The sequence below is a fragment of the Caryophanon latum genome (assembly GCF_001700325.1).
Classification (GTDB): domain Bacteria; phylum Bacillota; class Bacilli; order Bacillales_A; family Planococcaceae; genus Caryophanon; species Caryophanon latum.
This window is the reverse complement of record NZ_MATO01000034.1, coordinates 115,344-173,014: the sequence shown is the minus strand read 5'-3', so window position 1 is coordinate 173,014 and position 57,671 is coordinate 115,344. Positions and strand designations below refer to the sequence as shown.

Sequence of the window (57,671 nt, the reverse complement as noted above, 5' to 3'; positions counted from 1 at the left end):
TAGCCGATTAAATGTGCTGCAATGTCTGCGTACGGATAAACGCGGCTTGCCACGTCTTGGTATACGACACCGTCAATGACAGGCTTGTCGAGTGTAGGCATCGTTTTTAATGGGACGAAGCTTTCATCTGTTACCCAGCTTTGTGCGAGCTGTGACTCAACGAAACTTTTTGTAATGCCAAGCGCGTTTGCGATTAATGCGATTTTCGTCGTGCGTAAAGCGCCAGTACCTAACGTGTTCGGAATGACACCTGCTTGTGGGCGCGTGCCATTTTCCGCAAGTGCGACACCGTTACGGTCAATAATTTCGCCACGCGCTGGTCGTGCAACGGTGTAGCGAATTTTATCCGATGCGTGCATGTTTGGGAAAATGAGCGTTGCGTTCCAATCAATTTTGTACGCATCGCCTTCTTCAACGATTGGTGCTTCATAGGAAAGGTTTTCAATTTTGCCAACTGCTGTATCAAATGAAGCGGTATAGTGTAAAACGGCTTCTTCTGTTTCTTTTAAATCAATTTGTAAATTCGTTAGCTCAATTCCTTCGAAAATATTTGTATATTTTGCGATTAAATCTTCCTCTGTATACTTTGCTTCTTTTAGTGAATCCTCTGAAACGAGCGTAGGTAATTGATCGAACTGTGCCTTTGTCAGCGCCTCAACCCAATCTTTACGTAAATCGTCATAAGCTTGCTGTTTCACATTTTCACTATATGTACGATATCCGAAAAAACTACCAACAATTATAAACAGTATAATCGTGGGCAATAGCCATTTTTTCTTCATAAAAATTGCCTCCCTTTTTTACTGAAAAAAATATATACGTTTATTATTATACCTTGTTTGCATACAATTGTTATCATGAATTTTGAATTAAAGATATTCAGCCCGTCTGCTCGCCACTTTTTGCCCGTGCAAACGGATATGTTTTGACCGTTAAAACGAGCATATGAATAAGATGGAAAGAAAATTTCTGACAATTGCTTGACGGTAAAATGCAATGCGTGATAGTCTAGTAGCACATCAATGATTTAGCATATGAAAGTGAATGTGAGGGAACTAATTATGTCAAAACGAAAATTATCAATGCTAGCGTTACCGTTAGCGTTAACAGCTGTTTTAGCCGCTTGTGGTGAAGAAGAAAGCACAACGAACGACAACGGAGCAACAGAGGAAAAAGAATCATTAGTAATCGGGATTGATGATAAATTTGCGCCAATGGGCTTCCGCGATGAAAACAATGAAATCGTAGGCTTCGACATTGATTATGCGCGCGCAGCAGCAGAGCAAATGGGCGTTGAAATCACATTCCAGCCGATCGATTGGAAAACGAAGGAATCTGAATTAATGTCAGGTCGCATCGATTTAATTTGGAACGGTTACACAATTACAGACGAGCGTAAAGAAAAAGTAGCGTTCACAGAGCCGTATTTAGAAAACGCACAAGTAGTTATGACGCTTGCGGATTCAGAAATTAGTTCAATTGTTGACTTAACGGACAAAAATATCGGCATTCAAGCGTTATCTTCAGCACTTGATGCGTTCAACGCAAACGATATTTCAAAACAAGTGAAAAGCGTAGCGGAGTTTGGCGATAATGTCATGGCGTTAACAGACTTAAAAACGAAGCGCATTGACGCGGTTGTCATCGATGACGTTGTAGCGAACTACTACAACACGCAAGAAAATGGCACGTTCAAAATTTTAGACGAAGCGTTAGCACCAGAATTATACGGTGTTGGTGTGCGTAAAGAAGACGAGAAGCTACTTGCCGATTTACAAGCAGCACTTGACGAGTTAAACGCAAACGGTAAAGCGGAAGAAATTTCGGTTAAATGGTTTGGCGAAAACAAAGTATTAGATTAATATAAAGAACATGCGTTATGTGAAGGAGTTGTCCAGCAAACACGGACAGCTCTTTTTCATGTGAAGCGTTACGGTTGATTTGCGGCGTCGCTTTCGCTAATCAACGTACTATTGAAAGGAGCAACATTATGGAAGACTTTTTATCGATGGTCATGCCGATGCTTGAAGGGGCACAAACGACCATTCTATTATTTTTAATCGCGATTGCACTATCGATTCCACTCGGCTTTTTATTAACGCTCGCTGTACAAAGCACGTTTAAGCCGCTTAGCTGGTTTGCGCACACGTACATTTACGTTATGCGTGGCACACCGCTCTTATTACAATTATTAATTATTTGCTTCGGTTTACCGATGTTACCAGTCGTAGGGGAATATTTAGTGCTCGATCGTTTCGTAGCAGCTTGCTTAGGCTTCACGTTAAACTACGCGGCGTACTTTGCAGAAATTTTCCGCGGCGGTTTACTGGCGATTGATAAAGGGCAATACGAAGCGGCACAAGTGCTCGGCTTAAACAAGTTCCAAACGACGACGCGCATCATTTTACCGCAAATGTTCCGCATTGCGCTGCCGTCGCTCGCAAACGAATCGATTACGCTCGTAAAAGATACGGCGCTGCTATATGCGGTTGCTGTACCAGAGTTGCTGCACTATGCACAAACTGTCGTGAACCGCGACTTTACAATCGTGCCGTTCCTCGTTGCAGCGGTTATGTATTTAATTATTACACTCGTATTAACAATGTTCTTCAAGTGGCTCGAACGCCGCTTCAAGTTTGAATAGAGGTGTCGACATGTCATTAATCAACGTACAAAACTTAAAAAAATCATTCGGCGCGCTTGAAGTGTTAAAAAATATTTCATTCACCGTCGAAAAAAATGATGTTATCGCAGTGATCGGTCCATCAGGTTCAGGGAAAAGTACGATGCTTCGTAGCCTTGTACATTTAGAAACGATTGACGGCGGTACAGTGCAAATTGACGGGGCAGACCTCATTCGTGACGGCGTGTACCCGAAGCCTGCACAAATTAAAGCGATTACCGGCAAAATGGGCATGGTATTTCAGCACTTTAACTTATTCCCACATTTAACGGTGCGCGACAATTTAGAAGTAGCGCCGAAATTGCTCAAGCAAGAGGACGCAAAAGCAATTCGCGCCCGTGCAAACGACCTGCTACAAAAAGTCGGGCTTGCGGATAAAGCGGACGTTTACCCTGCAAATTTATCAGGTGGGCAAAAGCAACGTGTGGCGATTGCACGTGCCTTAATGCTCAACCCACAAATTTTACTGTTTGACGAGCCGACGTCAGCGCTCGACCCAGAGCTAACAGGCGAAGTGTTAAACGTTATGAAAGATTTAGCGGAAGAGCATATGACGATGATCGTCGTAACGCATGAAATGGGCTTTGCGAAGGAAGTTGCGAACAAAGTGATGTTTATGGCAGACGGAGAAGTAGTCGAAGTCGGCGAGCCACAGTCATTTTTCGAAAACCCACAGCACCGACGTACGCAAGATTTTTTACGTAAAAACTTAAAATAAGGAAAAGTCCATTCGATGTTACGGTCGAGTGGACTTTTTTTGTTGCTCATAACGACAGAGGCATACTACGGAACCTTTTTTATTTGTAGAATGGTGCGGCTGATGGATGCGCATGCCGAGCCCAGGAACGCGAGCCAATAGCGCGACTATCAACATGTATTGCTGATTGGTCAACAAAAAAGAACGCCGCAGCAATTGCTACGACGCCCAATGACGAAATGTACTATACTATTTCCTAATACTGTAACTTGTAAACCTGTAAATATCAAAAATGTAACAAGAATATTATTCAGGCAATAAAACAGCCCAGCCGTCGTAAAAGCCATCAAATGGTTTTGCGAGCGCATCAAGCGTTTCTTGAATTTCCTTTAACACGTCGTAATCTAAGTACGTTGATACGTATACGAACACTGTCCACGTATCGACTTCTTCATCAAACGCAACCTCTGCTGAGAAGTCTGCCTCCTCGATTGCCGTTTTAATGCTGTTAGCGGCTTGCTCAGACGGCGCACCGACAAAAAAGTCGACATCGTGCAGCACCGTAAAGTCAATGCCTTCATCTTGTAATTCTTGTAACACTAAACCATCTTCATCTTGTGGAAAAGCCATGTATAAAATCCTCCATTTCGTCGTGCAATATGTGTAATTATAGCGCGAAATACGTCATTCGTCTAACGTCTACAAAAAAAGTTGTTATTTTTTCGTAAACTTAGCAAAAATCAAGTGAAATTTTTCGAAAATATGTGTAAAATGAAGATGTACAGTGTACAAAAAATAACAAATCATATTGGAGGAATGCCGATGTTGACCGGTAACTTAGAGCGAGCGTTTCATTTAGCACAGAAACATAGACTCGACGTAAGCACAATTTTAGAATTAAACAAGATCATTGCACGTGAAGTAGATATGCCAGGGAAGGTGGAAGAAAAAGTATTACTTCAGATGCTTTCTGTTCTTGAAAATAACAAGCACATACTTAAGGAGGCAACTTAATCGTTGGAACAACAAATTGAATTATACGATGACCTAGACACATTTGACTAAAGACGTTACTCAAGCGAAGGAATACCGAGTAACGTCTTTAATCGTTTATGCGACTCTTTTTGAGCATATGTGACAACGTATGTTGAACAAGTGTTGTATGGATGTAGGCTATTTGCTTATAGCGGCTCGCGTTCCTGGGGCTCGGCTCAAGCCTCCGCACCGCTCCTACGTCGCGGCTTACGGGGTCTTGAGGCACGAGCTTTTCCCCAAGGAGTCTCGCCGCTACACTCATAGCCACTTCAACAAAAGCTCTATTCAAATACTGCACTTAGTAAATGAAAGTGAGGACATACAAAGTGAATTACTACGACGTTACCGAAAATCCAACAGGCACTACATATAACGAATTAATACAAGCGCTGTGCGATCATTCCGACAGCTTTTACTTCATTACGCGCGCGGAGTTCCAATACGACGAAGCGGTGCTTGCACAATTTGCCCCGCACGTCCTGCATACATATAAAACACAAAAATGGGAAACGACGACGATTACAGGAAAAGCCGCAACTGCCTACATCATCGAGGCAAACGACGACACATGCGCCTTGCTACAGCACTACGCAAGCAGCTTATACGACTGGGTCGCGCCGAAGCTACCAGAAGACTTGACGTTTACGAAAAACGACTTCCACTGGTTTACGTGCTGCACGCATGAGAAGTTTGCGATGTTTAGCATACGCTCGGCACATTATGAGCAAATTATGCTGAATGTTGACGGATTGAGCGTAGAGAAGCGGGATTAAATAGCAACCTGTTTGCACATGCACTATAATGAACAAAGATGGAAAGCTCACGACGCAACTTGTGAAAGAGCTGAATTTATGTTGAAGGTGGTTTACGATGGCAAACGAGTTAGAGCAAGTGTATTTAAATTTCATGCAGCACATTTTAGACAACGGTGTAAAAAAAGAGGATCGTACAGGCACGGGGACAATTAGCGTATTCGGCTATCAAATGCGCTACGACTTAACGAAAGGCTTTCCGTTATTTACGACGAAGCGTGTGCCGTTTAAGCTAGTCGCAAGCGAACTGCTTTGGTTCATTAAAGGCGACACGAACATTCGTTATTTGCTACAAAATGGAAATCATATATGGGACGAGTGGGCGTTTAAAAAGTGGGTCGAGTCGGACGAATACAGCGGACCTGACATGACAGATTTCGGGCGACGCTGCTTAGTGGACGAGGCGTTTAACGAATTGTATCAAAAAGAGCTAAAACATTTTTGCGACCGCGTGTTAACGGACGATGATTTTGCGCAAGCATACGGCGACTTAGGTAACGTATACGGCAAGCAGTGGCGTCGTTGGACGGACTCAGAAGGAAACGACATCGACCAATTAGCAGACGTCATCGCACAAATTAAAAGCAATCCAGATTCGCGCCGCTTAATCGTCAACGCATGGAACCCAGAGGACGTTGTAAACGCAGGGGCAAAGGGCAGTAAATCGGCATTGCCACCATGTCACGTCATGTTCCAATTTTACGTAACAGAAGGCAAGCTAAGTTGTATGCTGACACAACGCTCGGTCGACACGCTGCTTGGCTGTCCGTTTAACGTGGCATCATACGCATTACTGACGCATTTAATCGCGCATGAATGCGGGCTGCAAGTAGGCGAGTTCGTCCATTCAGTAGGCGACGCGCACATTTATTTAAACCATTTAGAGCAAGTGAAAGAGCAGCTATCACGCGAACCACGCGACTTGCCGACATTGCACATTAATCCAGCGAAGACATCGATTTTCGATATCGAGCTAGAGGATTTAACAATTGAAGGATACGATCCGCACCCAGCGATTAAAGCGCCGATTGCGGTTTAAGTATGGAGAGTGACCAGTATGTGCTGGTTGCTCTTTTTTATTGAGAATAACGAATGCTATAATGAAAATAATCATGAGGGAGGCAGATTTTTTATGCGAATGGAAATTGAGGACTTTAAATCATTGAAGCAAATCTCGATGGATGCGGGGCAGTTTAATGTGATCGTTGGTTCGAATGGTAGTGGGAAATCCGCTTTATTAGAGGCGATAGGTGTGCTAAGTGCAGCTGTATCAGGAGAGGTAAGTGATGCAACATTAATGAGTAGAGGTGTTCGAGTAGGTACACCGGCTTTATATAAATCGTCGTTTAGAAATCAAAAAATAGCGAAAACAATTAAATTTCAAATAGAAAATGATGAGCACATTCGTTATCAAGTACATTTAGCTAACCCTTTAGAAAAGCCGAAGCCAAAATGGACATATTTTTCTGAAAAGCTAGAAGCGGATGGTGAAAAAGTTTTTGGTCGTTCGAATGCAACAAAATACGAAATCCCGTTACTACCGAGTTTTTCTGTAGATGCAGAGCGAGGCTTATTGTCATTTTTACAAGGTGTAAACCAACAAGAAACGACTTTTCAAAAGGCGAATGCATTTTATGATTTTTTAACAGAGTATAAAATTTATACACCATATACAACGTTTTTAAGAGGGCTTGCAGCGGATCCAACACAGGCGGATCCAATCGGTTTGAATGGTGGAAGGTTAGCAGAAGCAGTAGCAGATTTATTAACGGAAGACAGCTTTGGGACATTAGATTTAGATGAACTGTTTGATTTAATTGACTGGGCGATTGATATTAAAGTAGCACCACCAAATAAAAGTATTTTATCTAGCTCTGTTCCGTCACCGCAAAAAACAATTCGTTTTACAGATATCCATATGAGAGAAAATCGAGCGGAGTTAACAGCTTATGATGCAAGCGAAGGGTCGCTTTACATTTTATTTATTTTGACGTTAGCGTTGCATCCAGACGCCCCGCATATTTTTTCAATTGATAACTTTGACCAAGCATTGCATCCACGATTAGCGAGAAAGCTTACAGCGCTATTTTCGAAAATCATATTGGAGCAAAATAAAACATGTTTTTTAACGACACACAATCCGTTAGTATTAGATGGATTAAATTTAAAAGATGACCGTATTCGATTGTTTGCGATTGATCGTGATTCAGAGGGCGTATCTATTTTGCGTCGAATTGAGTTGAATGATGAATTAATAAATGAAGACTTACCACTTTCTCAACTTTGGGTGATGGGTAGGTTAGGCGGTGTGCCGAATTTATGACGTTGAATATTGGATTTGTAACGGAAGGACCTACAGATGTGGTGCTGCTAGAAGCATTGCTTAAGCACATTTTGAAGCAACCATTTGTGACAAGTGTATTGCAGCCAATTGGTTCAGCAGATGTTGGCTATGGTGCAAACGGCGGTGGGTGGAAAGGTGTTCAGCGATGGTGTGAGGAAATAGCAGTTAAAACGGGTTTTCAAAATTTTTTAACCGGTTCGAACGCTTACGACTTACTTATTTTTCAAATCGATCTCGATGTAGCGCGTGAAAAAGAAGTCAACTGCTATGATATTGAAGAAAGCATTACACAAAATGTTACACGCCTTCAACAACAAATCTGTTCGTGGTTACAAATTGATGAAGAAGAGATGAAATGTCCGGTTATTTTGACAATACCAGCTGATAATTTGGAAGCGTGGATGTTAGCATATTTGAATACAGATGAGCAGGAAATTGAAAAGATCCAAAAGCCAGACAAACTATTGGCGCGCAAGCCGTATAAATTGAAAAAATCGCGCATTCATTATATGCGTGTTGTAGCACCGATGTTAGTCGAAAATTGGCAGTTAGTGAAAGATAAATGTTCACAAGCAAAGAAGTTTGAAGATGATGTTTTAAGCTGTGTTCGTCAATAATGTTTTGTTATAGAAGAAGTTACGATCCGCACCGATTGCGGTTGAATACGAAGAGTAACCAGTATGTACTGGTTGCTCTTTTTTCGTTGCCCGACATGGTATAGTAAATAGGATAGATGTGTTGATGTAGCATTGGCGTAGCGTGTGAAGCGACGACTCCGAGGAAAGCGTCCGCGTAACAAAGCGAAGCCTGCCGTATGAACACGTAACGGTACGATATTTCTAAAACAATACTTCGTCGTTCACCACATCACGTTCATTTTAGAAAAGCATCGTCCATAACGAAAGGAGATGCGGAATTTGTTAGCAATCGATGTACAGCATTTACAAAAGCATTACGGTGATGTGAGGGCAGTCGATGATATTTCGTTTTCGGTCGAGCAAGGGGCGTTGTTTGCGTTTTTAGGTACGAACGGCGCGGGGAAATCGACGACGATTGAAATTTTATGCACGCTGCTAGAGAAGACGGGTGGTGACGTGTGCGTAAATGGACATACGCTCGGTACGTTGAAGGAAAATACGGCGATTCGCAAGTCGATTGGCATCGTCTTTCAGCAAAGCTTGCTTGATGCGCAGTTAACGGTGAACGAAAACATCATGCATCGCGGGCGCTTTTATGAGCTGACGAAACAGCAGCTCGCGGAAAATTATGCGTTTGTGAGCGATTATTTGGAGCTAGAGGACATTGCGCATAAAAAGTACGGGCAGCTGTCGGGCGGGCAAAAGCGACGAGCGGGCATTGCACGGGCACTCATTCATCGACCGCACATTTTGTTTTTAGATGAGCCGACGACTGGACTTGATCCGCAATCGCGTCAGCTTGTATGGGCGGCTACGTGCTGAGATGAACATGACCGTCTTTTTGACGACGCATTATATGGAGGAAGCGGCATTTGCGGACAATATTATCGTGTTAAAGCGCGGCAAAATTGTTGCACAAGGCTCGCCGAATGAGCTGAAGGAGCGGTATGCGTCGGATCAGCTTTCAAGATGGGTTTACGCCGGACGCGCTCGGTTATCCGCTTCAGCAACAAGGCGACGTGTATGCGATGAAGCTGTCGTCTACGCTTGAAGCGATTGATATTTTACATACGGTGGCGCCGCACATTACATCATTTGAAGTAATAAAAGGCTCGCTTGACGACGTATTCGTACAAATTGTCGAGGAAGCAGGTGAACGCTCATGAATGCGTTAATTAGTTTAGTGGTGCGTCATAACAAAGTGTTTTTGCGCAACCGCATGCTCGTTTTTTTCTCGATGTTGTCGGTCATCATCGTCATTGCGCTTTATGCCATTTTCCTGCAAAAAACGCAAATTGACGCGATTGAGCAAGTGATGCCCGCGACGAGTGCGATTCACGTCATGGTGATAAAAATGTACACTTCATCATATATTGCCACACGAGCAGTTCTATTTTTTTTATATTCAAAATGATATATGTTATATTTTGTTATTAAAATATGTGAAAAGGATAGTTTTGAATGTGTTTCTTAGGGTATATTTTACCGAATGACTAAATGATTGAAACATAATGGAGGCGAAAGGAATATGTTCTTTAAACGAGACAAAATGGCGATTGCAGATTCGGTATTACAGGCACAGAGCGAGGCGCATAAAATAGCGGCGATGAAACAGCAGTTTTCGTTTCGTTACGAAGTGAAGCAACAAGATGAGCAGCTGAGCAATGTCGTAGCCAATATGAACGATGCATTAGCGACGTATGAGGAGCATGAAGAAACGTTGCAGCATAAGCTAAATATTTTAATGGGTGTGCAGCATTTTGGCTTTTGGGAAGTTCGTTTGGCAAACCATCAATTTCTCGATGCGAACAATGAATTTATTTTGGAGCCGTCGTTAAAGGAAATGCTTGGGTATGCAGAGCATGAGCTAACAAATAGCATCGTGGATTTGCAAAAACTTGTGCCCGATGAACAAGACCCAATGTTGTTACAAGCGATTGAGGAGCATTTTCAAGATCCTACCGGTAGAACACCATTTGACGTGCAGCATTATATGCGTTTTCGTGATGGTATGTATCGCTGGGTACATACATTTGGAGCTGCGATTCGCAATGAAGAAGGCAAGCCTGTTCGTTTAATTGCGACAGTGATAAACATTCATGAGCAAAAAACGAATGAAGAGCAGTTGAACAATGTCGTGGAACGTTACGATTTAATTAACGAGTCACTTGTGGAGTCACCGTGGGATATTACGTTCGTTGATCCCGATCCGTTTCATCCGGAAAATCGCTATTGGTGGAGCGACCAATTTAGACGAGCGCTCGGCTTTAACGATGAGCATGATTTTCCGAATACGTACCACGCGTGGAAAGACCGCCTTCATCCAGACGATGCGGATCGTGTAGCGACGGAGTTAATGGCGCATTTAGAAGATTGGACAGGTCGCACACCGTTTGACGTCGATTATCGTATTTTAACGAAGGCGAATGAATACATTTGGGTGCGCGCAAATGGCAAGACGATTCGTTATCCGAACGGTCAGCCACAACGATTAGCAGGCGTGTTCCGAGACATTTCGATGGAGCGCACGAAATATGCGATGGTGACCGAAACGACGACGCGCATGGAAAATTTATCGGCGTCGATTACCGAGCTTGTGAGCGGCATTAATTCGATTACAGTGCAAGCGCAGGAGCTCGCCTATACGCAAGAAAAGACGACGCTTGCGGCAAACGATGCAAAGACGCTTGCCGATGAAACGCAGCTCATTTCTAATTTCATTCGAGGTCTTGCCGATCAAACGAATTTGCTCGGGTTGAATGCGGCAATTGAAGCGGCGCGTGCAGGAGCTGAAGGGAAAGGGTTCGGCGTTGTAGCAGATGAGGTGCGAAAGCTAGCTGTCCATTCATCTGACGCGACGAACAATATTGAAGAAAGCTTAACGCAAATGAAGGCGTCGATCGATATGATTTTACGTCACATGTTGCAAATTAATGATTTAGCTCAAACGCAGGCAGCATTAACGCAGCAAATGAACGCTTCTGCGGACGAAATTCATATGATGTCTCAAGATTTAGTGGAGTTTGCGAAAAGTCAATAAATCAAAAAATGGCTGGATGCGCGTTGCAACGTGTCCAGCCATTTTTTGTGCTGGTGAAAGAACCTATTTTCTACAGTGCTCATGCGAAAATAGCGTTTGTTAATACGCCATCTTTATGTTTTTCTACATCATGGCAGAGCGCGTACGGCGAGACACCTTAAGGAAAAGCTCGTGACTCATGAGCAACATCGTGTTCGCCACCGAGCTTGAGGAATTGATCTGCCTCGAGTAACCGCATAGGAAAAGCGAGCCGCCATACGCTTTTGCCAATTAGCTTGTCATTGCATACGAAAATATAGTTTTCGCACTTGTTGTTGGCGTGCATATGGACACATTTTATACTAATAGCCAAAAAGGACGTGACATGAATGAGCTTCATCATTGGCGCTATTGTCGCTTCATTTAGCTATGTAGTCGGTGTGCGTTTACCGCAGCACGAAAACTGGTGGTCGGCACGCTCGCAATGTCCGTGCTGCTGCGCGAATTTAATGTGGTATGAGCTGTTACCAATTATCAGCTTCGTTTGGCAAATGGGGCGCTGTCGGCATTGCCGGTCGCGCATTGCGTGGCGATACGTGTTATTTGAGCTAGCTGGTGGAGTAATGAGCTATGCGTTTTATGCGCTATATGGCTTGTCGCTTCAATGGGGACTTGCACTATTTATTATGCTGTTTTGCTTCATTGTGAGCGTAGCAGATATGACGTATATGATCGTACCAAATCGGGTATTGCTTTATATAGGCGTGCCGCTTCTGTTGCTATATAGCTTGCAGCAATCGATTTATAGTATGATAGCGGGAGCAGTCGTTGCGTTCGGGCTACTGTATACGATTCATTTGTTAACAGATGGCATCGGTGCAGGAGATGTGAAGCTTGTGGCGATTTTAGGGGCGTTCGTGCAAATCGAGCAGCTATTTTTCATGCTGAGCATTGCGTGCATGTTTGGCTTTTGTTTATTTGTCGTGCGGCGCGAACGCATCATTCCGTTTGCCCCAGCGCTTTGTATGGCAACGCTCGTGACGCTGTTTGTAGACGATTTGCAGCTGTTTACATTTTATTAAAGGGAGCGAAATAGATGATTTCATTAATTGTGGCACATGACGAGCAATACGTCATTGGAAAAGATAACGCGATGCCGTGGCATTTGCCAGGGGATTTACAATATTTTAAGGAGCAAACGATCGGCAAGCCGGTCATTATGGGGCGCAAAACGTTTGAATCGATTGGACGACCGCTGCCAGGGCGACGCAACATTATTATTACGCGCAACTGTGACTATGCGGCGGACGGTATTGAAACGGTTGGCTCACTCGAGGAAGCACTTGCGTTAACAGCAGATGCGAACGAGCAAATGATTATCGGTGGCCAGCAAATTTTTACAGAAGCGTTGCCGTTAGCGGATCGCTTATACATTACGCATATCGATACGACGTTTGAAGGCGATACGTTTTTCCCGCACTATCCGCAGTTTACGTTAGTTGCCGAGCAGCCGCCGCTTCAAGCGAACGAAGGCTACACATTCCGCTACTGCATTTACGAAAAGCAAGTATAATTGACACACATGATAAATGTCATCTTTACAGCACGGAAGGCGACTTGTAAAATTAAGAGACTTAACAAGAAGGATGTGCTGACAAGTGGGGCGAATTCACATTGTAACGGATTCAACGTGTGACCTTTCAAGCGAAGAGTTACAACGTTTAAATATTCATTTCGTACCGTTAACAATTCAATTAGGTGGAAATACGTATGTAGACCGCATCGAAATTGGGCCAGAAGAGTTTTTACATAAGATGTCTGAAATTAAAGAGCTACCGAAAAGCTCACAGCCAGCGCCAGGGAAATTTGTCGAAATGTACGAGTCACTTGCGACAGAGCCAGGCGATCAAATTTTATCGATTCATATGACAGGTGGTATGAGTGGTACGGTACAATCGGCGCGTCAAGCTGCGGAAATGGCAAACGCGGACGTAACGGTTGTCGATTCGTATTTCATCGCATGGGCGTTAGCGTTCCAGCTACGTGAAGCGGCACGACTACGTGATGAAGGCGCAACGATCGAGGAAATCGTCGCACGTTTAGACGTCGTACGTGCGAATACACGCTTATTCGTCATTGTCGATACGCTTGAAAATTTAGTAAAAGGCGGACGTGTCGGGCGTGGCATGGGCTTAATTGGCTCGCTACTAAACATTAAGCCAATTGCGACGATGGATGACGGCTCACTTTTACAGCTAGCGAAAGTGCGCAGCCATAAGCAAGTCGTGAAATATTGCTTTGAGCAGTTCCAGCAAGAAACAGCGGGCAAAACGGTAAAAGCAGTTGGCATTTCACACGCGGACGGCATGAGCACAATGGGGCAGCCGTTAAAGGAGCTTGTTGAGCAAACAGGCTTTAAAAACGTCGACATTGCGTTTACATGTCCGACGATTTCAACGCATACAGGGCCAGGTGCAATGGGCTTCATGTATTTTGCGGAATAATAAAAGAGGAAAACGACTATTCGAACGCGTTTCGAATGGTCGTTTTTTTGGAATAGTACAGTATTACAGTCATGAAATAAAAAGCGCATCATACTACATGTTATTGCGCTAAAAACGATGGTATGATGAATGAAAATGAAAGGGGCGATTTGTATGAGGAAGTGGCTTTCTAGCATTATATGTAGCTGTTTCGTTCTTACTGGTTGCTCCGTTACGATCGACCCAGCAGCAGAAGATTTAAACTTAACATACTACCCTGAAACGTTTAATGAATGGCAACAGCTGCAGCAACAACAGGAACGGGAAAAAGCGCAAAAGGAGCAGGAAGCCGAAATGGTGGACGAGCCGAAAGAAGGAGAGGAGCTGCTTTATGTAGCGCTCGGTGATTCGCTCACACGCGGCATTGGTGATAAGGAAAAGCGTTACGGTTGGACGGGGCGCTTAGCAGACGAAATGGAGAAGTGGCCGAGCGTGGCGCATGTTGAACTCGATAACCGTGGCAAAAATGGACGACGTAGCGATCAATTGCTGAAGCTGTTGAAAAAAGGGCATTATGATGAGCAGCTCGTCGAAGCGGATTTACTGTCCATTTCAATCGGTGGCAACGACGTTATGAAAGTCATTAAGAAAGATTTGTTTCAGCTCAGCACGACGACACCGCTAGAGAAAGAGCTAGAGAAGTACCGCGAGCGCTATCGTGACATTGTGGCGTACATTCGCGCACTCAATCCAGACGCACCGCTCATTATTTTAGGCTTTTACAACCCGTTCACGCTCATTACCGATGAGGAAAATGACTTTAACGGCATTATGGATCGCTTCAATGCGGTCATGGAAGCGCAGGCGATTGAGGACGTGAACGCATGCTTCGTGCCAGTCGATGATTTGTTTTTAACGAACGACGATTTAGTGTATCATACCGATTACTTTCACCCGAATGCACAAGGCTATGACAATATGACAAATCGTGCTATCGTATCATTACAGCAGTGCAATATTGAAGCGATGTCGAATGGACAAATTGGCTTTGAAGAGGTGATGCAAAGTGAATAAGTGGAAAGTAGCATTTTTAACGTTGCTGACGCTCGTATTTTTAGTCATCGCGATGCTTGTTGCGCTACTGTTTAGCGGCGAGCGTGTTGACATACCACCAGTGCAGCACCACGCAGGCAACGTCGTCATGGTACAAACGACCGCACCGGAGCTTGAAGCGATTGCGCGTTATTACATGCAAGACGCCATTACGAAGTCACCGATTCCATTTGATTTCTTTATCGATGAAACGGTGAACTTAACGAGTGAGCTGCAGCTGTTTGGCGTCACGATTCCGGTCGCGATGACGTTTGACCCGATCGTGCATGACGATGGCAACATTAGTTTAGAGCAACAAGAAATGAACATCGGCAATTTATCGCTGCCGCCGCAATACGTGCTCAAGCTGATCGGGCAGGCAGTGCAATTCCCAGATTGGATTACGGTGCAATCATCGGACGCGTCGATTTACGTCGATTTATCGCGCTTAAATATCGACAGTGGTACGCGTGTGCGAGCGAAAAAAATTGACTTAGCCGCAAATGAAATTCAACTCGAAATTATTATTCCTACAGTGAAAGAAGGCGAGCAATAATGGAAAAAGCAACATTCGCAGGCGGCTGCTTTTGGTGCATGGTGAAGCCGTTTGACGAGCAGCCAGGCATTGAATCAGTCATTTCAGGCTATACAGGAGGGCACGTGCCAAATCCGACGTACGAGCAAGTGTGCAGCGAGACGACGGGGCATTTAGAGGCAGTGCAAATTACGTTTGACCCGAGCATTTACCCGTATGAGGAGTTAGTCGAGCTATATTGGACGCTCATCGATCCGACCGATGCAGGCGGGCAATTTTACGACCGCGGCGAATCGTATACGACAGCCATTTTCGTGCATGACGAGCAACAGCGCGCCATTGCGGAAGCGTCGAAAAAACGTCTGGACGAATCGGGCAAATTTAACCGTCCAATCGCGGTGAAAATTTTAGATGCGAAGCCGTTTTACGAGGCAGAAGCGTATCATCAGCACTACTATAAAAAAAATCCAGCGCATTACAATCGCTACGCAGTCGGTTCAGGGCGCGAAGCATTTAAACAACAACATTGGGGGAACAAATATGAATAAAGAACAACGCTTACAACAACTAACGGAAATGCAATATTACGTTACGCAACAAAACGGCACAGAGCCACCGTACCGAAACGAATTTGACCAGCATTTTGAAGAAGGCATTTACGTCGACATCGTATCGGGCAAGCCGCTTTTCTCATCGCTCGATAAATACGATGCAGGCTGCGGTTGGCCAGCATTTACAAAGCCAATCGACGCACCAGAAATTGCGGAAATTTTTGATGAAAGCCACGGTATGCGCCGCGTGGAAGTGCGCTCAAAAACGGCCGATTCGCATTTAGGGCACGTATTCCCAGATGGCCCACAAGATCAAGGTGGCATGCGCTATTGCATTAACTCGGCGGCACTGCGCTTCGTTCCAGTAAGTGCGCTAGACGAAGAAGGCTACGGCGAATACAAGTCATTATTTGAATAAACGGCAGGTGTGCAAGCGTACGACACGCGCGCGCACCTTTTTTACTTGACCGACGTCATGGAAATTTGCCATGCTAGGACGAGAATAATTTGTGGAAGGATTGGGTATAGTGAGTAGAAAGACTTTTTACGCATACGTCATGACGTACCGAGGCGGCGATGTGGAGGACGCGGCGACGCATTTTGCGGAGGCGGCGTTTCAAGATGCGCAATTCCCGAAGCAAGCAACGGACTATGACGAAATTTCGAGCTACATCGAAATGCTTTCTGATGAGGCACTCAATGCACAAGCGTTTGACGTACTTTGGAACAGCTATGAGACAAAATATGTATAAAAGTTATCAGAAAAGTACAACTTCGGACGTCTAACAACACTTTCGTTGCAAAACGACACGTCTTTCCGTTATGATGGACAAGATATAATTTACAGAAATGAGGTCATTAAATGAGCGTTCATATTAATGCACAACAAGGCGACATCGCAGAAATCGTATTACTACCAGGAGATCCATTACGCGCAAAATACATCGCGGAAACATTTTTAGAAGATGTTGTACAGTATAATTCTGTACGTAACGCATTCGGCTACACAGGTACATATAAAGGTGTACGTGTATCAGTGCAAGGTACAGGTATGGGTGTACCATCAATTTCAATTTACGCAACAGAGCTTATGCAAGAGTACGGCGTAAAAAAATTAATCCGTGTCGGTACGTGTGGCGCTATTCAAGAGGACGTAAAAGTACGTGACGTTATCATCGCACAAACATCGTCTACAGATTCTTCATTAAACCGCGTTATTTTCGGCGGCAACATCGACTACGCACCAACAGCGGACTTCGATTTATTATTAAAAGCATACAACGCAGCAAAAGAAGCAAACTTAGCTGTACGTGTCGGCAACATTTTCACAGCAGACATGTTCTACTCGGACGAAGCACAAAACGAAAAGCTAGCGAAATACGGTGTGTTAGCAGTAGAGATGGAAACATCAGCACTATACACATTAGCAGCGAAATTCGGTCGCCAAGCATTAACAGTATTAACCGTATCAGACCATATCATTACTGGTGAAGTAACATCAGCAGAAGAACGTCAAACAACGTTCAACGACATGATGGTGATCGCGTTAGAAGCGGCGATTCAAGAGTAAGTAAAAGCATATAAAGAAGCGAGAGACGAAACGAGAGCAATGTGATTTTTCACAAATTCTCGGTTCAGTTTCTCGCTTTTTTTTGTGTATCAAGCGTGTTGAGTAGTCTATTCATTGGCAGTTCGCGTAGTGCGGCTCGCGTTCCTGGGGCTCGGCTCAAGCCTCCGCACCGCTCCTACGTCGCGGCTTACGGGGTCTTGAGGCACGAGCTTTTCCCCAAGGAGTCTCGCCGCACGCTCCCTGCCACTCATATACAGCATTTATTTCAGCGTGGTAACTAAAAATCATGAATTTCACTGTATACAAATGGCGTATTAACAGAACTAGTTAGAGAAATTAAAAAGCGAGAGACGAGCAAACATCAAGTGAGCGATCACAGGAAGTTTGCGTGGGCTCTCGCTTTTTCTTTTGTTGAAAATATGTATAATATATACTTTAAGGTTAAAATTAGGAGGAGATAAATAAAGAGTTTAACAAAATAATAATTGATATTGAAGGAGTGTAGAAATGAACAAGCTTTTGACAAATAAAAAAGAAGAAATCATTGAGTATTTAAATAATAATGACTGGGATTATGAAGCATACGAAGATTTTATTTTAGTGTATGAGTCAGACTTCCCGTATTTGTTAATTGATTTTGATGACAAAATTTATAACGAAGTAGACCATCAATACATAACGGGTACGCATAATGCGTGTGAAAATTCATTTTTTGCAGTCACAGATGGTAAAAAAACACGCGTATCTTACTTCGCTTTTGGTCATGATATTCATTTCAGTGATGTTCATTCGGTAGAAGAATTTTTAAATATTCCAGTAGAAGATCTGGCAGCGTTGAATATATTTTCAAGACTACATCGAAAATTTTTGGCTGATGAAGCCGTAGTAGAACAATTTATCGATTACGGAATTATTAGTGAGCAATCAAAAGTAGAGTGGCAAAAGCGATTTGCGGAATTTGCGAATGCGTTATTTTATGAAAAGTATGAGCCGACGAATCGTGTGTTACCAATTGAAATCGTTGAGGATTTACAACTAGAGTATAGAAGTTCTAAAAATGCTTCAGGAGGCGGTTATGAAGGTTTACATAGAAAATTTTTAGTTAAATTGCCGAATGGAGATGAAACTTCATTTGTCATTTCATTATTTGCCACAGGATCAACAGTTAGTGATACGGTATATGGTACGCGCAAAGGACAAACGCAATTAAACATTGCCATGCTGGATCAACCGAATAACGCATATAATTTGCAAGTGAATTTAGATAAGTTCATTGACCAAATAGGAGATTATTACGAAATTTGGCATAGTGGTATTCGTTCACGTATGAAAAAAGAATACGTACTGAATACAGTTCAAGAAATCGCACCCATTTTATTCGATGGTGACCGTATTAAGCTAGCAAGGTTTCCACTAGAAGGCAAAATTACTCGACGTACGTTTTCGGTATTTATTGAAAATTTAATTACATATTCGTATTGCCGTAAGCAGGCAGATATAAAATATAAAAAATAAGATGTTATTGCTGAAATAACGACATTCATTGCGTTAGAAGCGGCGATTCAGGAGTAAGTAAGAGCATATAAAGAAGCGAGAGACCAGCAAACACCGAGTGAGCGATCACAGGAAGTTTGCGTGGGTTTTCGCTTTTTCTTTTGTTAGAATATGTATAATATATACTTTAAGATTAAAATTAGGGGGAGAGAAATAAGGGGTTTATTTAAAATTGAAATAGAAGAAAAGGATTTGATGTAATTGTCAATCGTCATATTGTTAATAACTTTGATAGTGTATTTATTGTACTATGTTGTTATAGAAAAGAATAATGTATTTTCATTTAGTCCTAATACTAGACACGTAATCTTTCTTGTATGGGTAGCAAGCTTCTTTTTCTTAGCAATTTACATATTTGAAAGTGGACAACTGCCTATTGGAAAATTTATTATATATTTTATATTAATCATTATGATTATGTTTGCAGTAAATATCATAATGGTTGCATTCTTTGTAGACCAAGTTGTTGATATAAATACACCTAGGCAGAGGGCTATTGCTTTATTAATTGATTTAGGAATAATTTTCTTTTTCTTTAGTTTTGTACATTACTTTATATATTGGAATAACAATGACAGTTTTGATATAACAGTTGAAGGGCTGAATTGGTTTGATGTAGCAATAAGTTTTATATATTACTCTTTTTCAACAAGTTTGACGTATAGTGCAAGTGGAATAGAACCAATAAGTTCAACAGCGAAAATTTTATCAATGGTGCAAATTGCATTTTTCTACTTGGTATTAGGGGAATCTTTGTTTAGTGAAATTCAAAAGCGAAATGACAGTTAGAAATTGAAAACGGGGTTGTTCCAAAGTCAAAATCGACTTTGGGGCAGCCCTTTCATCTTGTAAAAATCTTTTTGTGTAGACATATGATACGAAAGCATAAAAGATTATTTTTCAATACAAAGAAAAGCTGTCCGAAAATTACTTATCGAACAGCCTCGTAACAGATTACGATTTAAAAATATTTAGTGGATTGATAAATTGACGTTTGTTGAAATCAGGTGTTTCAAAACTATCCCACCAAAATAGAATTTTTTCATTTTCAGGAAGATTGTTATCAATTGAATATACAAAATCAATTGCATTTTGCAATATCGTTATAGTTTCATCGGTGCTTAGACTTAACAATGGTTGAAGTTGAGCTATCTTATTTGTCTGCTCTACGAAAGCTGAAGTGTGTACAAATCTATCTCGAATTTTAATAGAATAATTAAATTTATTATATTGTAACGATATAGAAGCATTTTCTTTAATTTTAGGGTGTTCTACGAAGAGTAAATCTTCGATAATTTGAGTATCTTGAATATAACCTTTCATCTTATGGAGCTTATTTTGTGGGTACAGTTTTGAAGCTTTGATGTTATAAAAATAATAATATAGGTATGATTCGACGAAGTTCGTAGCTAAGATAACCAATGTTCTTTCGCTGCCTTTGTAAGAATAGTCAAGTCGTCTATATTCGGGATTATCTCGAATAGATAGATTATATTTTTGGAGTTCACAGATTTTATCATATTTTTTAATATAGTCGTTCCAAAGGTTAATTAAATCTTGATAGTTAAAAAATTCAGGGAAAGTACGAATTAGATTGTCATGTAAGGTTATATCTATCCAATGGTGATTTTTAATAGGATGTTGATTTGTATCTCTAAAGTAGTCTTTAATTCGAATAATTTTTTCTAAGTCTGAAACTAAATATAAAGTTTTTTTATTAAATTTTAAATCAGTTAAATAATTTCTGAAAAAGACAATTAATATATCTATTTGGCTATCTTGATGAGGGGTGATGAAATAATTATTTTTTAACGTTTCAATAGCTAATGCTTTGTTTTTTCTATATCCTTCACCATCTTTATTTGGAAGATATTTTGCTGAATGAAACATAAATTTTGCTTGATGATAGAAGAAACTTTCATGAATGTACTTCTTAAAAAGAATATCGTTTAAAATTCCTGCCAGGTAATATTTATATACCTTTTTTGGATGACTTCTGAACTGTCTTATTGTTTCACTACTAGTCATCTTGAGTAGTTCGTCTATAATATCATTCATAATATTTAACTCCTTCCTTTCCCTAATTATATTAATAAATGGAGTAATTAAATAAGTACTTGTAAGTCGGTAGAATAAAAAGAAACACTCATCAAACTATCGAGTAAGTGAGTGTTAGTTAAATCAATTAATTTGTATTTTTGTAGTCTCAAGTTTACTTTCTACACTTTCATATGTAGAATTAAGCGTTCTTGAAAATTCAATATAAGAACCTGCTGGATCAGTAGAAATGTTTACAAAAGTATTGTATTCTTCGAAAAGTTCTAGTAGAGCATTGTAATCATTTTCATATTTAGAAGGAGGATTTTTCAGTTTAGATAGTCTTTCAGATATTTGATTTGAACGATCCAATGCGTTATCAGTAGCGTCTGCTTTTGCAATTCGAATTATTGAAATCATGGTATTAAAAGATCCTTTTTGTATTACTCGACCGAGGTAAGTATTAGAACTATTATCGTAATTTAACAAAGGTTCTATGATAGATTCAGTCACTTCTAAATTTTTAGTGATGGTATCGAGAGAAATTGGTGCATCAATAATATCTCCCCAATATTTTTGATATGTAGCTCCAATAATAGCGGATTCAGCTATTGATAGTTCTATTTCATTTAATAGCATTGTCATTTCTTTTTGATATTCTTGTTCATCCCTTTTTTTGTCCCAAAAATAGTATCCTGTACCACCTACAATGATGGCAATCGTAACTAAGGCAATAAATATTATCTTTTTCATATGCGATATCCTCCCATTTAGAGTTAAGGTAAATTATAACATTTAAAACAATTTATTTCTACTTGTAAATAATTAAGATTTGCGTTTTATACGCTACTTAAGATACATATATATAGGGAGTGAAAGTTATGTGTAAGATGGTAACATTAATTGAATCATGGATGATGGAGAATGGGGTAACAACAATAGAACTTGCAGCGAGAATGGGTGTAAGTGAGACATTAGTACGCGCAATGTTAAGTGGTGAACGTCGCATTCCTGTAAAAAGAATCGAATCGCTTTCAAACATTACGCGTATTCCAGTGAGTACTTTATTGGGCGTACCGGAAAATAATTTTGCTGGCTACACAGTTATGGTACGTGGGGGAATAAAACAATTGAATGCTGAGCAAGAACGCTTAATTATGGACGTCGCTTTACTTGCGAACGAATATGATCGATTACGTGGTGTAAGCTGCAAAATAAAGTATTAAGTGAACTGATAAATGGAGAGTAATAAGAAGTTATTACAAATATCTGCCTTTTTTCTCTTGGGTGATCTATTTTATTAGCAATGGAGAGAGTAACATGACTATATTCGAATTAGTTGGGGTAAATATTTTAAATGAGCAACAAACTGAATTACTTGTAAATGAGCCACAAAAAATATTTACACCTCAGAAATATAAAAGCGGGTTAAATTTAACTCAAATTGAACGTAATGCACATGTTATAGAAATTTATAATAAGTGGTGTAAGAATAAATAAAAATAAGAAGAAGCTACTTGAGAATTATTCATCAGATAGCTTCTTTTTATTATGTTTTTATGCGGTTCGCCAACGTCTAGCACACGCAGTATAGTAATCGCACCACGCTTTATAGATGCCTAGCCATCGTTATATTTAGTATAGCGCAAATCATTTTTGAACGAAACGCCAAACCACGCTATACTATAGCAAACGAAAGAGGTGTTCTCATGGAAGAAAAATTCAAAGCGACGCTGCGTGCGCTCATTACGGGGACGAAAAGCTATAAACTGACGTGGGGTTACTTGTCGGATCGATATTTTGATGAGGTCGAGGCGTATTATGACCGCACGAATGAAACGGAAGCGGGCACGATGTATATGGCGTTTGATTCAGCATTTGAAGCGGTGTACGGGGACTTGCTTATGTTTATCGTATGTGCGGACGTGACCGATGAAGACGACGAAAGTGTTGGCGAATTGTTCGAGCTTCGCATGTACCAAGTTGATGGCGAGCAGGACATTGACTTAGAATCGGCGGTGCTGCTATACGATTCGATTGACGAGCAATACGAGGGCGATTTGAAACATTTATATGCACTTGCAGCAGGTAGTGCGAGCGGCGTCGATCGGCTGATGGATCAATTAATTCGTGAGCTGGGCGAGGCGTAGGAAGGAGCACATCACAAATGCGTGGTGTGCTTTTTCTATGTGTCAATAAGCTAAAAGAATAGCGAAAAAATGAAATACATACCGATTAACGCGCCAAGTGTGACAACTGGTTTAATGAGCCATTGTGGAGCGTTTGTTACTCTAACTAATGCGCCGAATAAAGCCGCAATGATGGCGATTCCTATGATGATGCCAGCGAGTTGTAATGCCATCGTCGTAATGGTGTTGCTATTGTCTACAAGTTGCATTTGTTTTCCTCCTCGAATGTTCTCATCTTAGTGTAACAAAGAGGGAGGAGGGGTTCGATTGTATTTTTCTGACCAACTATGATGATTGGAATGAAGGAGGGAGTTCAACGTGAAAAGCGTTTGGCATAGAAATAAATTTTCATCGCGCAACAGATGAGATTTATCGTGGAAATTTGAAGACGGAGCGCGTGAAGCGGCGACTCCTAGGGGAAAAGAACGTGCCGAGAGACTTGCTTTAGCAAGGCTCGAGTGCGGCGGTTGCGCCACGTCCATGTGGCACCGCCCGCATGACCAACATCGTGTTCGCCGCCGTTCCCCCAAGAAAGCGTCCGCGAAACGAAGCGTAGTCGAAGAACAGAAAAGCGTTGTCGGAAAAATTTATTTTCCAGACAACGCTTTGTCTTGTTTTGAGCTTTTTTCTGTATGCGATGATGTGTCGATTAATTCTCTGCTGTCGGTTTTGATTTCCATTTGATGCCGCTTGATACGCAGCCAAACGTAATGATTAATAAGAAAACAAATAATGTGTTATGTAACCAATAAGGCATACTAACTCTCCCCTTTGCATGAAAATCGTCTTTCCTTCGTCAGTGTATCGTATTTTACGTTTTTCGAATAGTGGGTTAATTTAATTAACTTGAAAAATTTTGGCACATTGTCACAAAATCGCCGAATATATTATTTTTTCTGAAAAGTGGAATAATTTTTCGTTGTAAAACGTTATAGTTAATATAGGAAGGAGTGAGGAGCATGTCTTTACAAAAACGGGTAACAGAGCTAGAAGCTGAAGTGCGTGTGCTGCGTGCGCAAATGGACGCGTTGCAGCGAGATCGATCGCCTGCTGCACGTACTGAGCAACCGCGACCGGAAGTAAAAGAGCAGCGACAAGCGGCACCGATCGTTTCGGAGCCAGTAGTCGAGAAGCCGAAGCGGTCAGCCGAGGAGCTAATGGCGGCATGGTTACCGAAGCTGTTTATGGTCGTGTTAATGCTTGGTGTCGTATGGGGTTTGAAAGTGATGAGCGATTACGGCTTGTTTGGCGATACGATGAAAATTGTTAGTGCGTATGCGTTGTCGTTAGCGATGCTTGCGGTGGCGTATTGGAAGCGTGAGACGTGGACTGAAGCGGCGTTTGATTCGCTGCTTGGCGGTACGTTTATCGTCGGAATGCTTGCGACAGCAGCAGGTGCCATTTTGTACGGTGTATTAAGTGAAAGTATGGCGCTCATTATTGCGCTGCTTTATATCGTGTACGGTGTCGGGGTGTCGTACGTGCGACGCAACGAAGTGCTCACGAGCTTTGTGTTTTTCACATCGCTATTGTTGCCGTATTTACTCGATTATATGGAAGTATCAAAGCCTGTTATTTTTATGTACATTGTCGTGATGTTTAGCGTCATGCAAATTGTGACGGTGAAGTATACGCAGTGGTATGCACAAATGATTGGCTTTAGCGCATCGATTTTTACGCTGACGTTTTTCTTATGGCAAGGCGATGCGAAAGTGAGCTGGGCGTTGCTGATAGTGCTCATTGTTATGGTCGCGTCGTCGATTCAGCTATTGACGGTCATTGTGCCAAAACGTGCGGTGCGCATTTGGTTGCTCAATAGCTACTTGTTTAGCTGCGGTATGTTGATGATGGAGGAGCAACTGTTGCCAGCTGTTGTGAGCGTTGTGCTGTTTGGCGCGGCGACTGCGTACGTGATGAAGCGTTACATGAAGCAGGCGCTCGACATTTTGTACGTGTCGACGGTTGCGAGCATGTTTGCGGTCGTCGTGAATGCGACAAGCAGCGATACGATTCAGCTATTTATTTTACCAGCGCTTGCGATTTGGTCAGCAGCGTATGCGATTTCGCGTCGTTTGAACATGTCGAGCGTTGTGCTCATTGCGGTGTCGCTAGTTGAGTGCTTCCTCGTGTATGTTACGTTGTTTAGTGAGGTTGATGACGTCGCACATCATATGCAATATGTGCTCATTCTCATATATGCGGTCGCGTGCTACGGTGTGCTGCGACGAAAGCCGATGCGCTATGAGCAAACGGGTGTGTCGATTGATGCGAGCGATTGCGTATGGCTTGTCGTGCTCGCGTTATGGGCTGGCTACGGTGCGGCACTCGATGAATTTTTCGAAATCGGACCGTTCGCCTACATTGTGTACTTTATGTCGCTCGGCTTAGTCGTTGTCGTGCTCGCACTACGTAAACGTTTAAACGATTTTGCGCAATATAGCACGATTGCGATGTGGGTGTTGTTTTCATTTAGCTTTTTATCGAGCACGTGGTTAAGTGAGACGGCGACGCTACATGTCGTTGCACAACTAAGCATGCTTGCGGTACTAGCATGGCTGCTCGTACTCGTGTTAAAATTCCAACATTTTGCGACGATTCCGTTTAGCGGCCGCGTCATTGCGTTACTGGCGTACATGTATGTCGTGTACGTTGCGTTCGTCAATCAGCTATTTGCGATGGACGTCGTGTCGTCAAGCGTGCGCCTCATGCTTCATACGATCATGCTGTTTGGTGTAGCGGCGGCGTTTATGGGCATTTACCAGCGCTTTAGCGAACGAATTTTTATGCGCATCGGAATTGGGCTGCTCGTGGTGGCATTTGTGAAGTTGCTGCTCGTCGACTTAGTCGCAATTAACATTTTCGTTCGTGCGATTTTATTTATTATCATCGGTGCGGTTGGCTTTTATTTATCAACGCGTCTTCGCACAAAAGAGTAACCATTTTTCTACGTCTTTTCTTTCCAGTTGGCGTATAAACTGATATTATGGATATAGTGTGGAAAAAACGTAACTGGAAAGAATGAGAGTGGTGACATTATGGACGAGCAAAATCAACAGCCAACACAACCACCGGAAGAACAAAAGGTAGGACGCGTAATACGCATTAAGCCGTTTACGTTTATTATGTTTACGTTCCTAACGATTTTACTAACGGCTGGGTTGACCCTTTTTGCTTTAACGTTTGGGGAAGAGAAAATTGTAGAAGTCAAAGTCCCGGTCGAACGTGAAGAATTTAGCAAGCTATATGATGCATATGACGAGCTAAATGAAAAATATTACAAAGACCTTGATCCAGAAAAAACAGTGCAAGGCGCAATTGACGGTTTATTCACATCGCTAGAAGATCCATATTCAGATTATATGGACGCGACAGAATCAGAGCAGTTCAATGCGGATTTATCATCAAGCTTTGAAGGAATCGGTGCAGAAATTCAAGCGGCAAACGGCTACATTAAAGTCGTATCGCCAATTAAAAACTCACCAGCTGAGCGAGCAGGCATGTTACCGGAAGATTTAATTTTAGAGGTGGACGGTCAAAGCTTACAAGGCTATACAGCTTCAGAGGCAGTGCTGTTAATTCGTGGTGAAAAAGGCACGACAGTTACGCTTAAAGTACAACGAGAAGGTGTGGACGCGCCAATTGACGTAACGATCGAACGCGCAGAAATTCCAGTCGAAACGGTGTACGGCGAGCTGTTAGACGGCGGTGTCGCGCATTTACAAATTACATCATTTAGCGACGAAACGTACAATGAGCTCGTAACGTATTTAGAGCAATACGAAAAAGAAGGCATGACGAGCATCGTGCTAGACGTGCGCCAAAACCCAGGTGGCTACTTACACATCGCATCAAACATTGCGAACTTGTTCGTACCAGCGGGTGAAAACATTTTACAAACAGAGGAAAAAAATAAGCCTGCAGAAGCGTTAAAAGCGACGTCAGGCAAAAAATATGATGTACCCGTTGCAGTATTAATTGATAACGGTAGTGCGTCGGCATCTGAAATTTTAGCAGCCGCATTACTTGAAACGATTAACGCACCAGTCGTTGGGAAAACGTCATTCGGTAAAGGGACGATGCAAGCAGCAGAGTCAATGGACGACGGCTCAACACTGAAGTTCACAACAGGCAAATGGTTAACACCAAAAGGCAATTGGGTGAACGAAACAGGCATTACGCCAACTGTTGAAGTAGACTATCCTGAATACGCATCATTGCCGTACATTAGCCCAGAAATCGAGCTAAAAGAAGGCATGATTTCAGAGGAAGTAAAAACAGTTGAGCAAATGTTACAGGCGCTTGGCTATGAAGTCGGCGAGCTAGACGGCGCATTCGACAACACGTTAGAAGCGGCAGTCAAGGAGTTCCAGCAGCAAGCACAGCTAGAGCCGACTGGTGTATTAACAGGCGATGCGACGACAGCGTTAATGACAGCGTTACGTGACCAATTAGATGAAGACGACCGCCAGTTAAAAGCGGCAATCGACGTCTTAAATGGCACGTACGAAGCGCCACCAGCTGAACAAGCAGAAGCTGAAGCAGCGACAGAAAACGAATAATTACTGTATAGGTCGTCACGTATGATTGCGTCATCGGCGAGCCGAATGAAGCAGGAATGCATGGACATATACGACAACAAATAACACGATGTAGACAAAGTCGCAAATGGAGGCTTTGTCTACATTTGTGTTTAGAAGGAAGGTTTACTGCATGAAAGATGTATATTTATTTAGCGGCTTTTTAGGAAGCGGTAAAACGTCATTATTAACGGACGTCATTCGCCAGTTTAAGGAGCTTGGCATGAAGCCCGCTGTCATTATGAATGAGCTTGGCAAATTGCCGTTTGATTCACAAGCAGTTGACGGCGACGTGCCACTGCGCGAAATGCTTGAAGGGTGCATTTGTTGCTCTGGCGCAGAAAAGACGGAAGCGCAAATTCAAACGCTTTTAATGGAGTCGGAGTTTGATGTGCTGTTAATTGAAACGACTGGCGCAGCTCACCCAGTCGAAGCGCTCGATGCGGTTTATTCGCCGCTTTTTGCCGATCAACTAAACATTAAAGGAATCGTGACGGTGGCGGACAGTCATTTATGGTTAAACCGCCATACGTTAACGCCGCAAGTACGCGTCTTATTTATGGAGCAAATTCGCCATGCGCACTTATTGCTCGCAAACAAAATGGATTTACTCAGTGAAAGCGAGCAGGCGCAAGTTGTGTATGAGCTGCAAGGGTTTAATAACAGTGCGTTCATTTTGCAGACGACAAACGGCAAAGTGCCACTGAAGCTGCTGCAACATATGGAAGCGACAGCACGCATCGCAAAAGAGGATATCGAGGAAGCGCGCATCGGCAAGCAGCTGCAATTAAGCTCGCGCATCGTCACATTCGATGAAGCGGTGACGCAAGAAGCATTTGAAGATTGGGTGCGTGCTTTACCAGACACGGTGTACCGCATGAAAGGGTACGTGCCGGTTGCAGGCGTCAAAAATCCGATGCTATTTCAATACGCATATGGCATGGTGCAATGGATGCCTGAATTTTTAAATATGCCACCGAAGCTCGTATTGATCGGTGAAAACATCGGTGCGATTGACGTGCTCGGTGTGAAGTAAGTTAGGATAAACGTTTGCTCGAAGGAAAATGACGATAAAAGACGCGGACTAAGTTTAGAACAGAAGTGAATTTTAATGACGGAGCGTGTGAAGCGGCGACTCCTAGGGGAAAAGAACGTGCCGAGAGACTTGCTTTAGCAAGGCGAAAGTAGCGGCGGTTGCGCCACGTCCATGTGGCACCGCCCGCATGACCAACATCGTGTTCGCCGCCGTTCCCCCAGGAAAGCGTCCGCGTAACGAAGTGTAGTCGAAAAGCAGAAAAGCGTTGTCGGGAAAGTACTTTCCTGATAGCGCTTTATTTTGTCTGAGCAATTCCGATGAAAAGCCACGCCAAGCTCCATTTTTTTCGTAAGTGAAGCGGTCATAACGAATGCGCATATTTTACGTACGTACAACTTGTGCTACAATAGGAGAGGTCATTTTTGACACTGCTAAACGACAAGACGAATGCGTTGAAGTTAGCAGCATAGACGAACGATTCCACATTCATTTACACGATCAGTTAGGAGACTATTATAGTGAAAAAGAAAACGATTATTTTAACAGGTGGGGGAACGGCTGGGCACGTATCGCTTAACCAGGCGATTATTCCGACGCTTTTGAAGGAAGGGTTTGACGTGCATTACGTCGGCTCAAAAGCAGGTATTGAAAAAGAGCTCATTACGACCGCATTTCCAAACGACGTAACGTATCACGAAATTTCAAGCGGGAAATTGCGTCGCTACTTCTCATGGCAAAACTTTAGCGATCCGTTTCGCGTGCTAGCAGGTGTAACGCAAACGATGAACATTATGCGCAAAGTGAAGCCAGTCATCGTATTCTCAAAAGGTGGCTTCGTGTCAGTACCGGTCGTCATGGCAGCAAAGGCGCTCGGCATTCCAGTCGTGAACCATGAATCAGACGTAACGCCAGGGCTTGCGAATAAAATCGCGCTGCCGTTCGTGTCACACATTTTTACCGTATTCAACGAAACGCTGCAACATTTACCAGCACAAAAGGCGACGTGTACAGGCTCGATCATTCGCTCGGAGCTGTTTACTGGCACGCGTCAAAAAGGGTTGTCTCTTTGTGGATTTGATGGCACGCGTCAAGTCGTGCTCGTCATGGGTGGTTCACAAGGCTCGGCGATTATTAACGATGCGGTACGTCAAAATTTACATACGCTGCTGCCGCAATTTGACGTCATTCATTTATGCGGAAAAGGGCATGCGGATGCGTCATTAGAAGGAAAAGCAGGTTATAAACAATTTGAATACGTAACGGACGAGCTAGCTAATTTATTGTATGCGAGTGATTTCATCATTTCGCGCGCGGGCTCAAACTCGATTTTCGAATTCCTTGCGCTGTACAAGCCGATGATGCTCATTCCGCTATCCGCAGCGAAATCACGCGGCGACCAAATTTTAAATGCGCGCTTATTTAAAAAGCAAGGGTTTGCGGTCGTGTTAGAGGAAGAGCAGCTAACGCCAAATACGTTTGCGGAGACGTTTAACGAGTTGCTTGACCGTAGCAGCGACATATTAAGTGCGATGGAGCAAGCAACACCACCGAAGACGCCAGAAGATATGGTCGCGCTCATTTTACAACATCAAAAACGCGCGTAATATGTAGACGGTAATTGAAATGCGGCATGCGAACGAGGCTCGAAACAAAAGGCGGACTTTAGCAGGAACAGCGAAAATGTTGTTGCGATGAGTAACCGCGGAGGCACCCGAGCCGAACATCGAGGAACAAAGGCTAAGTTTGTCGCGTCCTTGTGACAACGCCTTTGTTCGCCCTCCGCAACGAAAGAACGGTTATTATATGAAAAAGGCATCGGAACGTTTCGATGCCTTTTGTTTGTTATAAACGACGAAAGGGGCTAGTCGACATGAAATCGACTAGCCCCTTTTTATATAACTACATCGCTTGCTCTTCTTCGTCACCTTGCTTGTTCGCTGTAACAAGATAGAACAAATCGCGTGGAATTTTGAATAAGCGATATTGTGCTTCGCCAGCATTGATTTCGTCTAATAATGCTTTATGCGACTCTTCTGCTGATACGACATACGGCAACTTTTGTGCGGCGCGAATCGAGCGACCGTTTGTTACACGAATGCGTAAAAATACCGTATTGAAGTTTAACTCGAAAAACAATTCATTCAAGAAAGCGAGCTTTGCCTGCTCATTGTAGCCTTTACCTTGAAATGGTTTGCCAATCCAAGTACCTAAAAAGCCAGCATTGTCTTGTACGTCATAAATTGAAATAGTACCGATTGCTTGACCCCAATCATCTAAAATTGTGCGGGATACGACTAATCCATTTTTCTCGTCTTCAATCAGCTGTTTCGTCATGAACAAAAATTCCTCAGGGGAAGTTGCTTTTTGACGTACATACGGGAACACAGAAGGATGCGACATTAACTCAAATAATTCATTACACTCGTGCAAGTCTCGATGTTTTAACATGCGAAACGCCTCCTTTACATCTAGGGGTAGAATAAAATTCCAAAAAACTAATGATGCGAAAATGTAAACTGATCTTTCTAATTTCGTTTTCGTCATTCAAACCCACAGAACTAGATATAGCCATAAGCAAAATCGCTACATAGCAATCTCCCTTGTTGCTGATATGAACCTACAGTGACAGAATAGATTAGTTGTACAAATATAATAAACGGTAATAATGTTTTTTTGCAATAAATTTATACAAAATGTACGAAAATCGCTCGTTTTTGTGAACGTAGTCAGAAAAAACAGAAAAGGTAAAAAGTTTGAATTTTCTCTCGTACGTTTTGAGTAGATTTGTTCTCGAATTTCCGCAAATTTTGTTCGCTACATACCGAGTATGATATAATCGATTGAGCGATAAACGTATAAGTTTTCAATGGCAGGGGTGAGTGGACATATGTCTCAAAATATTTTTACAGCAAAGCACTTCGATATGATGTTTGGCAACAGTTTAGATTATGTGTTTCTAATGAAAAAGGTTGGCGATAATTATCAATACGTAGCAATTAACGAAAGCGTACGCCAACTTTTTCAACAAGACGCGACAAATTTATTCATTACCGATTTGTTAAGTGCTGAAACTGTGCATTTTATGCGATCTTACTACGACGATGCGGTTGCAACACAGCAGCAGGTGACATATCAAGATTATACGCATTTTCAAATTGCACAGAAGTTTGAGACGACGCTTTATCCATTTTCACAGCATGAAGAGCAATATGTGCTGGCAATTACAAAAGCGCTCCGCTATAAAAGAGAATTAGCGGACTACTACTTCTTTACCCGTTCTTTATTATTTAACTCCTATTACAGCACAATAATGCTTTCGTTGGATAATGTTATACAAGACTTTAGTTCCAAAGTTTTAGAAGAAACTGGTCTGAAGCGCGAGGAGTTAATTGGACAGTCATTTGTTGAGCTGACGTTATTTGATGAACAGCAGCGACACGAAATCGCACATTATTTGCAGCAAGTATGTGACAATGAGGAGCGTTCGTCGTTGCTCGTGCAAATGACGTTACCAAACAAAAAGCAAAAACATTTTTTATTATCGGCAAACATTGTGCAGGACAATTCATATATGGATGCGATGTTCGTCGTGCTGCAAGATATTACGGCGCATCATAAGCAAACGGAGCAGCTCCGCCTAGCGATACGCGATGTGGAGCGAATGCAAAAAGCGCTCAATTCGACGGTAGAAATTGTCATTACCGATATATACGGCACGATCATAGATGTAAACGAGCCGTATTGCCGCACTGCAAGGTATACGCGAGAGGAGCTCATATGTAAAAACGTGAGCATTTTACAGTCGCGCGTGCAATCGATGCAATATTATGAGCAAGTGTGGCACGATTATTTAATTAAAGGTGAAACGTGGCGCGGTGAAGTGTGCAACATTACGAAGTACGGGCAGCCGTATTGGTTAGATATGACGGTGCTGCCGTTACTAAATGACGCGGGTGAGGTTGAGCAATTTATGTCGATCAACTTGAACGTGACCGAAAAAAAGGCGATTATGACCGAGTTAAATCATATTAGCCGCATGTTCCATATGATTACCGAAAACACGAGCGACTTTATTGCAATCGTCAATGAAGATGGTATATTACAATATGTTTCGCCGTCGTATGCGCGCTTGCTGCAATATACACAGCAGGAGCTACAAGGTGCGTTTTATTCCTCGATTTTAGCTGAAAAAAGTCAAAGCTTATGGCAAAATGAATTGTACGAAACGCTATTAAACGCAGGGCAATATAGCATGGAATTTGAGCTTGTCGGGCGCAATGGGCAAACGTATTTCATTGAAAGCAATATTTCGGTCGTCAATGACGTGCTCCGACCGAACGTACGTCAAATTTTGCTCGTGTCGCGTGAAATTACAGCGCGTAAGCAAAAGGAGACGGAGCTATTATATATGGCGTATCACGATGCACTGACAGGCTTGCCGAATCGTCGCTTTTTAGAGCAGCAATTCGTCGTGGCGAAAAAAGATGCGCTCAAGTACAATGAGTCGATCGGGCTGCTTTATTTAGATGGCGATAACTTTAAAGGCATTAACGACGGCTACGGGCATGACGTCGGCGATCAGTTTTTACGGGAGTTCGGTATTGCATTACGCCAAAGTGTGCGCGTGCATGATATCGTTGTGCGCGTCGGTGGCGATGAATTTATCGTGCTGCTGCCGGGACTGCTTCGCGATAAAGAAATTCGTCGCGAACAAGTCGAAAACGTTATTAAGTCGATTCATGAACGTTTACGTAAAGGATGGTACATACAAGACGCTCATTTCTCACCGACAACTTCGATTGGCATTTCATTTTTTCCAGAGGCGAGCATGGATTTATCGCGGCTTGTCGATGCGGCCGACCATGCGCTATTGTTAGCGAAACAGCGAGGCAAAAATCGCTGGGCGTATTTCCATGAAGTGACAAGCTATGTCGGCTCGAAATAAAAGGCGGACTAAAAAGGCAAAAGCGTGAGCGCAACATTACAAGCTCGTGTGACGTCTTCGGAAAGCCTGATTCGATGTGAAGAGCCGACGAACAAAACGCGAAAATACATTCACCGTCTATATACATTCATTATTTAGGTTCTATTTCAAAATCGGTGTTTGCAACATGTAAATGTATGTTCTCAAATGCAGGCGGCGACTTTTGCGGGAAAAGCGCGCGCCGAAAATACAAGGAACAAAGACTAATTTCGTCGCGTCCATGCGACAACGCTTTCGTAATCGACATCATGTTGACTACCGCGAAAAGCGTCCGCCGTCATGAAAGAACGATCAAGAACATCTTTTAGTTAAGAACGACTATGTATAAATATAAAACGAGGCTGGGCAATGAGTATTCACTTATTTGCGCAGCCCCATTTTGTAGAAAGGAATCATTATATGAAAAAAGTATTAGTAGTAGAAGATGATAAAAGCATCGCGCGCTTTGTCGAACTCGAATTAAAATATGAAGGCTTCGACGTTACGGTAAAGCATGACGGGCGAGACGGCTTACACGAGGCGCAAACAAAGCAGTTTGATATTTTACTGCTCGACGTCATGCTGCCGGGGCTAAACGGCATTGAAATTTGTCGACGTATGCGCGCAACGTCGAACGTGCCCATTTTATTGCTGACGGCGCGTGATGCGGTGATGGATCGTGTGTCGGGGCTTGATGCGGGCGCGGACGATTATTTAGTGAAGCCGTTTGCGATTGAGGAGCTGCTCGCACGCATTCGCAGCATACTTCGCCGCACGACGCGTGACGACGCAGCCGAGACGTTACGGGTGCGCGACGTCGTCATTGATGAGCAGGCGTACGTCGCAACAGCAGCAGGCGACAAGCTCGATTTAACGAAAACGGAATACGATTTACTGAAGTATTTAGTAGAAGAAAAAAATCGCGTCTGCACGCGCGACCAAATTTTACAGCGCGTATGGGGGTTTGATACGGACGTCGAAACGAATGTTGTTGACGTGTACATTCGCCATTTGCGTGCGAAGCTTCCACAAGTGAGCAATCCTTACATCGAGACGGTACGTGGTGTCGGCTATGTCATGAGGGAGGACGTATGAAGCAGCGGTCGTTAAAGGAAAAATGGACTGCGGTGACGTCGCTTGTCATTTTCGTTAGCTACGCGCTCATGTGCACGGTCGTTTACATCGCGCTTCATGCGTGGCTAAGCAATGAGGAGGAACGCGAGGCGAGGCGCACGATGGACGATTTAGTCGCGATGTTTGAAACGCAGCAAGGTCGGCTAACGATTGAAGACTTTCAGCAAAATAACGGCTTAATGAACGCCATCGTCGACCGCAATGAAACGGCGTACATTTTAACGACAAATGGTGAGCCAATCGTACAAATTAATAATGCGGCCCCTGTATATCCGCAAATGAATGTGTCGTTTATTGAAAGGAACAACGCATTCATTTTTAATACGCCTGTGCAAATTGGGCTGTTTCAAGGGGTGCTGCAAGTTATTCACCCACTCAATGCGTTTACCGAGCTTATGCGCTACATTTTGATTGCGATGCTCATTGCGGGCTTTGCGGCGCTGTTATTGTCGGCGCTCATTGGGTATCAGCTTGCGAATTATTTCATGCGTCCGATCGAGGCGCTCAGCCAGGAAATGACGCGCGTGAAGGAGCACGGCTTTACGGAGCGCACGCACGTTGCCTATGCGACGAACGATGAAATTGGCAAGCTGCTGAACGTATATGACGCAATGATGGAGCAGCTCGAGCAATCGTTTGAGCAGCAAAAGCGTTTTGTGTCTGATGCATCACATGAGCTGCGCACGCCGATTCAAGCACTCGAGGGGCATTTGTCGCTCATTCAGCGCTGGGGCAAGCATGACGAGACGGTTTTAGAGGAGTCGATTGAGACGTCACTGATTGAAACGCGGCGCATGAAGCGGATGATTGAGGAATTGCTGCAGCTTGCACGACGCGAACGACTAGACGGCGGGCATGCAAACGTGTATGATGTCGTCGAGGCTGTTGCGCTACAAATGCAATATGTTGCACCGCAGTTGACGCTTCATAATCAGGTAAAGCAAGATGTGCATGTGAACGTGCCAGATAGCGTGCTGCATCACATTATAAAAAATATTGTCGAAAACGCTGTAAAGTATAGCGACGACAAGCCGATTGTATATGTGCGTACAATATTAGATGAGCGCTGTCGCATCGAGATTGAAGATAACGGACAAGGCATTGACGCGCAGCATTTGCCGCATATATTTGACCGCTTTTATCGCATCGACGCAGCACGCACGCGACAGACGGAAGGCACGGGCTTAGGATTAGCCATTGTCAAAGCGCTTGTTGAAAGCTATAATGGCGATGTATTTGTAAAGTCTGTCGTTGGCGTTGGCACCGTTTTCATTGTTGAATTTGACTTATTTCATGTCGAAAAATCATTAAATTAAAACGACTTATGCGCTCTCGTGAAAAAAATTGCTAATTTTAATGAAAAGTGTTGTATTTTTTGTGAAGAGTAGTAAGATTGAAAAGGAAAAAATGTTCTTAGATATTATCAGGTAAACGCTTATAAATACAATGCAAGCGTGGTAATATTGTAAGTGATTCATTGATAATACAAAAATTAATGGACTGCCTACTGATAGGCAAAATTTGGAGGTTATTTTCATGTCGAACAATGTAACGCCTGCAGGAATTTGGTCAGCATTCTCGGGTCCAAACCTTGGATATGTGCTTGAACAGTATGACGTATACGTTCAATCACCAGAAGAAGTATCAGACAAAGAGCTTGTAGCTTTATTTGAACAATTTGGTGCACCAACTGTTGAGGGAGTAGCTGCTGCTGAAGTAACAAGCGCAGGTGCAACAGTTGCACAAGCAGATTTCAAAAAAATCTTAGGTGCTGCACAATTAGCTGAAGCGATTCGTCAACACGGTCACTTAGCAGCGGATCTTTACCCATTAAAAGACCGTCAATTAGATTCTTCTCGCATCGAAGAAAGTGCATACGGCTTATCTGCTGCTGATTTAGCAAGCATGCCTGCATCAATGTTCTTTGAGCAAGTACCAGCTGGCGTAACAAACGGTAAAGAAGCAATCGATTACTTAAAATCAATTTACGTAGGGAAAATTGGTTTTGAATACGGTCACGTTACGAACAAGGAAGAAAAAGCTTGGATCAAAGCACAAGTAGAAGGCGGCGCTGTACAAACAAAGCTTTCTGCTGATGAGAAAAAAGCGGTTCTTGAGCGTTTAACACGCATCGAAGGTTTCGAAAAATTCATCCACAAAACATTCGTAGGTCAAAAGCGCTTCTCTGGTGAAGGTTTAGACACACAAGTTATTTTATTCGATGAAATTTTAAAAGCTGCTGAAACAGCAAAAGTTGAAAATGTACGCATCGGTATGGCGCACCGTGGTCGTTTAAACGTATTAACTCACGTATTAAACAAACCATATGCAATGATGTTTGCAGATTTCGCACACGTAACGAATGATTACTTCTTACCAGAAGACGGTCGTTTATCTATTACAAAAGGCTGGACAGGCGACGTGAAATACCACATGGGTGCATCTTACAACCGTGAATCTGGTATGAACGTATCACTTGCATACAACCCATCTCACTTAGAAGTGGGCGCACCAGTTGTAATGGGGCAAACACGTGCGGCACAAGATAACCGTGCAAAAGCAGGGGCAGTTGACTTTGATGCATTAAAAGCATTAGGTATTATCGTACACGGTGACGCAGCATTCCCAGGTCAAGGGATTGTAACAGAAACATTAAACTTTGCGAAAACAGAAGGCTTCTCTAACGGCGGAACAATTCACATTATCGCAAACAACATGATCGGTTTCACGACAGAGCATTACGATTCACGTTCTTCTAAATATTCTTCTGACGCAGCAAAAGGCTATGAAGTACCAGTTGTACACGTAAACGCTGATTCTCCAGAAGACGTAGTAGCTGTTGGTCGCTTTGCGGTTGCATACCGTCAAACGTTCCAAAAAGACATCGTAATTGACTTAATCGGTTACCGTCGCTACGGTCATAACGAAACGGATGACCCAACAGTAACAAACCCAGATACGTACAAATTAGTAGCGAAGCATGAAACAATCCGTAAATTATACGGTGCAGAGCTTGCAGCAGCTGGAATCGTATCAAACGAAGAAGTAGACAAATTAGACAAAGACATTTATGCAGAGCTTCAAGCTGCTTACGACCACGTAAAAGAGGTTGGTAAAACAGACGAGCACAAACATGTTGAAATGCCTGAAGAGCTAAAAGTAGACTTCCCTGAAATCGACACGACAGTTGATGCAGCGCGTTTAGCGAAAATTAACGATGAATTATTGCAATTCACTGACGGTTTCGAGCCACAAAACAAGCTTGGTAAAATTTTAGCAAAACGTGCAGAAGCATACGAAACAGCGAAAATCGACTGGGGTCATGCAGAAACATTAGCGTTTGCAACAATTATCCAAGACGGTAAAGCGATTCGCTTCACTGGTCAAGATGCACAACGCGGTACGTTCTCACAACGTCACTTAGTGTTACATGACAAAAACAACGGTGCATTATTCACGCCATTACACAACATCGAAGGCGCGAAAGCAACATTTACAGTACACAACTCACCGCTTACTGAGGCTGGTGTTGTTGGTTACGAATACGGTTACTCTTTAGAAACAGAAGATACGTTAAACATTTGGGAAGCACAATTCGGTGACTTCGCGAACATGGCACAAGTAATGTTCGATAACTTCATTTCTGGCGCTCGCTCTAAGTGGGGTCAAAAATCTGGTTTCGTCATTCTTTTACCACACGGTTACGAAGGTCAAGGCCCAGAGCACTCTTCAAGCCGCATCGAGCGTTTCTTACAAATGTCAGCTGAAAATAACTGGTTCGTAGCAAACTGTTCAAATGCAGGTAACTACTACCACTTATTACGTCGTCAAGCGGCTATGCTTGGCACAGAAGGCGTTCGTCCATTAGTAGTAGCTTCTCCAAAATACTTATTACGTCACCCACTTGCAGCAGCATCAGCTGAGCAATTAACGACTGGTAAGTTTGAAGAAGTAATTGAACAACCAGGCTTAGGTCAAAACGCAGCAGCAGTAGAAAAAGTATTACTTGGTACTGGTAAAGTGACAATTGACTTAGCTGACCGCGTGAAAGACGGAGAAGGGTTCGATCACTTACACATCGTACGTGTAGAGCAATTATATCCATTCCCAGCGCAACAAATTTCAGACATTATTGCACGCTACCCGAACGTAAAAGAAATCGCTTGGGTACAAGAAGAGCCGAAAAACCAAGGTCCTTGGAATTACGCGCTTGAGCAATTATTAGACGTAGCAGCAGGTAAGAAATTATCGTACGTTGGTCGTCCAGCAATGTCTTCTACTTCTGAAGGTGACGCAGATGCTCATAAAGAAGCACAAGCGAAACTTATTGCAGAAGCTGTAGCAAAGTAATAAGATAACTATAATGTGAGAGGCACAACAAACCTCTCACATATTTAACAGATAATGGTTTGTTTTATAAACGAGGAGGAAATGATCGTGGCAGAAATTAAAATCCCTGAATTAGCAGAATCTATTACAGAAGGTACAATTGCCCAGTGGGTGAAAAAAGTTGGTGACCGCGTAGAAAAAGGCGAGTTCATCATGGAACTAGAAACAGATAAAGTAAACGCTGAAATCATCTCTGAAGAAGCGGGCGTATTAACGCAAATTTTAGCTGAAGAAGGCGACACTGTAAACGTAGGTCAAGTTGTGGCAATCGTAGAAGCAGGTGAAGGCGCAGCTCCAGCACCAGCTCAAGAAGCACCTAAAGCAGAAGCAGCACCAGCTCAAGAAGCTCCAAAAGCAGCGGCACCAGCTCCTGTAGTAGAAGAATCAGGTGAGCGCGTAATCGCTTCTCCAGCAGCTCGCAAATTAGCTCGCGAAAAAGGCATTAGCTTATCAGCGATTAACCCAGTGGACATCCACGGTCGCGTACGTGTACAAGACGTTGCAGCTCACGGTACAGCTCCAGCAGCGGCACCAGCAGCAGCTCCAGTAGCATTCACAGGTGGTCCAGTAGTATTCGCACCAGCTTCTGAAACAGATCGCGTAACAATCGAAAAAATGTCTCGTCGTCGTCAAACAATTGCAAAACGTTTATTAGAAGTTAAACAATCAACTGCAATGTTAACTACGTTCAACGAAATCGACATGACAAACATTATGGCATTACGTAAACGCAAGCAAGACGGCTTCGTAAAAGAAAACGACATCAAATTAGGTTTCATGTCATTCTTCACAAAAGCAGTAGTTGCAGCGCTTAAAAAATATCCATACGTAAACGCTCAAATCCAAGGTGACGAAATTCACTTAAACAACTTCTACGATATCGGTATTGCCGTATCAACTGAAGAAGGTTTAGTAGTACCAATCGTGCGTGATGCAAACGCTAAAAACTTCGCTGAAATCGAAAAAGATATCGCGGACTTAGCTTCTAAAGCACGCGACAAAAAATTAGGCTTAAACGACATGGCTGGTGGTTCATTCACAATCACTAACGGTGGTGTATTCGGTTCATTAATGTCAACACCAATCATGAACGGTACACAAGCTGGTATTTTAGGTATGCACTCAATCGTTAACCGTCCAGTAGCAGTTAACGGCGAAATCGAAATCCGTCCAATGATGTACGTGGCATTATCTTATGACCACCGTATTATCGATGGTAAAGATTCTGTAGGCTTCTTAAAAACAGTTAAAGAAATGATCGAGAACCCAGAAGATTTATTATTAAACTCTTAATTTCAATAAAAGATGCACGAACGCTCCGATGTGACGTTCGTGCATCTTTTTTTCGTTCGTTTCAAGCAATTTTTATGCGTCAATATGAGCTCACTGCAATAAACCGAAAAATAGGTATTTTTATCATAATATTGACAATTAACAGCGCGTATTATACTCTTTTAATGTTAATGGGAAGGTAGCGTATTGTAATCGCTACTTTTATTTTTCGTTAATATTGTCAAACAGATCTGTTGATTAGCCATTTATATGGTTCATCACCGTAAGCTGGGGTTGACGCATAAAGGTTGCTTGAAACGAGAGGCGGACTCCTGCGGGAAAAGCGCGAGCCTCGAGACCCCGCAGTCGTGAGGCACGAACGACGAGGAGGCTTGAGCCGCGCCCGCGGAAAGCCTGCCTCGACGTGGAAAGCAACCCCAAGTTATGGTGAAGATCCATTTATATACAGTGAAGTCGGCTGTTTTTAGCAACAATTTAGAAATAAATGCTGCATGTTAGTGGCAGTAAGTGTGCGGCGAGCCCCAGGAAAGTGAGCCGCAATACGCTTCTGCCAATTGATTGGCTAATCAACACGCTTAATTGTCAAACTATTCAGTGTATAAAGGAGATTTCAAAATGTGGAAAAGTAGTCGTGTATTAATGCTTATGCTCATAGTAACGGTCGTACTCGTTGCATGTAGCAAAGAAGAGGAGCAAGTAGTTAGTGAAGCAAAAGTGGAACAAAAGGAGCCGTTCAAAGTTGGATTAGAGGCGGACTATCCACCGTTTAACTGGACGCAAGCAACAGAGGCAAATGGTGCGGTGAAGCTTGACGGCTCGTTTGAATATGCAGGAGGCTACGATGTAGAAGTAGCAAAGGAAGTAGTCGAAGCACTCGGAAAAGAATTAGTGCTGGTGAAAACAGAATGGGACGATTTAATTCCAAATCTTGAAGCAGGAAAGATTGATGCGATTATCGCGGGCATGTCGCCAACTGCGGAGCGAAAAGAGCGCATTGATTTTAGTGATACATATTACGCATCTGATTTTGTAATCGTGACAAAAGGAGATAGTCCATATGCAAAGGCTAGAACGTTAGCTGATTTCCAAGGTGCGAAAATTACAGCGCAGCTAAATACGACGCTTTATAACGTCATTGATCAAATGGCTAATGTGCAAAAGCAGGCGGCGATGGAAAGCTTTGCGGTCATGCGTGAAGCAGTAGAGCAAGGGACAATCGACGGCTACGTAGCGGAACGTTCAGAAGCAATTTCAGCGACTGCAGCATACGATACGTTTACATATATAGAGTTTGAGCAAGGCTTTGATGTGGAGCCTGAGGAGCTATCGATTGCAATTGGTGTACGTAAAGGGTATGAACATTTAGACGAAATTAACAGCGCACTTAGCACATTGACAGAAATCGATCAGCAAATGTTTATGGTGCAAGCAATTAGCAATACGCCTGTCACACAATAATGAAAAAAGCGATTCGTACACGTGCTACGGATCGTTTTTTTCATGGCGAAGTTCCGTCTGTTTTTTAGTGTCGTTCGTGCTACACTACAAGTAACGAGGTGAAAACATGAACAAACAAGCAATTTATGACGCAGTGCAGCAATGGCAGCAACGATGTTTAATCGACGACCGCTCGCTATTTACAGACGAAGTGCTTTGGACGAACGAGCATTTACATACGTTACAAACATTGCTAGAGCGAAGTGATGTGCGCACATTTGATGACGCTTGGCGCACGCAGCTACGCGGTGCAGACGACGCGATGTATGCGCTCCTCGTTGAAGTGCTGTACATGTATTATTTGTTTCCACAAAGCAGCTCCGTACGTTACGAAACGAAAAAACGAAAGCTGTTGGACGTTGCACAAGCAGGTGGCATTGCGCGACCGACTGACGAGCAGTTACAGCCGTTACAAGCAGGCTTAGCGGCGACGGGCACGTTTTACAATGCGGCGAAATATGATGAAGTGCGCTACATCGTGCAGTTTGCGCTGTCGTTAAAACAGTTAGCACGAGAGCAGCGTGAAGCACTTCTTGCAAGCCCGTGGGAAGGATTGAAGCGCCTGCTTGTCGACGCGCGCCAAACGATGAAAAAAGATGTGCAAATGGAGCATATACTCGCACACTTGCTCGCCCCGACGTATTACGCATGCATCGCGAGCAGCGCACATAAAACGCGCATTATCGAAGCGTTTAAACATATACTGAAGCATCGCGAGGACGACATCGATCGCCAGCTGTACGATTTGCGTCAGGAGCTATCAAATGAAATGGAGGACGTTGATTTTTACGCATCACCGTTATATGCGATGTGGCAGCCGAAAAAGAGTGAGCCGACGTTATCGCTGCACGGGCTCGTATTTGGCGATGCAAGTGATGTGCTGCGTGCGCAAATTGAAACGGCATTAAAAAGCGGCAAGCACATATTGTTTACAGGCGCACCTGGCACAGGGAAGTCAAAGCTTGCGACGATCGTTTGCGAGCAGCTTGAGCAGCCGTACATGCGTGTCACAGCGAGTGCGAACTGGTCGGCATATGACACGATTGGCGGCTATCGTCCAACGAAAACAGGCGAGCTGCAGTTCCATCCAGGTGTGTTTTTGCAGGCGCTAAAGCCCGATGCGAAATGGCTCATATTAGATGAGATGAACCGTGCGAATATGGACGAAGCGTTCGGTCCGCTTTTTTCGGTGCTTGCCGGTGATGACGTCGTATTACCGTATGAAGCGTCAAACGGTCAGCCAGTCGTGATGACGCGACAGGAGCAACATGGTGAGCACGTATATGTAATGCGTAATGATTGGCGCATCATTGGGACGATGAATACGAGCGATAAGGCGACGTTATTTGACGTTAGCTATGCGCTTATGCGTCGTTTTGCGTTCATTCCGGTGCCGCTGCCAAAAACGATTACGCCCGCACTGATGACGAGTTATTTGCACGCATGGCAGATGACGTATGACGATGTGGAGCAGCTCGCCGCCCTTTGGCAAACAATTCAAGACGTGCGCAAAGTCGGTCCTGCAATAATCGAAGACGTTGTGCGCTACGTGATGTTAAGTGAGCAAGACGATATGACATCGGCGCTCATTTTATACGTCGTGCCACAGCTAGAAGGGGTAGCGAAATACCGCATTGAGCAATGGCTAGATGCGCTAAAGCCATTTCGTGATCATTTGCAAGTGCAGCGGCTGCGTGAGGCGTGTGAAGACTTGTTTAACTGGAGCGACTATGAATAAAGAGGAGCTACTGCAGGAAGTATTACCGTATTTAGTGACGTATGTGCAAGACGGCATCGTGAACATCGCGCCGTACGTAAACGATGCACTGCATATTGAGCGGCTTAGCGATTTGTTAAAGCTTGCAATCTTTAAGCAGCAGGCAACGTTACAGTTTATGCGTGCGTTTACGGCTGATGCGCAATCGATGCGTCGCCGTCATACGACAACTGCAACGTATATTGGGGAAGTGCGCGGATCCATTTGTTGGCAGCCAACGATCGAAAAGCAAACGACGCATTCGAAGCAGCACGTCGTTGTCGCACGAAGTACCGATGCACAAGACGCCGAGCGACAAGTAGTGGAAGCGGTCGCCTATACGCTGCGCACGTCGTATGAACGCGATACGTTTTTACGCACGTTTCAAAGTCGCAGCTGGTATGCGCCGTTTATCGAAGCGATGCCTGCATTTTTGCGCGCGGCAGCACATGTGAAGCGACAGCGTATGACGGCATCACCGCGCATATTGTCTCGCATGGAGCAGCATCAACAGCCGTTATACCGACATGCGGCCAAACTATATCGACAGCTGCATGCCTTACAGCAGCGCCGATATGATGCGACGTTATTACAGCGCGCATTAACGGAATTTTTCATCGTGCCGAAGCATACGGACGTATTGTTTGAGCTATATTGGATCGTGCAAATTATTAAGCAGCAGCGCGATGTAACGTTTCATATGAATGACGGTAAAACGCGCCCACTCGCTTCGTGGCAGCACGGCGACACAAGCGTCACCATTTATCATAATAAAGCGACGACACCGCATACGCAGTTTCATACGGCGTTTCGTGAGCTAGATAGTGCGCATCCGTTCGTGCAGGCGACGAAGCGGGCGGCAATGCAGTTTAACGAAGCAGCGCATACGTTGTTTCAGCGCAAGCAAACGGACTTTGTATGGCGCGGGCGACCGGATTTCACGATCGAGTACGTCAAACACGGCACGTTGACGCACGTTGTCATCGGGGAAGTAAAATATACGACGAACGAAGCATACATTCAGTCGGGGCTTGCACAGCTGCTTCGCTACATGCATTTTATGAAAACGACCGCGCAGCCAAAAGTGTACGGCTTATTGTGTGTGAACGACGATCGTCCGATGCAGTACGACAACATTCAACTGCTCAGTGCGAACGACAGCACGATGCAGCTACCGAAGCTAGAGGAATAATTTCTTCTAGTTTTTTTTAGATGCGCATACAAATTTTTGGCGCTCGTTCGTCTATACATATAAGAGGTGAAGCACATGTCATTTGAGGAGCAGTACACGCAACATTTTCAAGCCATTTACCGCTATATTTTTTACATGACCGGCAGTAAGGAGCTCGCGGAAGATTTGACGCAGGAGACGTTTTTACGTGTGTACAACCGAGGCGAGCTTCATACCGAAATCGCCTACATTCGAACGATTGCGCGTCATTTAGTGTATGATCATTACCGCAAAAAGGCACTCATTCAATGGCTACCATTTACGAAGCAGCACGAGCAGCAAACGACGGCGTTACCAGATTTGCTTATTGCAAAGGAGGAGTTGCGCGAGTTAATGAAGGCGATGCAGCAGCTCAAGCTGTCGCATAAAGAAGTGCTTATTTATCGTAAAATCGAAGGCTACTCGATCGAGGAAACGGCGCGGCTGCTCGGCTGGCGCACGACAAAGGTTGTGAACACACAGCGCAGTGCGATGAAGGCGTTGCAGCGCATATTAGGAGGGATGTACGATGACGTTGAATGAACGATTGCGCGAGCTTAGTCAGCTAAAGGCAACGGACGACCAGCAGCGCCGCATTTATGAGCGCGTGACGAATAAACGACCGAAGCGACCGAAACAATGGAAGCCGCTCGCTGCGATGTGTAGCATTGTACTCATTTTGTTGTTTTTAACGTATGTCGAAAGCGGTGAAAAAACGACGCTACAGTCTGATCCATTATTCGTTGCCCATATGACACAGTTGAAGGACGATTTTTCATTTCCAGTGACGTATTATACGAACGTCACACCGTATGAGTTACGAATCGTACGAAACGCTATTCAAGACATTATAAGTGGCAAGCGTGAGCCAATTGCGCGTGTTGACGACGATTTGGATATTGTAGGATTTGAGCAATCGCCGTCATACGTGTACGCCGAGTATGCGGGGGAGACGTATTTGTTTGAGCACGACTACATGGCGCTGTACGATAGACAAAACGACGTCAGCTATGCGCTAACGGAGGACGAGGACGCATGGCTAAACGCACCGTTTAAGGAGCTGCCGACGTACTTCGTTGTAGGCTTCGTCGTGACGATGGTGTGGAACGGTGCGTTGCCTTATTATTGCAAGCGCACCGGTCGCGAGCAAAAAGGTATAAAGCATGCGCCAAAGCAGTGGCAAGGCATATTTTATTTAATGATGACCGTGAGCATTATATTTATGTTTACCATCATGTTTACGGAGATTGTCGTGTTTAAAGGCTACTTGCTCGCGTTGCTACTCATTGATGCCGTGCTTGCGCTATATATGGGGCGCTTCATTAACGGCGACCGCTTCGACATCGTAACGCATTACATTTCCGTGCTGCTTGGGCTGACGATGGCGGTCTTGTTACTCATGCAGCTATAAGCAAACAGACGTGTTAATACGCCATTTTTATACGACTAAATCGATTGTTTTAAGCGACCAATAGGAAATAAAAGCAGCATCGTAATGGCAGTGAACAAGCGGCGAGACTCCTTGGATAATCAACAGACCTGATAAGCAAATATAAAACGGGCTGTCCGAATGAATCGGGCAGCCCGTTGTATTATTTCCGTGAGTTCCATTCACCGTAAATAAAGAAACATAATATGATGCCAATCGCAATCGCGTAAAAATATTCCAAGCGCCTCACCTCCATCACATTTTAGCAAAAAAATAATTTTTTTCCCACAAAGGTGATAAAATCGTTTAAAATAGGAGTTACAGCTTGTGCGAATTTGCACGAAAAAGAGAGGTTAGTTATATGTTACATTTAAAATGGAAAGATGCACCGACGCTTCGTACAGTGAAGTGCGTACATACGAATGCATCGAAGTACTTAGTATCAAATGTATTAACAGTTGGTAAAGAGTATGAAGTGAAAAACGAAACAGAGGAATTTATCTTTGTGATCGACAACACAGGTAAAGTTGGCGGCTTCTACAAAGAATATTTCGAGGAAGTATAAGCATGAAAAAACGTCCCATTGTATGTGGGACGTTTTTTTATGCTATACAGCTGTCTCCATCGGTGTCACGATTGAATAGTTGCGATGGTTCACGACTGTCATCTCGTTTGGAATTTCGTGCATTACGTGTTTGAACGAGTTTTCTGTTAACTCGACTAACACCGAGTTATCGTAAATTTTTTGTACCGTACCGTATAATTCAAAACCGAAGCGTGAAAATGTAATGTGATTGCCGATCGTTGCTTTCATAGAAACATCCCCTTTATTATATCTATATTTTTTATTTGATAACTTTACCCATTGTTGCATAATTTCAAACGTTTATAAGCTCCTCACTAGAAATTACAGTTGCTTTTCACGTCAAGGCAGGCTTTTCCTTTGTAGTGTTAAGCTTATGTCTTTGCGATTCACTAACGAGTGTCGCCGCTTGCGTTTTGCTACTGATCTACAGCAATTATTTCAGATTAATTGCGAAAATCATCGCTTGCACTGTAGAAATTCTTTCAATATGAGGTTGTGGTGATGAACCCGTTTATGCATAAAATGGCTAAAACATACGAAATAAATGTGTATTAATTACAGATAATTCTAAATTTTATATGAAATGTTGTCAAGGGAATTGTAGAACAATTTATAAAAATAAACAAAAAATGTATATTTCTTTAAACAACTGTAAAGAAATATACATTCATCTTAGTGTTATAATTGACGCTTCGCCATGCGAGAAAGCGGCTGCTGCGTCGCAATTTGCTCGATTTGCTGCTTCGATTCGAGCTGTGATTGCTCAATGTCGATCGTTTCTTGAATCGTCGATAAAAGCTGTGCATGCGTCGTAAATACGTCCGTCGTCGTGTCAGCATGCAGCTGCGCGCTCGCTTCGCCCATTTGTATGCTAAGTGCGTCAATTTGCTGTTGGCGCTCAGCTTCTTTCTTTTGCTGATTCAGCGTGATCGCTAAACTAATTTGTGTTTTCCAAACAGGAATGGCGGTTTGGATGGACGTTTGAATTTTATTTGCAAGCATGCGAGATGTTTGCTGCACGAGGCGAATTTGCGGTGCGCTTTGAATCGTCATCATGCGCGCCATTTCTAAATCGTAAATGCGCTGCTCAAACTGTTCAATCGCACTTTGTAAGTCTTTTAGCTGCTGCTGTGCCATCGGGTCGTCGCTTTCGTTTGCTTGTTGCTGGACGCTCGGCAGCTCCTCATATAGGACGTCAAGACGTTTTACTTCCGCTGCGGCAATGTACAAATTGAGCGCATCGAAATATTTTTTGTTTTGCTCAAATAGTTGGTCGAGCAGCTGTAAGTCGCGCAGCAGCTGAATTTTTGAGCGCTCTAGCTGAACGGACAGGCGATCGACTTGCACGCTAATACGCTTATATTTCGTCATAAGCTGCTGCGTTGACGTTGCACTTTTCGGTAAAAAACGTTTTAAAAACCCGCGTTTTTCGGTTAATGATTGCGGGTTAATTTCTTCGAGTGTATCGGTTAGCTGTGATAGCACGGCCGAAATGTTCGTTTGCTCCTTGCGCTGTACTTGAGCAAGTAAAAGCGTAGAGAAACGAGACAGAGCAAGCTGTGCATCTGTCCCGTATTGTAAAACAGCTTCAAAATCGTGAATATCAATCGTCGCAGCAAGCTCCTGTGCTTGTTGCTGCTGCGTGTGTGGCAACGATTCAATGAGCATCGGCTGCGCATCGCGTTCGAGCGTTGGAGCAGGCATTTGCAGCATTGCTTCCACGTCGTCATATCGGTCGTTCATCGAATCACCTACTCTATATCAAATGTCTTTTTTTGCTCATTAGCCGAAAGCTTCGCAAAATCAATTTCAAGCTTTAAATGCTCGATGTCAGAAGAAAGCACTTGCTTTAAATCATTATCAATGAGCTGTTGCACTGTATCAAGTGTATGCGTCGTTTCTTGCAGCGCCATTTTAATTTCTGGATCCTTTAACGGCTGCGTATTGAGCATCGAATATTTTTCAATGAGCGTGACAGCTGACTCTAAATGCGCATAAAAAAATTGCTCCGCGTTGTAAAAGCGACGTGGGTCTTTTTTTACCATGTTAATGATGCGCTTTGATGTGCGCGACAGTTCATTAATATGTTTAAACGATGCGACCGAGCGAATGCGTAAAAATTGTTTTTGCAATGTATTTAAACGGTTTTGAGCAAGTTGTAGCTGCTCATGAATATGTTTATATTCCGTTTTCGAAAGCTGGAACTGTTGAAGTAGCTTCTTTTTTTGAATAAATTTCGTAATGCTTGCTGTTGAAAAGTACGTAATTGCTGTAGCAGCAACGACCGACAACGGATGTGGCTCAAAAAACAAAGTGGACGCAGTTAACGTCACAAACGATACGATAAAGCTCGATAAATGTCGCATGACAAAATGACCTGCATGTAACATGGGAGCGCCTCCTTCAAAATTATACTTATGCCTATATTTTACGTGAAAGTAACAAAAAAGTTTCAATAATATGCTTACTTCTTTTGCACGTTTATAAAAATTGTACAAAAAACAAGCACGAACGACAGTAGTGTGCTGAAAATCATACATAAAATAAAAGGAGCACTAGAGGTCATTACAAGTTCCTCTAGTACTCGTAGTCCAGCGATAGCGATTAGCCGTCGAGACGTTCTTCTTGTAGTTCATTAATGAGCATATTAATGTATTTTAACACATGTTCAGATGCGATTTCTAATTGCTTTAAGTTCGCTTCAGCTTCTGCGTAATGACGAGCGTTAAAGTTTTCAACTGCTTGACGTGCTGCTTGGTGAACTTCCGCATGGTATTTATCCATTTGCTCATACGCTGGATGCGATTTGAATTTTTTCGCTGTGCGGTCAGAGAAGTACCATTTGCCGAGGCGACAATCTTTATGCGACACGACGTCTGAGCCTTGAATTTGTTCTAAGCCCATAAACATGTTGTAGACGCGCCATTTCCATAAAATATGATCGGCTTTTGATAGCTGTAATAGCGCGATGCTTGATAGTTGTACTTTGTTTTTCTCAACGACGCGTAAACGGAAGTCGTTAATTTCTGCGCCGAGGCGGTGAATGCCGATCGACGTATCTTCACCGTATTCACGCACTTCTTCAGAAAGGCGCGCAATGCGGTTCATCGTGTTTGAAATTTCATCAACGGCGGCTGCTTGCTCTTGTGATACAGCGGCTGTCGTCGTTACGTCTAAGCTAATTTGCTCTACCGCATCGACGATTGAAGATAAAATAGGGAGTGAGTTTTTCGCTTCATTTGTCGCATCGTGAATTGTCATTTTCGTTGAGTGAATGGAGTTGGATACGTCGTTTGAATATTTCTTTAAGTGCTGTACGTTTTCGCGAACGCTGCCGAGTGCAGACACCGTTCCTTCTGCAAGCTTGCGAACTTCTTGTGCTACGACCGAGAAGCCTTTGCCGTGCTCTCCTGCGCGTGCTGCTTCAATGGATGCATTTAGCGCAAGCAAGTTTGTTTGGTCTGCGATGCCGTTAATTAACGTTACGACAGACTCGATGTCATTTACGCGATCTTGCAAGTCGTTAAACGTGTCGACGATTTGTGTGAACGTTTCCTCTGTTTTGAAAATATCGTTCAATGCATGCTCAATGTCTTGTTGACCACGCGCAGCAAGTGTAAGCGAGTCCGCTGTTTTTTCAGAAATGCGCGTCGATGTGCGAGCAACTTCTGTAATGGCAGACGATAGCTCTTCAGTTGCCGTTGCAGTACGTTGAATTTGAACGTTTTGCTCATCTAAACTTTGCACTAAGTCTTTCATCGACATAATACGTGCATTCGAATCCATTAAGTCGGAAATTTCACGGACGACATTTTCAATCATGCGCTCCGTCAACAATTCGACTAAAATTTGCTGGTCGATGTTTAGCGCGAGCTGCACCGAATGGATCAAAGCAATTGTTTTGTTTTTTTTCTCTAAATGCAGTAAATTAATTAAATCAAAGCCAAATTGATTAAATACAGATACTAATTTTCCAGGCTCAAAATGATTTTTTCTAAATTGATAAAAGAAGCTCAAGTTTTTTTCGACGTAATCGTTGTCGCGCGGATGTGTAAAAAATCGCTCTAAGTAACGTCGGATCGTTGGTTCATCGATTGGATTTTTGCCTGATTCGTGGATGTGTGCGAGTCTTGTATGGAATGTTTCACAAATTGTTTGAATATGCGCTGATACTAGTGAATAAGCTTCCTTCAAGTAAACGTGATCTTGCGTTTGAAATGAATTAGATGCTAACGTTTGCAGTAAGCGTCCATCAACATGAATATCTGTTTTGTATGTTGGTGTACTAGATAAAACGGGTTGTTGTTTGCTTTTAAAAAACATTTGAAAACACTCCTTCATAAGTGAAAATAAGATTTTTAGGTTTATTGTATCATGTATTGTAACATGGAAAATAGTGAAAATTAATTACAACACGTAAACAATAATTATAGAATGAAGAACTAAAGGGGAATGTAGCATGTACGAGATAATTGTAATGGAAGCTGACTATGAACCGTGGTGGCAATTTGACGGTTGGGAAGATTATGTAATCGAAAAATTTCAGTTTAATACAGCAATAGAGCTAGAGGAACATTTACAAATGCTGTTGCTTATGTATCGACAAAAATATCCAAACGAAGAGTGCCGCAACAAATTTTTTTATGCGTTTTGGGATGAAGAGGAGCAATTTTTTTGCGACGCATGCGATGATGATGCGCAATTGTATCACGGCATTATCGTTCGTTGTGAAACGTGAAAAAACGTTGCAATTTCCATAAATAAAATTGACAATATTGAGGTAGATGTTATAATAAATGTAACAAATGAATGAATGTGCACTCATTTGTTATATTTATTTTTTTTTTGGAGGTTTTCTCGCATGAAACAAGGTACAGTAAAATGGTTTAACTCAGAAAAAGGTTTTGGATTCATCGAAGTAGAAGGCGAAAGCGACGTATTCGTACACTTCTCAGCAATCCAAGGTGAAGGTTTCAAGACTCTTGACGAGGGTCAACAAGTGGAATTCGAAGTTGTAGATGGCAACCGCGGACCACAAGCTGCTAACGTAACTAAACTTTAATTTTCATAATTAAACTTAATTTCGTTAATTAAAGCACTCTACTTTTGTAGGGTGCTTTTTTTGTGCGATCAAATACGTTTGTTGAACTGTTTTTAGCGAAAAACGGTTCAGCACCGTAAGCTAGGACGTGTCTGAAAACTTCACCATTCCGTATACATAATAGCGAGGAACGACATCGCGTTCTTTGTCATCGCGTGGCGTTGCTTTCCACCAAACATCGGATCCCTAAGAGATGTATGTGCACAGACAAAGCGAGCCGTAATACGATCTGCAGGTAGATGAGCGAATGAAACGCATTTATTTGACGAAGCAGTCATTTCAGCATAAGCTAGTACACAGCATTTTCGTTCGTCTATGTGCGAATATGCGCCTATAGTAAACTAAAAAATTGTCCGATATAATGAGGGAATAATGAAAGGAAGTGCTTTACGTAATGAAACGAAATTTATGGGCGGCAACGTTTGCGACAGCAGTAATCGTCGCAGCAGCACCAATTGCACAAGCCGCAACATTTACAGATATTGCGTCATATGACGAGGCGACACAAAAGGAAATTACGTCGTTACATGAGCTCGGTATTATTAACGGAACGACGGCGACGACATTTAGCCCGGCGCGCGACATTACACGATCGCAAGTTGTAAAAATTTTAGGGCGTTACTTAGTGAAAGAAGGCTACGCGACGATTCCAGCTGATGCGTTAACGAAGGAGCGCTACAGCGACATTAAAGTGACAGGTAGCGACAAGGAGCTTATTCAGCTAGCCGCAGTCGTAAAGGATTACGGCATTTTTAACGGCTCAAACGGACAGCTAAAGCCACGTGACGTCATGAACCGTCAAAACATGGTGCTCGTATTAAGCCGTTTAGTCGATGCGGTGCAAAAGGATTCAAACGTACTTGTGATGATGGCAAAAGGCAAGCCGACGAACGTAACCGATTTAGCGAAGGCGAAAGCGGAAACGAAGGACATTATTCAAGCGTTTAACGCGCTCGGCTTATCGAATGCGGCGACGTTTAACCCGAACAACAACGTAAAGCGCTCGCACTTTGCATCGTTTATGTATCGAATTATTGAGCTATTAGATGAAAGCGAAGTAGAAGAAACGCCGACGACACCGACGCTTCCACCAGGCACGTACAGAGCGAGCGATTTAGGGCTACAGTCGATTACACGTATTGCTGATGCGACGAGTGAAATTGGGGCGAAATTGACAAATGGCATGCTGCAAGTCGTACAGGCGACAAATAACACACCAGAGGACTTCTTTGAAATTGTGGACGTGGAAGGAAAAACATTATTTGGGCATACGCGCTCAACACCGGCAGAGTTTTTTGCAGACAGTAACGGATATGTTTCATTAGAGCAATATTTAGGTATATCTGTGCGTGTGCCGATCGCTGCGTTCAAATTAGATACGTTTAGCAGCTTGTCATATAAGACGACGGACGGTGCAACAGATGAAGCAGCAGCAATTCATGCAAATGGCGTGCTCGTGCTATCGGATTCAATTGGCGTGAACAACATTGTCACATTAACGCTGCGAGGGACGTACAAAGGGCAAGCTGTGACGCGTACGGTGCAATATTATTTCAACGGTCTCGGTGAAGCGATTTTCAATACGCCAAATAAAAATGTCGCATTAAATTACCATTATGAAATGGCAGATACGGGCGATATTTTAATGGATGGAGAAATTGCGACAAATAAAACGCTCTATTATTTCCCGATTAACGAAACACTCGGCTGGGATGCGGTAGCGTTTGGCGACGATTGGACGATCAATCAATTAAAGGCATTATTTGGTACAAATGGCACGAAATCATCAATTGACTTTAAAAAACATAACGCTATGTTAATTGTTGATGACGAGCTGACGAATTACGGCGTGAAATCAATTGAGTTTATGGATAGTTTCATCACATCTTATACGCAAAACGTGAAGTTGCCGTTTTCGGTGAACATCGAATCGATTGAGGTAATGGGTGATGTAACTGTGAAGCGCGTTAGCAACGATACGTTAGCGTTAACCGTTATTGGGCCGGAGCCAGAAGATGCACTCATATTCATTGAGACGACGAGTGGACGTGAATACATTTTAGCTGTACGTGAAGAAGATAGTGTATTATCAGTTGAAGAGGTAGGAGACGACTGGTAAAATAATGTGGAAAATCATTCGAAGCACGATCGTTTCGAATGATTTTTCCTTTTGCTAGAAAAATGAATGCATAAAGGTTGAATTGATTTTTCTAGTATAATAATATAAAGGAAATGAAAGAGGTGTAAACGTGAAGTTATTCGGTAAATTATTCATATGTTTTTTAATCGTTTCCATATTATTCGTAGGGCTAACAACATTTTTATTTACTCGTATGGAAAATATACGTACTAATGGTGAAGCAATTTACGAAGTTGGTGTAGAACCATCGATTGATTTAATTGAGCTCGGCACACGCATCGAAAATACGCGTGTACATATGGTATCGTCTGTGTTATATCAAAATAGTGAAGCGGTAGTAAGTGCGAAAGGCAACTTAGAGTTGATTGACGAGACGATCGCGAAGCTTGAGCAAAATGCGCAAACGGAAAATATGAAAAATGCGTTAGTGCAGTTTAATGAGGCATTTCAAGCGTTCGAGCAGCAAATACGAAACAATATTGCGTACGTTGAACAAAAACGTTGGGCAGATGCAACGAGTGGCATTCAAAACATTCGCCCACATTTCGAAAAAGTACAGCAAACGTTCCAGCAAGTAAAAGAAGTACATACAGCAGACATGAAATTGATTGCAGATGCGAATGCAGAGATGGCAAGCAGTACGCGCACAACATCGGTATTACTCGCAACGGTTGTATTCGCAATTGCGCTAACGATTGCGTACTTCTTCTCACGTAGCATCGTGCAGCGCCTGCAGCTCGTAACGGCTCGCGCGAAACAAATTGCGACAGGTGATTTAACAGGAGAAGCGTTAAGCATTGCGCGAAAAGATGAAATTCGCGAAGTGGCACTTAGCTTAAATGATATGCAGCAAGCACTGCGCATCGTCGTAGTCGAAGCGGCATCGTCAAGTGAGCAAGTATCAGCGAGTGCGGAGGAAGTATCAGCAACGGCTCAAGGTACAGCGGCAACGAGTGTTCGCTTAACGAGCTTAGCGGAAACAAATTATAAAACGGCACAGCAGCAAGTAGATGAAACGGCGAACATTCGCACGGCGATGACGCAGCTAGAGCAAAACGTCGAGCAAATTCAGACGAACAGCTTGCAAATGGCGTCGTTGTCTCAGCAAACGAAAGAAAAAACGGTCGTCGGGGCAGAAGCAGTACAAAGCGTCAACGAACAAATTCATGCGATTGCGAAAACATCGAAGCAAACGGAGCAGGCTGCAGTCGAGCTACAGCAAACATCGCTTGAAATTGAAGGGATCGTTGGGCTCATTACACAAATTGCCGATCAAACGAACTTACTTGCGCTAAACGCGTCGATTGAAGCGGCACGAGCTGGAGAGCACGGTAAAGGTTTTGCGGTCGTAGCAGAAGAAGTACGTAGCTTAGCGGAGCAATCAAGCAAATCTGCAACGCAAATTACCGCACTTGTGCAGCACATTCGCGAGCAAATGGCGATGGTTGTCACATCGGTGCAGCAGGAGACGACAAGCGTTGAGCAAGGGCTAACACGCTCTACTGCGGTGCAAGTCGCATTTGACGACATTGCGAAAATGATTGAGGAAGTTGCTTCACATATCGATGAAACGAATATGGAAATGGTTCATTTACGCACGTATCAGCAGCTCGTTTCGACGCATGCGGACACGATCGCGCACCTTGCTGAAACGACGGCTACAAGCGCCATCGAATCAAGTCAAGCGAGCGAGGAGCAGCACGCATCGATCGCGGAGTTAAGTCTTGCGAACAACTCATTAGCGGAGCTGTCGGAGCATTTACGCGACGTCATTAAACATTTCAAAGTGTAACGAAGTAAAGGAGCTGACCGAACAATCGGGCAGCTCCTTTTTGCGTTAGCTAAAGCTATGCTCGCACTTTTTCTTCAAATGCATATACAGCTGTTTCTTTGCATTCGTAAAGCTCGGATGCAACGTCACGACGACGCTATTCGCCGTAATCGACGGAATTTCGTCCGGTATTGTCGCCATCGCCCATTTTACAAGTGCCTCTTTACTGAAGTTCTTTTTGAAGCTTTCGACGTTAAGCGGCACGATTTTGTCGTTTAATTCATTGCGCCCGAACGGATCAAACTGCGCCGCGACATCGACCGCATGCAAAAAGATGTTTAAATCAAATAGCTCTTGTAAATGCTCGCTATTGAGTAAGCCGTAATTTTCTCGATTATGGTAAATGTTTTCGTATAATACGTCACGTAACATGCGCTGCGCCTCGCTCGAAATGTTGGCAATTAACGCGATGCTTTGCTCCTCTGAAAACTGCGGTGCGTGCTGATCGGTTGCACCTTCTACGAGCAGTTCATTAAACTTTTTCGTCGCCACTTCATGCTGCAACAAATATTGCTCGACGCTTTTAACGTTAGCGCGCTTTGTCGCCTGTATAATGAGCTCAGCTGTCGCACGCGCATTGTGCATTTGCTTTGCTGAAATATCAAAATGCGCTAAACGCTCCGCTAATGACGTACCAATTTTTCGGCAAAATGGCGCTGTATATTGAATCGTATCGAAATACAAGAAATCGACGCTCACCGGCTCGGTCACAAGCGCTAACGTATGATGTAAAATGTGCACATCAAACGACGCGTTATGTGCCGCAACAATGTAGTCGCCGTTAAAGTAATGTTGTATTTTCGTCCAGACGATGTCAAAGCAAGGTGCGCTCAACAACTCACGCTTCGTTAAGCCATGAATGTTCGTCTTCTCCTCATCAATGACTAATCCAGGTGGGCGAATTAACGAATAGTCCTCCTTCGTCACTTCTAAACCATCAATGACAACAATTCCGACTGAGCAGGCACTGTTGTAGTTTGTGTTGGCAATTTCAAAATCTAGTACAGCAATCGGCATAATGCACGCTCCTTCAATGAATATTTACGTATTAAAAAACCAATAAATTTACATATATTTATACAATCTATAATACCGTTGAAGCAGAAGAAATGCTATGAAAATATCATTTTTGGCACGAATGAAGCGGGCAGTCCATGCGAAAAGCCGAGCATCGTTTGCAGAAGTGCAACGGTGCTCGGCTTTTGTATTTGTTTCGAAGCTTGTTGATTAGCCATTCAACTGGCATTTCGCGTATGGCGGCTCGCGGTGCTCCTGCGGTTACTCGTCGCAGATAAATCTCCTGGGGCTCGGCGGCGAACACGATGTTGGTCATGAAGGTGATGCGATGCCACATGGACGTGGCGCTCATCACCTTCCTCAAGCCTCCGCGCCTCTCCTATGTCGAGGCTTACGGGGTCTTGAGGCACGAGCTATTCCCCAAGGAGTCTCGCCGCACGCTCCATGCCACTAAAATGCAGCGTTCATCTCAG

General features: G+C 43.3%; 54 protein-coding genes and 1 pseudogene (1 of these 55 only partly in view). 44 read left to right on the top strand and 11 right to left on the bottom strand.

Translation table 11 applies throughout. From position 1 onward, the window contains the following. A protein-coding gene (gene pbp4, locus A6K76_RS09195; protein ID WP_066464321.1) for a penicillin-binding protein PBP4(5) crosses the window boundary here: on the bottom strand, positions 1 to 782 show its beginning. 1,189 nt of this gene lie to the left of the window's left edge; 782 of the gene's 1,971 nt are visible here — the first part of the coding sequence; the start codon lies at positions 780 to 782; the stop codon falls past the left edge of the window. Between the two features lie 279 nt (positions 783 to 1,061). On the opposite strand from pbp4, the gene A6K76_RS09190 reads away from it, so the two are divergent. The 3 genes from A6K76_RS09190 (at position 1,062) to A6K76_RS09180 (ending at position 3,401) form a co-directional block, all read left to right on the top strand. Then, entirely contained in the window at positions 1,062 to 1,862 is an 801-nt protein-coding gene (locus A6K76_RS09190) for an amino acid ABC transporter substrate-binding protein (protein ID WP_066464319.1), read from the top strand. A gap of 128 nt (positions 1,863 to 1,990) precedes the next feature. Further along, a complete protein-coding gene (locus A6K76_RS09185; RefSeq protein ID WP_066464318.1) occupies positions 1,991 to 2,644 on the top strand; it encodes an amino acid ABC transporter permease in 654 nt (217 codons plus the stop codon). Positions 2,645 to 2,654: 10 nt separating this feature from the next. Beyond that, entirely contained in the window at positions 2,655 to 3,401 is a 747-nt protein-coding gene (locus A6K76_RS09180) for an amino acid ABC transporter ATP-binding protein (protein ID WP_066464317.1), read from the top strand. Between the two features lie 285 nt (positions 3,402 to 3,686). On the opposite strand, the gene A6K76_RS09175 is transcribed toward A6K76_RS09180, so the two are convergent. Beyond that, positions 3,687 to 4,010 carry a ribonuclease E inhibitor RraB gene (locus A6K76_RS09175; RefSeq protein ID WP_066464315.1) on the bottom strand — a complete coding sequence of 108 codons (324 nt, stop codon included), beginning with the start codon at positions 4,008 to 4,010 and terminating at the stop codon, positions 3,687 to 3,689. Between the two features lie 192 nt (positions 4,011 to 4,202). On the opposite strand from A6K76_RS09175, the gene A6K76_RS09170 reads away from it, so the two are divergent. From A6K76_RS09170 to A6K76_RS09075, 19 genes and pseudogenes are all read left to right on the top strand, one after another. Next, on the top strand, positions 4,203 to 4,394 hold the full coding sequence (locus A6K76_RS09170) for an ABC transporter permease (RefSeq protein WP_066464313.1): 192 nt from the start codon (positions 4,203 to 4,205) through the stop codon (positions 4,392 to 4,394). A gap of 347 nt (positions 4,395 to 4,741) precedes the next feature. Then, positions 4,742 to 5,188: a hypothetical protein gene (locus tag A6K76_RS09165; protein ID WP_066464311.1), complete on the top strand. Its 447-nt coding sequence runs from the start codon at positions 4,742 to 4,744 to the stop codon at positions 5,186 to 5,188. A 97-nt stretch (positions 5,189 to 5,285) separates the two neighbouring features. Continuing rightward, on the top strand, positions 5,286 to 6,266 hold the full coding sequence (locus tag A6K76_RS09160) for a thymidylate synthase (protein WP_066464310.1): 981 nt from the start codon (positions 5,286 to 5,288) through the stop codon (positions 6,264 to 6,266). Between the two features lie 93 nt (positions 6,267 to 6,359). Next, entirely contained in the window at positions 6,360 to 7,550 is a 1,191-nt protein-coding gene (locus A6K76_RS09155; RefSeq protein ID WP_066464309.1) for an AAA family ATPase, read from the top strand. Then, positions 7,547 to 8,188, top strand: a complete 642-nt coding sequence (locus A6K76_RS09150) for a hypothetical protein (protein WP_066464308.1) — start codon at positions 7,547 to 7,549, stop codon at positions 8,186 to 8,188. The genes A6K76_RS09155 and A6K76_RS09150 overlap by 4 nt, the downstream gene beginning before the upstream one ends. A 291-nt stretch (positions 8,189 to 8,479) precedes the next feature. Continuing rightward, positions 8,480 to 9,375, top strand: a pseudogene (locus tag A6K76_RS09145) (ABC transporter ATP-binding protein). Next, positions 9,372 to 9,623, top strand: a complete 252-nt coding sequence (locus A6K76_RS09140; RefSeq protein ID WP_066464306.1) for a hypothetical protein — start codon at positions 9,372 to 9,374, stop codon at positions 9,621 to 9,623. The pseudogene A6K76_RS09145 and the gene A6K76_RS09140 overlap by 4 nt, the downstream one beginning before the upstream one ends. 114 nt (positions 9,624 to 9,737) lie before the next feature. Further along, complete coding sequence (locus tag A6K76_RS17200; protein ID WP_066464304.1) at positions 9,738 to 11,249, top strand: methyl-accepting chemotaxis protein; 1,512 nt, start codon at positions 9,738 to 9,740, stop codon at positions 11,247 to 11,249. A gap of 368 nt (positions 11,250 to 11,617) precedes the next feature. Continuing rightward, positions 11,618 to 12,310 carry a prepilin peptidase gene (locus A6K76_RS09125; protein WP_066464302.1) on the top strand — a complete coding sequence of 231 codons (693 nt, stop codon included), beginning with the start codon at positions 11,618 to 11,620 and terminating at the stop codon, positions 12,308 to 12,310. A 14-nt stretch (positions 12,311 to 12,324) separates the two neighbouring features. Next, complete coding sequence (locus tag A6K76_RS09120) at positions 12,325 to 12,801, top strand: dihydrofolate reductase (RefSeq protein WP_066464301.1); 477 nt, start codon at positions 12,325 to 12,327, stop codon at positions 12,799 to 12,801. Between the two features lie 85 nt (positions 12,802 to 12,886). Continuing rightward, on the top strand, positions 12,887 to 13,732 hold the full coding sequence (locus tag A6K76_RS09115; protein WP_066464294.1) for a DegV family protein: 846 nt from the start codon (positions 12,887 to 12,889) through the stop codon (positions 13,730 to 13,732). 153 nt (positions 13,733 to 13,885) lie between these two features. After that, complete coding sequence (locus A6K76_RS09110) at positions 13,886 to 14,785, top strand: GDSL-type esterase/lipase family protein (RefSeq protein WP_169818002.1); 900 nt, start codon at positions 13,886 to 13,888, stop codon at positions 14,783 to 14,785. Continuing rightward, positions 14,778 to 15,359: a YpmS family protein gene (locus tag A6K76_RS09105; protein WP_066464290.1), complete on the top strand. Its 582-nt coding sequence runs from the start codon at positions 14,778 to 14,780 to the stop codon at positions 15,357 to 15,359. Before A6K76_RS09110 ends, A6K76_RS09105 begins: the two co-directional genes overlap by 8 nt. After that, positions 15,359 to 15,886, top strand: a complete 528-nt coding sequence (gene msrA, locus A6K76_RS09100) for a peptide-methionine (S)-S-oxide reductase MsrA (protein WP_066464287.1) — start codon at positions 15,359 to 15,361, stop codon at positions 15,884 to 15,886. Before A6K76_RS09105 ends, msrA begins: the two co-directional genes overlap by 1 nt. Next, positions 15,879 to 16,307 (top strand): peptide-methionine (R)-S-oxide reductase MsrB, encoded by a 429-nt coding sequence (msrB, locus tag A6K76_RS09095; RefSeq protein WP_066464285.1) that lies wholly within the window; start codon positions 15,879 to 15,881, stop codon positions 16,305 to 16,307. The genes msrA and msrB overlap by 8 nt, the downstream gene beginning before the upstream one ends. A 109-nt stretch (positions 16,308 to 16,416) precedes the next feature. Next, a complete protein-coding gene (locus tag A6K76_RS09090; protein WP_083995366.1) occupies positions 16,417 to 16,641 on the top strand; it encodes a YozE family protein in 225 nt (74 codons plus the stop codon). A 110-nt stretch (positions 16,642 to 16,751) separates the two neighbouring features. Beyond that, a complete protein-coding gene (deoD, locus tag A6K76_RS09085) occupies positions 16,752 to 17,459 on the top strand; it encodes a purine-nucleoside phosphorylase (protein ID WP_066464280.1) in 708 nt (235 codons plus the stop codon). Positions 17,460 to 17,966: 507 nt separating this feature from the next. Next, positions 17,967 to 18,974 (top strand): hypothetical protein, encoded by a 1,008-nt coding sequence (locus A6K76_RS09080; protein WP_066464278.1) that lies wholly within the window; start codon positions 17,967 to 17,969, stop codon positions 18,972 to 18,974. A gap of 240 nt (positions 18,975 to 19,214) precedes the next feature. Then, entirely contained in the window at positions 19,215 to 19,802 is a 588-nt protein-coding gene (locus tag A6K76_RS09075) for a hypothetical protein (protein ID WP_066464275.1), read from the top strand. A 165-nt stretch (positions 19,803 to 19,967) separates the two neighbouring features. Here A6K76_RS09075 and A6K76_RS09070 read toward each other — a convergent pair whose 3' ends face one another. Both A6K76_RS09070 and A6K76_RS09065 read right to left on the bottom strand, forming a co-directional pair. Then, complete coding sequence (locus tag A6K76_RS09070) at positions 19,968 to 21,071, bottom strand: hypothetical protein (protein WP_066464273.1); 1,104 nt, start codon at positions 21,069 to 21,071, stop codon at positions 19,968 to 19,970. A gap of 123 nt (positions 21,072 to 21,194) precedes the next feature. Then, complete coding sequence (locus tag A6K76_RS09065) at positions 21,195 to 21,803, bottom strand: hypothetical protein (RefSeq protein ID WP_066464271.1); 609 nt, start codon at positions 21,801 to 21,803, stop codon at positions 21,195 to 21,197. Positions 21,804 to 21,931: 128 nt separating this feature from the next. Here A6K76_RS09065 and A6K76_RS09060 point away from each other — a divergent pair, with 128 nt between their 5' ends. From A6K76_RS09060 to A6K76_RS09050, 3 genes are all read left to right on the top strand, one after another. Continuing rightward, positions 21,932 to 22,276, top strand: a complete 345-nt coding sequence (locus A6K76_RS09060) for a helix-turn-helix domain-containing protein (protein ID WP_066464269.1) — start codon at positions 21,932 to 21,934, stop codon at positions 22,274 to 22,276. A gap of 94 nt (positions 22,277 to 22,370) precedes the next feature. Continuing rightward, entirely contained in the window at positions 22,371 to 22,550 is a 180-nt protein-coding gene (locus A6K76_RS09055) for a hypothetical protein (RefSeq protein ID WP_066464268.1), read from the top strand. A gap of 209 nt (positions 22,551 to 22,759) precedes the next feature. After that, positions 22,760 to 23,200, top strand: coding sequence for a hypothetical protein (locus tag A6K76_RS09050; RefSeq protein ID WP_066464267.1), 441 nt, complete (start codon positions 22,760 to 22,762; stop codon positions 23,198 to 23,200). A gap of 50 nt (positions 23,201 to 23,250) precedes the next feature. Here the strand turns inward: A6K76_RS09050 and A6K76_RS09045 are convergent, their stop codons facing one another. Continuing rightward, on the bottom strand, positions 23,251 to 23,448 hold the full coding sequence (locus A6K76_RS09045) for a hypothetical protein (RefSeq protein WP_066464266.1): 198 nt from the start codon (positions 23,446 to 23,448) through the stop codon (positions 23,251 to 23,253). Positions 23,449 to 24,198: 750 nt separating this feature from the next. Between A6K76_RS09045 and A6K76_RS09040 the strand changes: the two genes are divergently transcribed. The 4 genes from A6K76_RS09040 to A6K76_RS09025 all read left to right on the top strand — a co-directional run bounded on the left by A6K76_RS09040 (position 24,199) and on the right by A6K76_RS09025 (position 30,456). Beyond that, positions 24,199 to 26,175: a DUF2339 domain-containing protein gene (locus A6K76_RS09040; RefSeq protein WP_066464265.1), complete on the top strand. Its 1,977-nt coding sequence runs from the start codon at positions 24,199 to 24,201 to the stop codon at positions 26,173 to 26,175. Positions 26,176 to 26,274: 99 nt separating this feature from the next. After that, positions 26,275 to 27,798: a S41 family peptidase gene (locus A6K76_RS09035; protein ID WP_066464263.1), complete on the top strand. Its 1,524-nt coding sequence runs from the start codon at positions 26,275 to 26,277 to the stop codon at positions 27,796 to 27,798. 151 nt (positions 27,799 to 27,949) lie between these two features. Continuing rightward, complete coding sequence (locus tag A6K76_RS09030; RefSeq protein ID WP_066464261.1) at positions 27,950 to 28,852, top strand: CobW family GTP-binding protein; 903 nt, start codon at positions 27,950 to 27,952, stop codon at positions 28,850 to 28,852. A gap of 518 nt (positions 28,853 to 29,370) precedes the next feature. Beyond that, positions 29,371 to 30,456, top strand: a complete 1,086-nt coding sequence (locus A6K76_RS09025) for an undecaprenyldiphospho-muramoylpentapeptide beta-N-acetylglucosaminyltransferase (RefSeq protein ID WP_066464260.1) — start codon at positions 29,371 to 29,373, stop codon at positions 30,454 to 30,456. Positions 30,457 to 30,751: 295 nt separating this feature from the next. Here the strand turns inward: A6K76_RS09025 and A6K76_RS09020 are convergent, their stop codons facing one another. After that, complete coding sequence (locus tag A6K76_RS09020) at positions 30,752 to 31,300, bottom strand: GNAT family N-acetyltransferase (RefSeq protein WP_066464258.1); 549 nt, start codon at positions 31,298 to 31,300, stop codon at positions 30,752 to 30,754. A gap of 439 nt (positions 31,301 to 31,739) precedes the next feature. On the opposite strand from A6K76_RS09020, the gene A6K76_RS09015 reads away from it, so the two are divergent. The 11 genes from A6K76_RS09015 (at position 31,740) to A6K76_RS08965 (ending at position 47,088) form a co-directional block, all read left to right on the top strand. Further along, entirely contained in the window at positions 31,740 to 33,797 is a 2,058-nt protein-coding gene (locus A6K76_RS09015; protein ID WP_066464257.1) for a sensor domain-containing diguanylate cyclase, read from the top strand. Between the two features lie 438 nt (positions 33,798 to 34,235). Further along, positions 34,236 to 34,910: a response regulator transcription factor gene (locus tag A6K76_RS09010; protein ID WP_066464256.1), complete on the top strand. Its 675-nt coding sequence runs from the start codon at positions 34,236 to 34,238 to the stop codon at positions 34,908 to 34,910. Further along, positions 34,907 to 36,265 carry a sensor histidine kinase gene (locus A6K76_RS09005; RefSeq protein ID WP_066464255.1) on the top strand — a complete coding sequence of 453 codons (1,359 nt, stop codon included), beginning with the start codon at positions 34,907 to 34,909 and terminating at the stop codon, positions 36,263 to 36,265. The genes A6K76_RS09010 and A6K76_RS09005 overlap by 4 nt, the downstream gene beginning before the upstream one ends. Positions 36,266 to 36,485: 220 nt before the next feature. Further along, positions 36,486 to 39,299 carry a 2-oxoglutarate dehydrogenase E1 component gene (locus A6K76_RS09000; RefSeq protein ID WP_066464250.1) on the top strand — a complete coding sequence of 938 codons (2,814 nt, stop codon included), beginning with the start codon at positions 36,486 to 36,488 and terminating at the stop codon, positions 39,297 to 39,299. 87 nt (positions 39,300 to 39,386) lie between these two features. Beyond that, positions 39,387 to 40,631 carry a 2-oxoglutarate dehydrogenase complex dihydrolipoyllysine-residue succinyltransferase gene (gene odhB / locus A6K76_RS08995; protein WP_066464249.1) on the top strand — a complete coding sequence of 415 codons (1,245 nt, stop codon included), beginning with the start codon at positions 39,387 to 39,389 and terminating at the stop codon, positions 40,629 to 40,631. Between the two features lie 615 nt (positions 40,632 to 41,246). Continuing rightward, positions 41,247 to 42,089 carry a transporter substrate-binding domain-containing protein gene (locus tag A6K76_RS08990; RefSeq protein WP_066464248.1) on the top strand — a complete coding sequence of 281 codons (843 nt, stop codon included), beginning with the start codon at positions 41,247 to 41,249 and terminating at the stop codon, positions 42,087 to 42,089. 106 nt (positions 42,090 to 42,195) lie between these two features. After that, complete coding sequence (locus A6K76_RS08985) at positions 42,196 to 43,866, top strand: AAA family ATPase (protein ID WP_066464246.1); 1,671 nt, start codon at positions 42,196 to 42,198, stop codon at positions 43,864 to 43,866. After that, entirely contained in the window at positions 43,859 to 45,076 is a 1,218-nt protein-coding gene (locus A6K76_RS08980) for a hypothetical protein (RefSeq protein ID WP_066464243.1), read from the top strand. Before A6K76_RS08985 ends, A6K76_RS08980 begins: the two co-directional genes overlap by 8 nt. 75 nt (positions 45,077 to 45,151) lie before the next feature. Then, entirely contained in the window at positions 45,152 to 45,637 is a 486-nt protein-coding gene (locus A6K76_RS08975) for an RNA polymerase sigma factor (protein ID WP_066464241.1), read from the top strand. Next, positions 45,624 to 46,505, top strand: a complete 882-nt coding sequence (locus A6K76_RS08970; protein ID WP_066464240.1) for a hypothetical protein — start codon at positions 45,624 to 45,626, stop codon at positions 46,503 to 46,505. Before A6K76_RS08975 ends, A6K76_RS08970 begins: the two co-directional genes overlap by 14 nt. A gap of 379 nt (positions 46,506 to 46,884) precedes the next feature. Beyond that, entirely contained in the window at positions 46,885 to 47,088 is a 204-nt protein-coding gene (locus A6K76_RS08965) for a DUF6501 family protein (protein ID WP_066464238.1), read from the top strand. 42 nt (positions 47,089 to 47,130) lie between these two features. On the opposite strand, the gene A6K76_RS08960 is transcribed toward A6K76_RS08965, so the two are convergent. From A6K76_RS08960 to A6K76_RS08945, 4 genes are all read right to left on the bottom strand, one after another. Continuing rightward, positions 47,131 to 47,337 carry a DUF2187 family protein gene (locus A6K76_RS08960; RefSeq protein ID WP_066464236.1) on the bottom strand — a complete coding sequence of 69 codons (207 nt, stop codon included), beginning with the start codon at positions 47,335 to 47,337 and terminating at the stop codon, positions 47,131 to 47,133. 450 nt (positions 47,338 to 47,787) lie between these two features. Next, positions 47,788 to 48,852, bottom strand: coding sequence for a toxic anion resistance protein (locus tag A6K76_RS08955; protein ID WP_066464234.1), 1,065 nt, complete (start codon positions 48,850 to 48,852; stop codon positions 47,788 to 47,790). Positions 48,853 to 48,860: 8 nt separating this feature from the next. Continuing rightward, positions 48,861 to 49,499 (bottom strand): 5-bromo-4-chloroindolyl phosphate hydrolysis family protein, encoded by a 639-nt coding sequence (locus tag A6K76_RS08950; RefSeq protein WP_066464231.1) that lies wholly within the window; start codon positions 49,497 to 49,499, stop codon positions 48,861 to 48,863. Positions 49,500 to 49,713: 214 nt separating this feature from the next. Then, complete coding sequence (locus tag A6K76_RS08945; RefSeq protein ID WP_066464228.1) at positions 49,714 to 51,432, bottom strand: globin-coupled sensor protein; 1,719 nt, start codon at positions 51,430 to 51,432, stop codon at positions 49,714 to 49,716. Positions 51,433 to 51,568: 136 nt separating this feature from the next. Between A6K76_RS08945 and A6K76_RS08940 the strand changes: the two genes are divergently transcribed. The 4 genes from A6K76_RS08940 (at position 51,569) to A6K76_RS08925 (ending at position 56,142) form a co-directional block, all read left to right on the top strand. Continuing rightward, positions 51,569 to 51,847: a DUF1033 family protein gene (locus A6K76_RS08940; protein WP_066464225.1), complete on the top strand. Its 279-nt coding sequence runs from the start codon at positions 51,569 to 51,571 to the stop codon at positions 51,845 to 51,847. A gap of 123 nt (positions 51,848 to 51,970) precedes the next feature. After that, on the top strand, positions 51,971 to 52,171 hold the full coding sequence (locus tag A6K76_RS08935; protein ID WP_066464223.1) for a cold-shock protein: 201 nt from the start codon (positions 51,971 to 51,973) through the stop codon (positions 52,169 to 52,171). A 433-nt stretch (positions 52,172 to 52,604) separates the two neighbouring features. Further along, a complete protein-coding gene (locus A6K76_RS08930) occupies positions 52,605 to 54,329 on the top strand; it encodes an S-layer homology domain-containing protein (protein ID WP_066464221.1) in 1,725 nt (574 codons plus the stop codon). Positions 54,330 to 54,459: 130 nt separating this feature from the next. Continuing rightward, positions 54,460 to 56,142, top strand: coding sequence for a methyl-accepting chemotaxis protein (locus A6K76_RS08925; protein ID WP_066464219.1), 1,683 nt, complete (start codon positions 54,460 to 54,462; stop codon positions 56,140 to 56,142). Between the two features lie 45 nt (positions 56,143 to 56,187). Here the strand turns inward: A6K76_RS08925 and A6K76_RS08920 are convergent, their stop codons facing one another. Next, positions 56,188 to 57,198 carry an exonuclease domain-containing protein gene (locus A6K76_RS08920; protein ID WP_066464217.1) on the bottom strand — a complete coding sequence of 337 codons (1,011 nt, stop codon included), beginning with the start codon at positions 57,196 to 57,198 and terminating at the stop codon, positions 56,188 to 56,190. Positions 57,199 to 57,671 lie beyond the last annotated feature (473 nt).

Bases quoted from the DNA above. Each gene is read 5' to 3' on its own strand.
- A6K76_RS09190 (WP_066464319.1), top strand. From the start codon at position 1,062: ATGTCAAAACGAAAATTATCAATGCTAGCGTTACCGTTAGCGTTAACA.
- A6K76_RS09185 (WP_066464318.1), top strand. From the start codon at position 1,991: ATGGAAGACTTTTTATCGATGGTCATGCCGATGCTTGAAGGGGCACAA.
- A6K76_RS09180 (WP_066464317.1), top strand. From the start codon at position 2,655: ATGTCATTAATCAACGTACAAAACTTAAAAAAATCATTCGGCGCGCTT.
- A6K76_RS09175 (WP_066464315.1), bottom strand. From the start codon at position 4,010: ATGGCTTTTCCACAAGATGAAGATGGTTTAGTGTTACAAGAATTACAA.
- A6K76_RS09170 (WP_066464313.1), top strand. From the start codon at position 4,203: ATGTTGACCGGTAACTTAGAGCGAGCGTTTCATTTAGCACAGAAACAT.
- A6K76_RS09160 (WP_066464310.1), top strand. From the start codon at position 5,286: ATGGCAAACGAGTTAGAGCAAGTGTATTTAAATTTCATGCAGCACATT.
- A6K76_RS09155 (WP_066464309.1), top strand. From the start codon at position 6,360: ATGCGAATGGAAATTGAGGACTTTAAATCATTGAAGCAAATCTCGATG.
- A6K76_RS09150 (WP_066464308.1), top strand. From the start codon at position 7,547: ATGACGTTGAATATTGGATTTGTAACGGAAGGACCTACAGATGTGGTG.
- A6K76_RS09140 (WP_066464306.1), top strand. From the start codon at position 9,372: ATGAATGCGTTAATTAGTTTAGTGGTGCGTCATAACAAAGTGTTTTTG.
- A6K76_RS17200 (WP_066464304.1), top strand. From the start codon at position 9,738: ATGTTCTTTAAACGAGACAAAATGGCGATTGCAGATTCGGTATTACAG.
- A6K76_RS09125 (WP_066464302.1), top strand. From the start codon at position 11,618: ATGAGCTTCATCATTGGCGCTATTGTCGCTTCATTTAGCTATGTAGTC.
- A6K76_RS09120 (WP_066464301.1), top strand. From the start codon at position 12,325: ATGATTTCATTAATTGTGGCACATGACGAGCAATACGTCATTGGAAAA.
- A6K76_RS09110 (WP_169818002.1), top strand. From the start codon at position 13,886: ATGAGGAAGTGGCTTTCTAGCATTATATGTAGCTGTTTCGTTCTTACT.
- msrA (WP_066464287.1), top strand. From the start codon at position 15,359: ATGGAAAAAGCAACATTCGCAGGCGGCTGCTTTTGGTGCATGGTGAAG.
- msrB (WP_066464285.1), top strand. From the start codon at position 15,879: ATGAATAAAGAACAACGCTTACAACAACTAACGGAAATGCAATATTAC.
- deoD (WP_066464280.1), top strand. From the start codon at position 16,752: ATGAGCGTTCATATTAATGCACAACAAGGCGACATCGCAGAAATCGTA.
- A6K76_RS09080 (WP_066464278.1), top strand. From the start codon at position 17,967: ATGAACAAGCTTTTGACAAATAAAAAAGAAGAAATCATTGAGTATTTA.
- A6K76_RS09070 (WP_066464273.1), bottom strand. From the start codon at position 21,071: ATGAATGATATTATAGACGAACTACTCAAGATGACTAGTAGTGAAACA.
- A6K76_RS09065 (WP_066464271.1), bottom strand. From the start codon at position 21,803: ATGAAAAAGATAATATTTATTGCCTTAGTTACGATTGCCATCATTGTA.
- A6K76_RS09060 (WP_066464269.1), top strand. From the start codon at position 21,932: ATGTGTAAGATGGTAACATTAATTGAATCATGGATGATGGAGAATGGG.
- A6K76_RS09055 (WP_066464268.1), top strand. From the start codon at position 22,371: ATGACTATATTCGAATTAGTTGGGGTAAATATTTTAAATGAGCAACAA.
- A6K76_RS09050 (WP_066464267.1), top strand. From the start codon at position 22,760: ATGGAAGAAAAATTCAAAGCGACGCTGCGTGCGCTCATTACGGGGACG.
- A6K76_RS09045 (WP_066464266.1), bottom strand. From the start codon at position 23,448: ATGCAACTTGTAGACAATAGCAACACCATTACGACGATGGCATTACAA.
- A6K76_RS09040 (WP_066464265.1), top strand. From the start codon at position 24,199: ATGTCTTTACAAAAACGGGTAACAGAGCTAGAAGCTGAAGTGCGTGTG.
- A6K76_RS09035 (WP_066464263.1), top strand. From the start codon at position 26,275: ATGGACGAGCAAAATCAACAGCCAACACAACCACCGGAAGAACAAAAG.
- A6K76_RS09030 (WP_066464261.1), top strand. From the start codon at position 27,950: ATGAAAGATGTATATTTATTTAGCGGCTTTTTAGGAAGCGGTAAAACG.
- A6K76_RS09020 (WP_066464258.1), bottom strand. From the start codon at position 31,300: ATGTTAAAACATCGAGACTTGCACGAGTGTAATGAATTATTTGAGTTA.
- A6K76_RS09015 (WP_066464257.1), top strand. From the start codon at position 31,740: ATGTCTCAAAATATTTTTACAGCAAAGCACTTCGATATGATGTTTGGC.
- A6K76_RS09010 (WP_066464256.1), top strand. From the start codon at position 34,236: ATGAAAAAAGTATTAGTAGTAGAAGATGATAAAAGCATCGCGCGCTTT.
- A6K76_RS09005 (WP_066464255.1), top strand. From the start codon at position 34,907: ATGAAGCAGCGGTCGTTAAAGGAAAAATGGACTGCGGTGACGTCGCTT.
- A6K76_RS09000 (WP_066464250.1), top strand. From the start codon at position 36,486: ATGTCGAACAATGTAACGCCTGCAGGAATTTGGTCAGCATTCTCGGGT.
- A6K76_RS08990 (WP_066464248.1), top strand. From the start codon at position 41,247: ATGTGGAAAAGTAGTCGTGTATTAATGCTTATGCTCATAGTAACGGTC.
- A6K76_RS08985 (WP_066464246.1), top strand. From the start codon at position 42,196: ATGAACAAACAAGCAATTTATGACGCAGTGCAGCAATGGCAGCAACGA.
- A6K76_RS08980 (WP_066464243.1), top strand. From the start codon at position 43,859: ATGAATAAAGAGGAGCTACTGCAGGAAGTATTACCGTATTTAGTGACG.
- A6K76_RS08975 (WP_066464241.1), top strand. From the start codon at position 45,152: ATGTCATTTGAGGAGCAGTACACGCAACATTTTCAAGCCATTTACCGC.
- A6K76_RS08970 (WP_066464240.1), top strand. From the start codon at position 45,624: ATGACGTTGAATGAACGATTGCGCGAGCTTAGTCAGCTAAAGGCAACG.
- A6K76_RS08965 (WP_066464238.1), top strand. From the start codon at position 46,885: ATGTTACATTTAAAATGGAAAGATGCACCGACGCTTCGTACAGTGAAG.
- A6K76_RS08960 (WP_066464236.1), bottom strand. From the start codon at position 47,337: ATGAAAGCAACGATCGGCAATCACATTACATTTTCACGCTTCGGTTTT.
- A6K76_RS08955 (WP_066464234.1), bottom strand. From the start codon at position 48,852: ATGAACGACCGATATGACGACGTGGAAGCAATGCTGCAAATGCCTGCT.
- A6K76_RS08950 (WP_066464231.1), bottom strand. From the start codon at position 49,499: ATGTTACATGCAGGTCATTTTGTCATGCGACATTTATCGAGCTTTATC.
- A6K76_RS08945 (WP_066464228.1), bottom strand. From the start codon at position 51,432: ATGTTTTTTAAAAGCAAACAACAACCCGTTTTATCTAGTACACCAACA.
- A6K76_RS08940 (WP_066464225.1), top strand. From the start codon at position 51,569: ATGTACGAGATAATTGTAATGGAAGCTGACTATGAACCGTGGTGGCAA.
- A6K76_RS08935 (WP_066464223.1), top strand. From the start codon at position 51,971: ATGAAACAAGGTACAGTAAAATGGTTTAACTCAGAAAAAGGTTTTGGA.
- A6K76_RS08930 (WP_066464221.1), top strand. From the start codon at position 52,605: ATGAAACGAAATTTATGGGCGGCAACGTTTGCGACAGCAGTAATCGTC.
- A6K76_RS08920 (WP_066464217.1), bottom strand. From the start codon at position 57,198: ATGCCGATTGCTGTACTAGATTTTGAAATTGCCAACACAAACTACAAC.